Genomic DNA, 53,144 nt, shown 5'->3' on the forward strand with positions numbered 1-53,144 from the left:
CGTCGCCGTAGGCCTTGGCCTGGGCGATCTCGTTCTCGTGGTGGGGGAAGATCAGGTCGAGGCCGCCGCCGTGGATGTCGAAGGCGGTGCCCAGGTACTTGTGGGCCATCGCCGAGCACTCCAGGTGCCAGCCGGGGCGGCCTCGGCCCCAGGGCGTCTCCCAGCTGGGCTCGCCGGGCTTGGTCGCCTTCCACATGGCGAAGTCGCGGGGGTCCCGCTTGCCCGTCTCGCCCTCGCCGGAGGGCTGGAGCAGGTTGTCCAGTTCCTGGTTGGACAGCCGCAGGTACTCCGGGAAGGACCGCACGTCGAAGTAGACGTTGCCGTCGGCCTCGTAGGCGTGTCCGCGCTCGATGAGGCCGCGCATCATCTCGATCATCTCGGGGATGTGCCCGGTGGCCCGCGGTTCGTACGTCGGCGGCAGGCAGCCGAGTGCCTGGTAGCCGTCGTTGAACGCGCGCTCGTTTTCGTACCCGATGGACCACCAGGGGCGGCCCTGGTCGTGGGACTTGGCGATGATCTTGTCGTCGATGTCGGTGACGTTGCGGATGAACGTGACGTTGTAGCCGCGGTGGGCGAACCAGCGGCGCATGATGTCGAAGTTCAGGCCCGAGCGGATGTGCCCGATGTGCGGAGCCGCCTGCACGGTGGCGCCACACAGGTAGATCGAGACGCAACCCGGCTGGAGCGGGGAGAAGTCACGGATCTGCCGGGCGCTGGTGTCGTACAGGCGAATAGTCACCCCTCCAGGGTAGTGGGCGTGGGACCATGCCCCGCTCTCTTCCGCTCGAGGGCCACAGATTCGTGACACGACACGGCATATGACGGCCCGCGGGCGCTCCCGGCGCGGCTGCCGGGAGCGCCTCGGGCCCGTCAGCCCGTGCGGGCGACCAGTGCCGTCGCCACCGCCATGAGGCCCTCGTCCCGGCCGGGGAAGCCGAGGCCGTCGGTGGTGGCGCCCGAGACGGAGACGGGGGCGCCGGCCGCGTCGGACAGGATCTTCTGGGCCTCGTCGCGCCGCTTGCCGATCTTCGGGCGCGGGCCGACCACCTGGACGGCGATGTTGCCGATGGTGAAGCCGGCGGCGCGGACGATCCGGGCGGCCTCCGTCAGCAGGGTCACCCCGGAGGCGCCGGACCACTCGGGGCGGCCGGTGCCGAAGTGCTGTCCGAGGTCGCCGAGTCCGGCGGCGGAGAAGAGCGCGTTGCACGCGGCGTGCGCGACGACGTCGGCGTCGGAGTGGCCGGCCAGCCCGGGTCCCTCGCCCTCCCATTTCAGGCCCGCGCACCACAGCTCGCGGCCGTCCTCGAAGGCGTGGATGTCGGTGCCGATGCCGACCTGGGGCAGAAGCGGGGCGTCAGAAGACATCGTTGAGCCTCCTGCGGGCCAGGACCGCCTCGGCGAGGACGAGGTCGAGCGGGCGCGTCACCTTGAAGGCCTCCTCGTGGCCGGGGACGGCGACGACGGTCAGGCCGAGCCGTTCGACCATGCCGGCGTCGTCGGTGACCTCGTCGGTCACGCTCTCGTGGGCCTGGATGAGGGTGGCGCGGTCGAAGCCCTGCGGGGTCTGCACGGCGCGCAGCCGGGCCCGCTCCGGGGTGGCGACGACCGGCTCAGGTTCGCCGGGGGCGGAGGCGGGGTCGACCTCTTTGACGGTGTCGGCGAGAGGCAGCGCGGGGACGACGGCGCGGGCGCCGTCGCGGACCGCCTCGATCACGGCGTCGACGGTGTCGACGGGGACCAGCGGCCGGGCGGCGTCGTGCACGAGGACGATGTCGTGGCCGGGCGGCAGCGCGTCGAGGCCGAGCCTGACCGACTCCTGCCGGCTCTCGCCGCCGGGGACGACGACGAAGTCGGTGCGCTCGGGCAGGGAGTGCGCGTCGAGCAGTGACCTGACCTCGGCGGCGCCCTCGGGCGGGGCGACCACGACCACGAGGGTGACCGCGCGGGAGGCGGCGAGGGCGCGCACCGCGTGGATCAGCATGGGGGTCCCGCCCAGCGCGCGGAGCGCCTTGGGGGCGCCCGGGCCGAGGCGTACGCCTCGGCCGGCGGCCGGAATGACCGCGGCCGCGCGGGCCGGGGCGGGCGAGGGACGCGAATCGTCAGACATCGGTTCCTGTCAGGTTTGTGTGCTCGGCCTTGGTGGGTACGGAGACAGCGTGCCGGGCGCGACGCCTTGACCGGACCCTTCCGTGACGCCGGTCGAGCCTGCTGCCCGGGCCCGGCACCCCGGAAATCGGGGGATCTTCCCCCGAAGCACCATGCGGTCGACCGCAGGACGCGATCGGCTGCAGGCGACATGCGAAGAGCACTCGGGTGGCGTGGCATCGGCGACGGTGTGCGGCACTGCGGGAGAGACGTGCGTACGGCGTCCGGGCACGGACATGCCGCAGCGCCCGGCGACTTGAGCTACGTCATCGGGCACCGCGGCATTTCAGTGTGCTGAGCCGAGGCCTGTGTGCGTCGGCGTCAGGACGCGAGGACCTCGTCGAGGAGCGCCTCCGCCTTGTCCTCGTTGGTGTTCTCCGCGAGGGCGAGCTCGCTCACCAGGATCTGGCGGGCCTTGGCGAGCATGCGCTTCTCGCCGGCGGAGAGTCCACGCTCACGCTCACGACGCCACAGGTCACGCACGACTTCCGCGACCTTGATGACATCGCCGGAGGCGAGCTTCTCGAGATTTGCCTTGTAACGACGCGACCAGTTCGTGGGCTCCTCGGCGTACGGCGCGCGCAGCACCTCGAAGACCCGGTCCAGTCCGTCCTGACCGACCACATCACGCACGCCGACGAACTCCGCATTGTCCGCTGGCACACGCACTGTCAGGTCGCCCTGGGCGACCTTCAGCACCAAGTAGGTCTTGTCCACGCCTTTGATCTGACGAGTTTCGATAGCCTCGATCAGCGCGGCCCCGTGATGGGGATAGACCACGGTGTCGCCAACCTTGAACGTCATGTGACAGGTACCCCTTCCGTGGCTATCCAGGGTAACACGGAATCCGCGGGTTCTGAATGGCGTTTTCGCAGGTCAGGGCATATCTCGGGGGTTGACAACCACGACAGGGACGTGCTGCGCGCGGGGCACGGAAGCAGGTATTCGCAGGTCGGAGCGGCTGTCCGACGGGGGTGAAACGCGTACGTTACACGCATCCACAACCCCTCCCGAGTGCCCGAACAACCCCATATGTCCGGTTGTCGGTGTGCGACTTCCGCTACTCCGTTCGGTGTCCCGAGTCGCATCCGAGCCGTTTCCCGAATTGATCACGCCGGGGGATCACACCGCCGACCGAGCGCCCGGTGATCAATTTCCGGGGCGGCCCCGCTTTCCTTCACGGAAAATCCCCGGTCCCGCCGAGTGGCGGTTATGTGAATGATGAAGTGACTGAAGTGACTGGTGGGTCACTTGTGACTGCAGTGGCGTGGGTGACTGAAGTGATGTGAGTGGCCGCCGCGCCCACAGGGCACCCGAGTGCCGGGAGGTGCCGACCCCCGCAGGAGCGGCCCTCACCGGTGCAGAACGTCGTAGAGGCGGGTCGGGTGCGGCGGCGTGGGAGCGGCTCGGTAACCTTGTGGCCCGCTGACAGACCCTTAGGGTGGCTTTATCCAGGAGAGCTGCCCGCGCGTTCCAAGGAGATGCCGCCGCCGTGAGCAGCAGCCTTCGACGCGGCGCCCTCGCCGCCTCCGCCCTTGCTTTCTCGATCGCCACGCTCGCCGCGTGCGGTGCCGGCAACGACAGCCAGACGCTGGAGATCAAGCCGGACAACGCCGCCACCAGCGTCGGCGACATCAAGCTGCAGAACGTCGTCGTCATCACTCAGCCCGACCCGGAGTCCACCGGTCCGGCCGCGGTCTCCGCGACGGTGTTCAACGGCGGCGACAAGCCGCAGACGCTGGACTCGATCAGCGTGGAGGGGGTGAGCAAGCCCGTCGAGATCAAGCCCGCCAAGGGTGAGAGCAAGGTGACGATCCCGGCCGGCGGTTCGGTCGTCATCGGCGGCAAGGGCAACCCCTCCGCGATCGTGAGCGGCAGCGAAGAGGCGGTCCAGAGCGGCAACGTCCAGAAGGTGACGTTCACCTTCAGCCAGACCGGCGAGGTCAGCCTGATGGCCTTCGTCGTCCCCGCCGAGAGCTACTTCAGCGAGTGGGGCCCGAGCGACATCCCGTCCGCGCCGGGGGCCTCGGCCTCCGCGTCGGCGTCGGCCTCCGCGTCGGCGGGCCAGCCGGGTACGGCGGGCGCGGGCACCGCCTCCGCGAGCGCCTCGGAGTCGGCGGCCGCCGGCCACTGAGCCCCGTCCCGCCTCGTACGCATGACCGAAGGGCGGCGCCCCGCGTGGGGTGCCGCCCTTCGTCATGCCTTCGGTGACCGCCCTCGGCCGACCGTGACGGCCTACGGCTCGAACTTGTAGCCGAGCCCCCGTACCGTCACCAGGTACCGGGGCGCGCCCGGGTCGGGCTCGATCTTCGCGCGCAGGCGCTTGACGTGGACGTCGAGGGTCTTGGTGTCGCCCACGTAGTCGGCGCCCCAGACGCGGTCGATGAGCTGCATACGGGTGAGGACGCGGCCGGCGTTGCGCAGCAGCATCTCCAGCAGGTCGAACTCCTTCAGCGGAAGGTCGACCTTCGAGCCGGCGACGGTCACGACGTGCCGGTCGACGTCCATCCTGACCGGCCCCGCCTCCAGGGCCGCGGGGGTCGTCTCCTCCGGCTCGCCCCGCCGGCGCAGGACGGCCCTGATCCGGGCGACCAGCTCGCGCGAGGAGAACGGCTTGGTGACGTAGTCGTCGGCGCCTATCTCCAGGCCGACGACCTTGTCGATCTCGCTGTCCTTGGCGGTCACCATGATCACGGGAACGTTGGAGCGGCCGCGCAGCTGCCGGCACACCTCCGTGCCGGGCAGCCCCGGCAGCATCAGGTCGAGGAGGACGAGGTCGGCGCCGTTGCGCTCGAACTCGTCGAGTCCGTCGGGCCCGGTGGTCGCAACGGCGACCTCGAAACCCTCCTTGCGGAGCATGTACGACAGGGCGTCGGAAAAGGACTCCTCGTCCTCGACGACGAGCACTCGGGTCACGGAAGGACCTCCGGGGCGGAAAGCGTCTGGTACGCGGTTGAGTCGGGGGATGCGGGAGTTGCGGGGTGTTCCGGGGTCCCCGGGGAGGGGCCGGGGCCCGGGGGAGTAGAGGGGCGGCGAGCGCCGCCGGCGGGCGCATCGGGGTCGTAGGGGCCGGGGTCCTGGTCGTAGACGCCGTCGGCGTAGAGGACGGCATCGTCGCCGTACGCGCCGTCGTCCCCGTAGGGGTGGTCGTCGCCGCCGCTGTAGGGGTCGGCGCGGCGGCGGGCGGCCCCTTCCGGGAGCCGGAGTGTGAAGGTGGAGCCCTGTCCCTCGGCGCTCCACACGGTGACCTCTCCGCCGTGCGAGGCCGCCACGTGCTTGACGATGGCCAGTCCGAGGCCTGTGCCGCCGGTGGCGCGGGAGCGGGCGGGGTCGACGCGGTAGAAGCGCTCGAAGATGCGTTCCTTGTCCTTGTCGGAGATGCCGATGCCCTGGTCGGTGACGGCGATCTCGATCAGGTCGCCACCGGGGGCGGTCACCCGGCGGGCGGCTATGCCGACGCGGGTGCGGGCGGGCGAGTAGTTGACGGCGTTCTCGACGAGGTTGCCGAGGGCGGCGGCCAGTTGGCCTCGGTTGCCGTGGACGCTCAGGCCGGAGGCGCCGGCGGCGGCCATGGTGATCTGCTTGGCGCCGGCCTGGTGGCGGCAGCGGTCGACGGCCTCGGTGACGAGTTCGTCGACCGCGACGGGCTCGGCGTCCTCCAGTGGGTCGTCGTTCTGCACGCGGGAGAGGTCGATGAGCTCCTGGACCAGGTTGGTGAGCCGGGTGGCCTCGATCTGCATCCGGCCGGCGAAGCGTTCCACGGCCTCCGGGTCGTCGGAGGCGTCCATGACGGCTTCCGAGAGCAGGGAGAGCGCACCGACGGGCGTCTTCAGCTCATGGCTGACGTTGGCGACGAAGTCGCGTCGTACGGCTTCGATCCGCCGGGCTTCGGTGAGGTCCTCGACGAGGAGCAGGACGAGGCGGGAGCCGAGGGGCGCCACGCGGGCGGAGACGGCGAGGGCCTCGCCCCGGCCGGTGCCCCGTCTGGGCAGATCCAGTTCGACCTGGCGTATCTCCCCGTCGCGTCTGGTGTCGCGGGCCATCTGGAGCATCGGCTCGACGGCGAGTTTGCCGCCGCGGACGAGGCCGAGGGCGTACGCCGCCGAGCTGGCCTTGACGACGGCGTCGGCCTCGTCGAGGACGACGGCCGAGGAACGGAGGACGGACAGGACGGTGTCCACACCCGGGGGGAGGACGGCATCGGTGTGCAAAGAGGTCCTGGTGGGTCGTTTCTGGTCGCGTTCGCTCCAACGGAACGCCAGCATGGCGATGACGCCGGTGAGCACCCCGGCGATCGCAGCCGCTGCGGCGACCGCCGCGTTCACGTCCATGCGTCCAGGTTAGGCATGGCGTCCGGCCTGGCCACAGCCATCGGTGTGGGACCTCGGACACTCGTCGCCCAGAGTTCACCTTGGAGCCAGTGGTGGTTCATTTGAGGTGACGGAAACCGACGCGTACGGGGCGGACCGTGGCACCGTGGGGTTCACAGCGCCGGTTCCACGGCCGGTCCCGGCCCCCGGAGCCCCTGAAGAACGACGTACGAGAGGGAACCCTGATGCGGGACGCGTACCACGAGGAACTGGACTCGATCGGCGACAGTCTGGTGGAGATGGCCCGGCTGGTGGGGTCGGCAGTCGGACGCGCCACGACCGCCATCCTCGACGCCGATCTCAAGCTGGCCGAGAGCGTGATCGAGGCCGACCAGAAGGTCGACGAGCTTCAGCACGACCTGGAGGCGCGGGCCATCGCGCTGCTGGCGCGGCAGCAGCCGGTCGCGACGGACCTGCGCATAGTGGTGACGTCGCTGCGCATGTCGGCGGACCTGGAGCGCTCGGGCGACCTCGCCCAGCATGTGGCGAAGCTGGCGCGGCTGCGTTTCCCGGAGCGGGCGGTGCCGCGTGACCTGCACGCCACGATCCTGGAGATGGGCCAGCTGGCGCAGCGTCTGATGGCCAAGGCGGCCGAGGTGATCATCACGAAGGACGTCGATCTCGCGCTCCAGCTGGAGACGGACGACGACGAGATGGACCTGCTGCACCGGACGCTGTTCCAGCACCTGATCGACGATCGCTGGAAGCACGGCATCGAGACGGCGGTGGACGTCACCCTGCTGGGCCGCTACTACGAACGCTTCGCCGACCACGCGGTGGCGGTCGCGAAGCGGGTGGTGTTCCTGGTGACCGGCGAACACGCGGACGAACTCCAGCAGGACCTGCCGACGGAGATCCATCCGGTGCCGGGGACGGAGGGGGCGTGACCGGCCGCGGGGCCGTGGGTCCGGGGAGGCGACCGCCCGCGACGGCGCGCCGGCGCGAAAAAGCGAGCCCCGGGCGCGGCGGAGCCTCCGTGCGCCGTTGATGCGCCCGTCCGCAGGGGCGTGCAATGGGCAACAAGGCGCTCCAGCCTTCAGGCCTCCAGGAGGAACCCATGGCCGAAGCTCCCAGCACCTCCACCCCGGCGGCCCCCACCCAGGAACGCCCCACCGAACAGCCCGTGCAGATCAGGAGCCTGCCCCTGATCGCGGCGTGCGGCTGTGGCTCGGGCTGCGGGTGCGGGTGCCAGTCGGGAAGCCCGTGCCAGTGCGGCTGACAGCACACCGTCACTGAAGGGGCCCGGCATCCCGCCCGGGCCCCTTCCGCTCCGTACACGGGCCATCAGCGCTCGACGCACCTCCGCAGGGCCCCACGGCCTCAGCCGTCCGCAGCCGAACGGCCGAACTCTCACTCGGACGTCCCCGAGAGGTCGTCGAGACGTCACCCGGTGCCTACGAGTGGCGGCGCGCCGGGGAGTGATGTCCAGTCAGCGCGAGACGGCACCTGAGTCCCTTTTCGTGACCGTGAGCTGACGTCCCGTCGTCGGACGCGCCGGCGCGCGACGGACTGGTCAGCCGCAGGAACACCCGACAGCGGCCGGGGCCTCGTCGGTGACCTGGCCGGTGCAGCAGCCGTCGCCGGTGCCGTGGGGGCCGGCGCTCTTGCCGGGGGTGTCGGCGTCGGCCTTGACGACGTAGACCTCCCACGGCTCCTTGCCGGGGCCGTGGACCCACACCTTGTCCTGGAGCGCGTAGCAGCAGGAGGTGTCGTTCTCCTCGAAGGTGGCCAGGCCGGCCTCTTTGAGCCGGGTGGTGGTGGCGGTGACCTGGCCGGTCGACTCGACCTCGACGCCGAGGTGGTCCAGGCGGGTCTCCTCGCCGGGCTCGCCCTCGATCAGTACGAGCTTGAGCGGGGGTTCGGCGATGGCGAAGTTGGCGTAGCCCTCGCGGCGCTTGGCCGGTTCGGCACCGAAGAGCTTCGAGTAGAAGGTGATCGAGGCTTCGAGGTCGCTGACGCGCAGGGCGAGCTGGGCACGGGACATGACGTGACTCCGATCTGCTTGCATTGACCTCTGTCAATACAGAGCTTGCGCCTTGGATCGAGAAACGTCAACATAGAAGAATGTCGAAGCAAGAACTCGTGGTGATCGGGCAGGATGACGGGTCCGCCGCTTGCTGCCCGGGGCTGGTGACCGCTCCCCTGGACGACGTCCAGGCGGCCGGCCTGGCGAAGATCTTCAAGGCGCTGGGCGACCCGGTCCGGCTGCGGCTGCTGTCGATGATCGCCTCGCCGTCGGGCGGCGAGGTCTGCGTGTGTGACCTGACCCCGGCCTTCGACCTCTCGCAGCCGACGATCTCGCATCACCTCAAGCTGCTCCGGCAGGCGGGGCTGATCGACTGCGAGCGTCGCGGGACATGGGTGTACTACTGGGCCCTTCCCGGGACCCTGGACCGGTTGTCCGCCTTCCTGGCGACCACGCGGACGGATGAGGCGACCGCATGAGCGCATCGCTCGGCCGCCGGGCCCTGGCTGAGCCGGTGGGGTCGGTCGCCCCGGCCGCCAGTCCGCAACCGACGGCGAACCCGGACTCGCCGCCCCCTGACCCGCTCCGCTCAGAAAGACACCCGTGACGCCCACTCCCGACGCGCTCCCCTCCGTTCTCTTCGTCTGCGTCCACAACGCCGGCCGCTCCCAGATGGCCGCCGCCTTCCTCACCCGACTGGCGGGCGACCGCGTTCAGGTGCGCTCCGCCGGGTCCGCCCCCGCCGACACCGTGAACCCGGCCGTGGTGGAGGCCTTGGCGGAGGTGGGCATCGACATCTCGGCCGAAGCCTCCAAGGTGCTCACCGTGGAGGCGGTCCAGGCGTCCGACGTCGTCATCACGATGGGCTGCGGCGACACCTGCCCGGTCTTCCCCGGCAAGCGCTACCTCGACTGGGAGCTCCCCGACCCGGCCGGACAGGGAGTCGAAGCGGTCCGCCCGATCCGCGACGAGATCGAGAAGCGCATCCGCGTCCTGATCGACGAACTCGCCCCGACGGCCCAGCCATGAGTGCAACTCGGAAAGATCACGGGTCCCGGCCTGACTGCAGGGCCCGGTCACAGGAGCCGCATCCCGGAAGGCGCACGACCCCATCGCCTCAGCGCACCGCAGAGGCGGCGCGGGCTCCCGGAGCCGGGCCTGACGCTGCGCGTGCAGGCGCACCTGATGCCGCCCGGCCAGGAGCGGATCCGCAAAGCCGTAGCCACGGTCTTCGGCACCACCGAAACGGTGCAACATGACGTCTGAGGGCTCGTACGCTCCGAGATGGAAGGGGCGGGGAGAGCAATGGCGGGCGAGTCCTTCTTGCTGGTTTGCGACGACGTGCCTCATGACGTGGTGCTCGCTGACCTCGGTGTCCGTGTGATGGACGTCGTCCAGGTCGTGCGTCGACTGACGGGACTCAGCCTGTGGCGCAGCAAGGTTCTGGCGACTCAGGTTCCCGCCGTCGTTCTCGCCGGCGTGCCCGAGGAAGAAGCGGTGGCAGCCGTGTCGGCCCTCCGTGATGCGGGAGCCCAGGCGGAGACGAGAGAACAGCCTGAGCCGGACTTCCTGCAGCACTGAGCACGGCGGGATCAACCGGCTGACGGCCCAGCCCCACCAAAAAGCCCCCGGCCTGCCAAGAAAGCGCAGGTCGGGGGCTTACCGGTGTCGCGTTACTTCTTCTTGCCCTGGTTCTTGACCGCCTCGATGGCTGCTGCTGCCGCCTCGGGGTCGAGGTACTTGCCGCCCGGGGTCAGCGGCTTGAAGTCGGCGTCGAGTTCGTAGTAAAGGGGGATGCCCGTCGGGATGTTCAGGCCGGCGATGTCGGCGTCGGAGATGCCGTCGAGGTGCTTGACCAGGGCGCGCAGGGAGTTGCCGTGGGCGGCGACCAGGACCGTGCGGCCGGTGAGGAGGTCGGGGACGATGCCGTCGTACCAGTAGGGGAGCATCCGGATGACGACGTCCTTGAGGCACTCCGTGCGGGGGCGCAGCTCCGGCGGGATGGTCGCGTAGCGCGGGTCGTCGGACTGGGAGAACTCCGAGCCGTCCTCGAGCGGCGGCGGCGGGACGTCGTAGGAGCGGCGCCACAGCATGAACTGCTCCTCGCCGAACTCGGCGAGCGTCTGGGCCTTGTCCTTGCCCTGGAGGGCGCCGTAGTGGCGCTCGTTCAGGCGCCAGGAGCGGTGGACGGGGATCCAGTGGCGGTCGGCGGCCTCCAGGGCGAGCTGCGCGGTGCGGATCGCGCGCTTCTGGAGCGAGGTGTGGACCACGTCGGGGAGCAGGTCGGCGTCCTTCAGCAGCTCACCGCCGCGGACCGCCTCCTTCTCGCCCTTCTCGTTGAGGTTGACGTCCACCCAGCCGGTGAACAGGTTCTTCGCGTTCCACTCGCTCTCGCCGTGACGGAGCAGGATCAGCTTGTACGGTGCGTCGGCCATGCGTATGAGCGTAATCCAAGCCTTTGGGCGGGGGTGCGCCCCGCCCGCAGAGCGGACGGTTGACGGGATCTGTTAATCGAGTGGCCATCGACATCCCCGTGCTCGTAAGTTGTCGATGCCGTCTTCGCCTCTTACATGCGCCTCCGGCGCGTGTCTCTTACCGTGCCTCTTACCGTTCGGGGGATCCCTGTGTCCGTCGCCTCTTTGAGACGTGCCGCCCGCGAGAGCGTCTCCGGGCTGCCCCGGGAGTTCTGGTGGTTGTGGACCAGCACCCTCGTCAACCGGCTCGGGGCGTTCGTCGCCACCTTCATGGCCCTGTATCTGACGCTCGAACGTGGCTATTCCGCCGTCTACGCCGGTGTCGTCGCCTCCCTCTACGGACTCGGCGGCGTCCTCTCCTCCCTCGCCGGCGGTGTGATGGCGGACCGGCTCGGGCGGCGGCCCACGCTGCTCGTCGCCCAGGTGGCCACCGGTCTGTCGGTGACGCTGCTCGGCTTCATGGAGCATCCCGTCGCCATCGCGGCCGTCGCCTTCCTCGTCGGCGCAGCCTCCAACGCCTCCCGGCCCGCCGTGCAGGCGATGATGGCCGACATCGTGCGGCCCGAGGACCGCGTCCGGGCGTTCTCGCTCAACTACTGGGCCATCAACCTCGGTTTCGCCGTCTCCTCCATGGGCGCCGGGTTCGTCGCCGAGTTCAGCTACCTCGCCGGCTTCCTCATCGAGGGCGGGATGACCCTGCTCTGCGCGGTCGTCGTCTTCCTCAAGCTCCCCGAGTCCCGGCCGGTGCGGGAGGACGCGTCCGTCGAGGAGAGCGCCGTCGGTCTGGGCTCCGTGCTGCGCGACGGGCGGTTCATGGGGCTCGTCGGGCTGTCCTTCGCCGTCGCCTTCATCTTCCAGCAGGGCGCGATCGGCCTGCCGGTGGCGATGGGCGAGGCCGGATTCACGCCGGCCGACTACGGCATGGCCATCGCCGTCAACGGCCTCCTCATCGTCGTCCTGCAGATCCCGGTCACCCGGCTCATCCAGCACCGTGACCCCGGGCGGCTGCTCATCGTGTCGTCCGTGCTCGCCGGGGCCGGTTTCGGGCTCACCGCCTTCGCCGGGTCGGTCGGCGTCTTCGCGCTCACCGTCTGCGTGTGGACGCTCGCCGAGATCGTCAACGCGCCGACCCAGACCGGTCTCGTCGTGCGGCTCTCCCCCGTCCACGGGCGGGGGCGCTACCAGGGCATGTACACGATGTCGTGGGCGGTGGCCTCGCTGATCGCCCCGGTGTTCTCCGGTCTCGTCATCGACCGGTTCGGGGCGGAGTGGCTGTGGGGGCTGTGCGCCGTCGTCGGAGCGGTGGCGGGCGTCGGGTTCGCCGCGCTGACCCGGAGGCTGCCGGCGGAGGAGACGCGAGCGGCGGACGGGGCCGACGGGGCTGAGACGGCGGAGCCCGCTGACGAGGTCGAGGCGGTGCCTCCGGCGGAGCCGGCCGACGGGGTCGAGGACGCGCCTCGGGCGGCGAGCGGAGTCGCGTGCGGCAAGCCCGAGGTCAGCCCGGCCGTCTGACCCGCTACCGGCCGCCCGGCCCTCACCCGGCCGTCTGGTCCCCTTCCCGAACCCGCCGGGCGGCGGGGGCGTTCACCGCCGCCCCCGCCGCCCGGCCGTCACCTCCCGCATCCGTCAGGGATGCATCCGCGCCCCCTTCACCACCTTGTCCACCGCGTTCCGCGGCCCGTAGACCGCGAGGCCCACCAGGTCCAGGTCGTCGGTCCGCACCGCCCGCACCGCCGCGCGGTTGTCGCGGTCGTTGCCGGTGGCGAAGAGGTCCGAGGTGAACACGGCACGCGGGAGGGCCCGGGACAGCACCCGCGCGTGGGCCGTCGTCAGCGCTTCCTTCGTCGCCTCGAAGACCATCACCGGCTGACGGAGCATCGGCAGGTAGCCGACGCCGTCCGCGTCCTCGTACGGCTCCCCCATCACCTCGGGGACCCGGGTGCCCAGGCCGCTGACCAGGAACGCGGTGACGTTCAGGCGCTGCCAGGTCTCCAGGTCGCCGCGCAGCAGGACGGCGATCTTCGTGTCGAAGCGGACGGGGGCGTCACCGGCGTCGACGTCCGCATGCGGGTTGCGGTTCGGGTGCGTGCTCATGTGGCGAGACTGCCGCCCCCGCCACGGCGGGGTCTTGTACGTTCTTTGCATGGTCGCCGACGTCTCCGCCTGGCGCCCGCGTGTCCCGGGCGTCGTCGAGGTCTTCCACGCCCACTTCACCGACCACGCGTACCCGATGCACGTGCACGACGTGTGGACGCTGCTCATCGTGGACGCCGGGGCCGTGCGGTACGACCTGGAGCGGCACGAGCACGGCACCCCGCACGACACGGTGACGCTGCTGCCGCCGCACGTGCCGCACAACGGCTCCGCCGCCACCCCGGGCGGCTTCCGCAAGCGGGTGCTGTATCTCGACGCGAGCGTGCTCGGCGCGGATCTGATCGGCGCCGCCGTCGACGGTCCCGACCTGCGGGACCCCGTGCTGCGGCAGCGCGTCGGGCAGTTGCACACGGCGCTCACCGGGCCCGGCGGCGAACTGGAGGCGGACAGCCGGCTGACGCTGATCGGCGAGCGGCTGCGCTCGCATCTGCGGCCCCAAGGCCCCGTGGAATCCGTCCGCCGCGACCCGGTCCTGGCCCGTCGGCTCCGCGAACTCCTCGACGAGCGCGTCCTGGAGGGTGTCGCCCTGAACGAGGCGTCCCGGCTGCTGGGCGCTCACCCGGCGCACCTCGTGCGGGCGTTCAGCACGGCGTACGGCATCGCGCCGCACCAGTATCTGATGTCCCGCCGCCTCGGACGGGCCCGCGGTCTGCTGCTCGGCGGTCTGCCGCCCGGGGAGGTGGCGGCGGCCAGCGGTTTCTTCGACCAGTCCCATCTCACCCGCCACTTCAGGAAGTGGGTCGGGGTCACTCCGGGACGGTATGCGCGGGGGCCCGTCGTCCGCTGACCGGCGTGCTCACTGCGCCTCCCGCCGCGTCAGATGGGCGAAGGCGTCCAGGTTGCGGGTGGACTCGCCGCGGGAGACGCGCCAGGCGTACTCGCGGCGGATCGCGGTGGCGAAGCCCAGCTCCAGAAGGGTGTTGAAGGCCCCGTCGGCGGCCTCCAGGACCTGGCCGAGGAGACGGTCGGTCGCGTCGGCGGTGACGGCGGCGAGGGGGAGACGGGCGGTGACGTAGACGTCGCCGAGCTGGTCGACGGCGTAACTCACGCCGTACAGCTTCAGGTTGCGCTCCAGGAGCCAGCGGTGGACGCCTGCCTCGTTCTCGTCGGGGTGGCGGATGACGAAGGCGTTCAGGGAGAGGGAGTGGCGGCCGACGATGAGCGAGAGCGTCGTCTTCAGCTTGTGAGTGCCGGGGAGCTGGACGACGTAGTTGCCCGGCTCGGGACTCTCCCATTCCAGTTCGGCGTCCTTCAGGACGTCCTCGATGACCTGCGCGGCGGTCTTCTCGGCATCACCCATGCTGGGAGCGTACGCGACGGCGGTGCGCCTGCGTCGCGGCCGCGTAGACGTCGGCGGTGGCGGCCGCCGCCGTGTCCCAGCCGAAGGACTGGGCGTGCCGGGCGGCTGCCGCGCCCATGCGGGCGGGGAGTTCGGGGCGGTCGGCGAACTCGGCGAGCACGCGCGCGTAGGCCGCCGGGTCGTGGCCCTCGACGAGGAAGCCCGTCTCGCCGTCGCGCACGGCCACCGGGAGTCCGCCGACGGACGCGGCGAGCACCGGTGTGCCGGCGGCCTGCGCCTCTATGGCGACCAGGCCGAAGGACTCGCTGTAGGAGGGGACGACGAGGACGGAGGCGGCCCGGAACCAGTCCGCGAGCTGCTCCTGCCCGACGGGCGGGCGGAACCGTACGACGTCGGAGACGCCGAGGCGCGCGGCCAGCTTCTGCAGCCCTTCCGGCTTGGCGAGGCCGCTGCCGCTGGGGCCGCCGACGACGGGGACGACGAGCCTGGAGCGCAGGTCGGGCCGCTCGTCGAGGAGGACGGCCACGGCGCGCAGCAGGACGTCGGGGGCCTTGAGCGGCTGGATGCGGCCGGCGAAGAGCGGGATCAGGGCGTCCTGCGGCAGGCCCAGGCGGGCGCGGGCGGCGGCGCGGCCGTCGGCGGGGCTGAAGCGGTCGAGGTTGACGCCGGGGTGGACGACGGCGACCTTGCCGGGGTCGGCGAGGTAGTGGCGGACGAGTTCGTCCGCCTCCTCCGCGGTGTTGGCGATGAGGCGGTCGGCGGCTTCGACGATCTGGGTCTCGCCGATGACGCGGGCGGCGGGCTCGGGGGTGTCGCCGTCGGCGAGGTTGGCGTTCTTGACCTTGGCCATGGTGTGCATGGCGTGCACGAGGGGAGCGCCCCAGCGCTGGGCGGAGAGCCAGCCGACGTGGCCGGAGAGCCAGTAGTGCGAGTGGACGAGGTCGTAGTAGCCGGGGCGGTGGCCGGCCCAGGCCTGCATCACGCCGTGCGTGAAGGCGCACAGCTGGGCGGGGAGGTCTTCCTTGGCGAGGCCCTCGTAGGGACCGGCGTCGACATGGCGGACGAGGACGCCGGGTGCCAGGTCGACGGTGGGCGGCAGACCGCCGGTGGTGGCGCGGGTGAAGATCTCGACCTCTATGTTGAGCGCGGCGAGGCGCTGGGCGAGCTCCACGATGTAGACGTTCATGCCGCCGGCGTCCCCGGTGCCGGGCTGGTGGAGCGGTGACGTGTGCACGGAGAGCATGGCGACACGGCGGGGGCGGCGGTGCAGTCTGCGGCGTGGGGTTGCCGTCGTAGAGCGACGCCCGAGCCTGCTGCCGTACTGGCTCACTGGCGGTCCTCCTTGCTGCGGGCATGCCGGCCGGAGGATGTGGGGCGCCCTCCGGGGGGAGGAACACCGGAAGGGCACGCTCCCATTCCTGGAAGGGACTCCCTGGGGGCGGTTTTTGCCTGAGCGTTACCGAGGTCGCTCAACCGTTCGAGGGCGGGCGGCGTCCGGGGGCCGGGATCGCCTCACGTGCCGGAGGCTGGCGCGTGGTGGGGGCCGGGTGCCCGCGCGGGCACCGCATACTCGTAGGCATGGTTTCCCGCGCACCGTCCCGCCCCGTGGGGACGGTCACGCGCGGGACGACGAACCCCAACCGGCTGCGCCGCATGGACCGCTGGATCGCGGCCGTGCACGGCGCCGAGCTGCGCCGCGCGGGCCGTCCCGTCGCCGTCGACCTCGGTTACGGCGCGGCCCCCTGGACCGCCGTCGAACTGCTGGGCCGGCTGAGGTCGGTCGCGCCCCACGCGCGCGTGGTGGGCGTCGAGATCGAGCCGGCCCGGGTCGCCGCCGCGAAGCCGTACGAACGCGACGGCCTCGTCTTCCGGCACGGCGGCTTCGAGATCCCGCTCTCCCACCGGCCGCACCTCATCCGCGCCGCCAACGTGCTGCGGCAGTACGACGAGGAGGAGGTCGGCGGCGTCTGGGAACGGCTGTGCGCACGGCTCGCGCCGGCGGCGGACGGCTCCCGCGGCGGACTGCTCGTCGAGGGGACCTGCGACGAGGTCGGACGGCGGCACGTGTGGGTCGCGCTCGGGCCCGAGGGGCCGCGGACGGTCACCTTCGCCACCCGGCTCGGCTCCCTGGACCGCCCCTCCGACCTCGCCGAACGACTCCCCAAGGCGCTCATCCACCGGAACGTGCCCGGTGAGCCCGTGCACGCGTTCCTCCGCGACTTCGACCGCGCCTGGGCGGCGGCGGCGCCCTACGCGTCGTACGGCGCGCGCCAGCGGTGGATACGGGCGGTACGGGACCTCACCGCGGACTGGCCGGTGGCGGACGGGCCCGGACGGTGGCGGCAGGGCGAAGTGACGGTGCGGTGGGAGGCACTGGCCCCTCGGGGGTGAGAGGCGGACACCGGGGGTTGCCGAGACGGGGCGGGGACTGCCGGCACCGGGCGAGACCGGGCGGCGCGGGTCGCGGAGACCGGGGCGCGGGCCGCCGTCGGACGGCTCCGCCGATCGACCCGCGCCCGGGAACGATCTCCGCGAGGTGTTCGTCACACATGGCGGGGAGATCCTCACGGCAGGTGAGGGCGGGGTGGGACAGACCCTGTCGTTTTCCGGCGCAGCGTGGCACGATCCCCCGGGTGACCGTATGTTACTGACGGGAAATCAGGTCTTGGGGGATGTATGGGTAGGGGCAAGCGCAGCCTGATCGCGGCGGCGGTGGCCGCGGTCTGCGCGGTCACCGTGCTGACGGTTCCGGGCACCGCCTTCGCGGCCCCGGCTCCCACGCCCACGCCGCTCCCCACCACGAACCCCGATCTGACCCTGCCGCCGTCGTCCGACACGGACCTGGAGGCGGTGCGCACCAGACTCGACGCGCTCTACCACGACGCCGCGGTCGCCACCGACGCCTACAACGCGGCCGAGGAGCAGGCGGAGAAGCAGTCCACGGAGATCGTGGAGCTGGCGAAGAAGATCACCGAGGGTCGTGAGGCGCTGGCCGGCCTGAAGGATCGCGCCGGCGCCGCGGCCCGCGCCCAGTACCGGGGCGGCGGTCTGCCCGACGAGGCGAAACTTGTGCTCAGCGACAGCCCGGGCGAGTTCCTCGACGGGGCGGGCCGGGCCCGGCAGGGCCAGCGGGCGACCGAGGGACTGCTCGGCGAAATGACCCGCACCCAGCAGGACTTGGAGCAGTACGCCAAGGACGCCTCGGCCCAGTGGCAGAAGCTGGAGGCCAACCGCAAGGCCAAGGCGACGGCCCAGAAGAAGGTCGAGCAGCAGATCGCGGCCGCCGAGAAGCTGGAATCGGAGCTGGAGCAGGAGGAGCGGGACCGCCTCACCCGGCTCCAGGAGCAGGCCGCCCAGCGGGCGCAGACCGCCTGGCTGGACAGCGGCGCCCTGACCGGCGTCGACAGCCAGGCCGGCCCGCTGGGCAAGCAGGCCATCGCCTACGCGACCGCGCAGCTCGGCAAGCCGTACGTGTGGGGCGCCGAGGGTCCGGAGTCCTTCGACTGCTCCGGTCTGACGTCGCAGGCCTGGGCGTCCGCCGGTGTCCAGGTCCCGCGGACCTCGCAGGAGCAGTGGCGGCAGCTGACGCGCGTCGACGTCAAGGACATGCGCCCCGGGGACCTGATCGTCTACTTCGACGACGCCAGCCACATCGCGCTCTACCTGGGCGACGGGAAGATGATCCACGCCCCGCGCCCGGGCCGGACGATCACCGTCGCGGGCGCGGGCTCGATGCCGATACTCGGGGTGGTCCGCCCGGACGCGTGAGGGCGCGCCGGCCGCGGCGTACGGCATGTACGGGGCTGAGGGCGCGCTCGACCGAGGGCGCGTCCGCCCGTGACACCGCCCACGTGACCCACCGCACCTCAACCCGTCGGCAAGCCACGCGCCGACGTGACGTTCGTCATCCCCGGACCGGTCCGACCCTGCCCAACTGCGCCACAATTGGCGGCATATGACGCCGGTCTGAGATCAAGCGGCGTGCCGTGGACCATTCCGCTGCGGCCCTTTCTGCCGCTATGGTCCCCGTCGGTGGGTCGAGGTCCCTCGTACCCGCCATGCCCTCGGGGGGAGGGAAGGAACCCAGGACAATGCCCGTACCCGTACCGCGGCAGAGAGCGATCCCGGCCGTGGAGTGTGGTCAGGCGCAGGCCGCGCCCGCAGTCGGCGGCCCCTCCAAGGAAGAAGCCCCGCGCACGGACGACCGGAACGACCATCGCGACGAAGCGAAGAACCCCACGGTCGGGGACGACGCCGCCACCAACGGCGACCGCGTCCCTCACGGTGTGAGCGCCGCCGCCCACACCAACCTCACACTGCTGCTGATCGAGGACGACCCCGCGGCCGCCCCGATCGTCCCCGGCCTGCTCGACTCGGCCGGCAAGCCGATCCGTGTGCGCACCGCCCGCAACCTCACCGAGGCCGAGCGGCTGCTCACCGACGACGTCCACTGCATCCTGCTGGACCTCGCGCTGCCCGCGCCCGGACGCACCGCCGACGACGACGAGCTGGCCGTACTCAGGCATGTCCTGGAGCTCGCGCCCCGGCACGCCGTGCTCGCGCTCACCGCGTCCGGCGACGCCGAGCGTGGCGCGCAGGCCGTGCGGGTGGGCGCCCAGGACTATCTGTTCCGCGACGAGCTGGACGGCCGGCTGCTCAGCCGCGCCATCCGGTACGCCGTGGAGCGCAAGCGGTCGGACACCGCCGAGCGGCGGCTCGCCGAGGGCAAGCTGCGCGCGCAGGAGAACGCCCGCCTGGAGCGCGGCCTGCTGCCGACGCCCCTCCTGGAGGGCTCGCCGCTGCGTTTCGCCGCCCGCTACCGCCCCGGCCGCTCGCGCGCGCTGCTCGGCGGCGACTTCTACGACACCGTCCGCACCCCGGACGGCACCGTCCACGCCATGATCGGCGACGTCTGCGGGCACGGCCCGGACGAGGCGGCGCTCGGCGTGGAGCTGCGCATCGCCTGGCGGGCGCTGACGCTGGCCGGGCTGTGCGGCGACGAGCTGCTGAACACGCTGCAGCAGGTGCTGGAGCACGAGCGCGACGACGACGAGATCTTCGCGACGCTGTGCACGGTGGACATCGCGCCCGACGGCCGCCGTGCCGGCCTGTGCCTGGCCGGTCACCCGGCGCCGCTGATCGCCCGCCCGGACCGGCCTGCCCGGCTGCTGCCCTACGACAACAACGGCCCGGCCCTCGGCCTGCTGCCGGGCGCCCGCTGGCCGCGGATGCAGGTCGAGCTGGGCGCGCAGTGGAGCCTGATGCTCTACACCGACGGTCTGATCGAGGGCCGCGTCGGCGAGGGGCGTGAGCGGCTGGGCCAGGACGGCATGGTGGAGATGATCCGCCGCCAGCTGGCCTCCGGCCTCCAGGGTGAGGATCTGCTGCGGGCCGCCGTCAACGAGGTGCGGGAGCTCAACGGCGGGGAGCTGACGGACGACGTGGCGGTGGTGTTGCTCGACCGCGTGCCGTGACCACGGTCACGGCATGGGCTCGGCGGTGGCGCCTGGTCGGCGGTCGTGCCTGATCAGTGGCGGCGCTCGCGCGGCGGTCGTGCCGGACCAGCGGTGGCGCCCGCTCGGGCGGTGTCCGGCCGGCGGTGATGCGGCGGGAGCGGCGTTCAGCGGCCGCCGTTGTACGGGCCGTAGGGGCCGTCGCTGCTGGAGCCGCCTCGGCGGGGGCGGCCGCCGCCGGGGAGGGAACGCAGGGCGGGGCGCACGTCGACCATGTACACGATGGTCGCGACCAGGCCGATGACCGGCAGGAACGACAGGATCGGGAAGATCAGGTTCACCACGAAGGCCAGGCCGAGGATGATCATCCAGAACGGCTTGGTCTGCTTGTCGGCAGCCCGGTAGCCGTCCTCGCGGCGGATCGCCGCGTCGACGAGAGCGAAGCCGCTGAACACGATCAGGGCCAGGCTCAGCAGAGACATGAACCCTGCGAAACCTTGCATCAGCACTACGTCCACCACCCGACTCGGCACGACTCCGACTTGACCGGGCCCACTCGTTCCGCCCAGTTCGTTCTCGGTTCTACGCGGTCACCGTACCCGCAACCTCACTCCCGCTACCCGGACAACGGGCCGGGCACTCCAGGAGTGCCCGGCCCTTCGGCGTGTTCGCCGCGTCCGCTTCGCTCGCGGTCACGCCGTCTTCGTACGTGCCCGTCCGGCGCGGTCGGTCTCACTTGGCCGGCGGGGTCGTCTTCTTCACCGTGGGGGTCTTGCGGGGGGCCGGGGCCTTCTTGGGGGCCGGCGCGGGCTTCTTGGCCGTCAGGGGGTCGACCTTGGCCTCGGCCGGGGTGGCGACGGGCGTCGGGGCGGGCTTCGGCTCGCTCTTGATCTCGGTCACCGTCCCGGGCGTGGTGTCCTCCTTGCCCTCGACGACGATCGCCAGCTCCTCGATCTCCTCGGCGGCCTCGCCGCGCCAGGTGCGCACGGCCTGCTCGCCGTGCTCGGCGACCTTCTCGTAGGTCTCACGGGCCTTGACGGCGTACTCGGCGGCGACGCCGACACCGCGCAGCGCGAAGTCCTGGGCGGACTCGCCGAGCTTCTTCAGGTCGGCGTCGAGCGTGCTGCCCAGCTTCTTCAGGTCGCCGTCGAGGCTGCCGAGGAACTCGCCGACCTTGCTCTGGAAGGACTCCTGCGCCTCCTTGGCCTTGGCGCCGGCCTCCTTGGCACGGGCGGCGGCCTTCTCCTGCACGGCCTTGGGGTCGGTGTTGCGGACGGCCTCGAAACGGGCCGGGGCCTCCGTGCGCAGCTGCTCCACCAGACCCGGCACCTTCTTGGCCTGCTGGAGGGCCAGGTCGGCGGTGCCCGCAGCGAAGTAGAGCGGAGTCGGGTCGCTGAGGGTCTTGCGCAGGTCGTCGCTGATGGCCATGGTGTTGGTCTCCCGTAGTCGCGTTCTTGACGTTCGTCGATATCGGTTGGTGCGGATCCGCAGCCGGCGTCCGGTCCCCTGGTCCGGTCAACCGGCCGTCTGCTGCGGATCGGCGTCGCTGCCGCCGAGGTCCCGGGAGTCCACCGCGTCGTCGCCGGGCGCGAACCCGTTCGCCTTGCGGAAGGACTCGTAGATCTGGAGCAGCACCTGTTTCTGCTGCCCGGTGAGGGCGGGGTCGGCAAGGATGACGGCCCGCACCTCGACCTCGTCACGGTCCCGCTCGGCGTCCAGGATGCCCGCGCGCACGTAGAGCGTCTCGGCGGAGATCCGCAGGGCCTTGGCGACCTGCTGCAGCACCTCGGCGCTGGGCTTGCGCAGCCCTCGCTCGATCTGGCTCAGGTACGGATTGGACACCCCGGCGGCGTCGGCGAGCTGCCGCAGCGAGAGCTGAGCGTTTCGCCGCTGCTCGCGCAGGTACTCACCGAGATTGCCGACGTTGAGCGATGCCATGCCTCCACAGTGCCTCACTCCCGCTAACAATTGCAAGCGCCCGCTTGCAAAAGTGCGGTTTCGCTCGGCGCCCGGGGCTGCGTTGTCGGTAGGCCCTGCCAGGGTGTCGGTCATGGAGGAACTGGTGGAGCGTGTCGACGATCAGGATCGTGGGCTGGGGGTGGCGGTCAGCCGCCGGCAGGCCGTCCGGGAGGGGTGGCTGCACCGGGTCGCCGTGACGGTGTGCCGTGACGGGCGCGGACGGGTCCTCGTCCACCGCCGGTCGGAGCACCTGTCCCGCTTCCCCGGGCGCTACGAGGTCTTGGTCGGCGGCGCCGTGAACGCCGGCGAGTCGTACGAACAGGCCGCCGCGCGGGAGCTGGCCGAAGAGCTGGGCGTGCGTGCGCGGCCCCGCCTGCTGTTCACGTTCCTCAACCGCAGCGGTCTGAGCCCGCACTGGCTCGGCGTGCACGAAGCCGTGGCGCCGGACACCGTGACCGCCGATCCCGAGGAGGTCGCCTGGCACGCCTGGCTGACCGAGCCGCAGCTCCGGTCTGCCCTGCAGGAGTGGAACTTCACCCCCGACAGCCACGAAGCCTTCAACCGGTACCTCGCGTTCCGGACCACGCAGCCCTGACCTTGCCCACCTCTCGGTCCGGGACGCCTGCTCGTACGGGTAAGAACTCCGCTGACGCTGACCTACCGTTCCAGCCATGACCTCCCTGGACACCGACACTGACGACAAGGCCGGCGTGACCATCCGCTGCCAGGACAACGCCTCCGTCGGCGTGACCCTCTGCGACCGGTTCCGCCTCGACGCGGACTGCGTGCACTACGCCGTCGAGCTGCGGGCCCCGGGCCTGACCGCCCGCGTCGACGAGGCGGTCGCCTGGGTCCGGGACGGCGGCCTCCCCGCGTTCCTGGAAGGACTGGCCGCGGACTACCGGGGATGGGACGGCGAACGGCGCCGGCAGACCGACGACGGTGACCTGGCGGTGTCGGCCGTCTGGCGGTCGGGCGGCCACGTCGGGCTCACCTGGACCCTGCGCCCCTGGCCCCGAGCCGCCGGCGGCTGGAGCGCCTCGGCGACCACATGGCTGGAGGCCGGCGAGCAGATGACGTCCCTGGCAGCCGACGTCCGGCGCTTCCTCGCCGAGGAGCGCGGGTGACAGTCGGGACGCCCGCCGGCGCCCCGTCATGCTGACGCGAAAGCGTGGGGCGCGGCCTCGGGGTGGGGCATCATCAAGCATGCTCCCCGATGACGTGCAGACCACCGAAGGCGACACCACCCGAGGCGACCGGCGCCGCCCGGGCGGTGGCCCGGATGTCGGGCGATGGCGGCTCACCGAGGACGTGGACGAATACCTCGCCCTTGCCGGAGGGTTCCTGGGGTCACGGCCGGGGCGGCATGTCATGCAGTTGACGTGGGCCGCGAGGCTTCGGGCGCGGGGGGCGGAGGCGTTCGGCTGCACCGAGGCTCCCGTCTTCGGGGTGCTGGAGCGGGCGGGCGAGGTCGAGGCCGCCTTCCACCAGCTCCGGCCCCGCGCCGTGGCCCCCACCCCGCTGACCCCCGAGCAGGCCGACGGCCTCGCCGCCCATTTCGCCGCCCTCGGGCACCCCCTCCCCGCCGTCAGCGCGGACCACGACACCGCCACCGCCTTCGCCGAGGCCTGGCAGCGGCGCACCGGCGCGATTCCGGCGCTCCGCGCCACCCGGCTCTGCCTGTACGGCCTCGGCACGCTCACCCCGCCGGACCCGCACCCGGCCGGCCGGGCCCGCCTCCTGGGCGACGAGGACTTCGAGGAAGTCATGTACTGGTGCGGCGAGTTCGCGGCCGCGGTCGGCGAGGACGTCACCATCGACGCCGGCACCTGGGCCGGCACCCGCTACGCCGACAAGCGTTACACGGTGTGGGAGACCCCCGACGGCGACGCCGTCTCCGTCGCGGGCATGAACCCGCTGATCGGCGGCCAGGTCCAGGTGGACGTCGTCTACACCCCGGCCCACCTGCGCGGTCGTGGCTACGCGGCCGCCGTGACGGCCGAGGTGAGCCGGGCGGCGCTGGCGGCGGGCGCACGGGAGGTCGTCCTCTTCGCGGACCTGGCCAACCCGACGAGCAACGCCGTCTACCAGCGCCTCGGCTACCGCCCGCTCACCGAGTGGTCCACGTACGACTTCGCCCCCGCCGCGGCGTAGGCGGGAAGGCCATGCCGCGTACCCACTTTTTTGTGCGTACTTGGCAGCGGACGGCCCTGCCGCGAGGCTGGTGACAGGTGGTCAGGAGGCGGCCAGCCCGTCCAGGCGGCGGTGGCCCCAGTCGGAAAGGGGGGCCAGCGCCTCGGACAGCTCACGGCCGAACGGGGTGAGGGAGTAGACGGTCTTCAGGGGGAGGACATCGTGCACCTCCCGGTGCACGAGACCGTCGGCCTCCATCTCCCGTAACGCCTGGGTCAGCACCTTCTCCGTGAGCCCCGGCAGCCTCCGGCGCAGTTCGGCGGGGCGGTGCGGGCCGGATTCCAGCAGCCAGAGCACGCTGGTCTTCCACTTGCCGTCGATCACGGCGATCGCGGCGGTCACTCCACAGACGTTCGTGTGCTCGGTACGCCTGCTCGCCATCCGTCTCCCCCTCTTTGTCATCAAATGTTCTTCATCATAAGGGAGTTGAGTCATGTCCTCATCGTCTGCCGACCTCTCCGTCACCGTTGTGGGGCTGGGCCCCATGGGGCGTGCGCTCGCCGGCGCCTTCCTGGACGCGGGGCTGCGCACCACGGTGTGGAACCGGACCCCCGGCCGGGACCGGGAGCTGGTGGAACGGGGCGCCGTGGCAGCGGACACCGCGCGGGAGGCCGTCGCGGCGAGCGCGCTGACCGTGGTGTGCGTGCGGGACTACGACGCCGCCGACGCCGTCCTGCGGGCGGAGCCGGTCACCGCCGCGCTCAAGGGGCGCACGGTCGTGAACCTCTGCGCCGACACCCCGGCCCGCGCCCGGGACACCGCCGACTGGGCGGCCCGGCACGGAGTGCGGTACCTGGACGGCGCGATCATGACGCCGACGGACACCATCGGAACGCCCGCCGGGGTGTTCCTGTACAGCGGGCCCGCGGACCTCTACGAGGAGTGGCTGCCCGCGCTGCGCGCCTTCGGCGGCTCCCACACCCACCTCGGTGAGGAGATCGGCCGGGCCGCCGCCCACGACGTGGCGCTGCTCGACGTGTTCTGGACGGCGAAGGCGGGCTGGGCCCACGCCGTGGCGCTGGCCCGCGCCGAGGGGGTCACCGCAAGTGAACTGGCCCCGTACGCCGCGGGCATCGCGGCGATCCTCCCGGCGCAGTTCGCGGAGACCGCCGCCGAGGTGGACGCGGCCACCTTCTCCGGCGAGGCCTACCCCGTCACGTCGGCGGCGGTGACCATGAAGCACGTCATCGACGCCTCCGAGGCGCACGGCATCGACGCGGCCGTCATGCGGGCGGTGGAGGGCCAGGCCCGCCGGGTCATCGGCCGGGGGCACGGCGCGGACGGGTACATCCGGGTGGTGGAGGAGATGGAGCCGAAGCAGACGCCGGCGCGGCGTCGGCCCGCAGCCACTCCTCCAGCACCTCGAAGTCGGCGTCCGTGAGGCCGTGCCGGTGGTCCACACGGTGCAGGAGGGCCGGGGCCGGGTGCAGGGCGGCGACCAGGTCTTCGTCCACGGCGCTGATCTCGTCGTCGACCCAGACGAAGGGCCGGCCGGCCGCCCGGTCCAGCAGTGACGGCGTCTTCCAGTGCGGGCCGGACGGGGCCGGCGTCCGCGGCGGCTCCAGCACGGGCAGCGCGGGCAGTCCGAGCCACGGCGCCACCACCGCGTTGGCGTCGTCCAGCCAGGTCGTGGCCCACACCAGCTCACACCCGAGTGCGAGCAGGCGAGGCCCGAGAGCCGGGTCGAGACGGGACAGCAGCGGATGCACCTCGTCCGGCGCGGCCCGAGGACGCCAGGAGGGGCCAGGACGGTGAACCGGATACGGCCCCGGCCCCCGAAGGGGATCAGCGGCCCGTCGACGTCGAGGAAGAGCAGCATCACCGCCCACCATCCCACCCGCCCCGGAGCCTCACCAGGGCAGCTCCCGCTCGTGAATCACCTCCAGGCGCGTCACCGCGCGGGTCAGCACCACGTAGAGCCGGTTCAGGCCGCGTTCCTCCGCCTCGGCGATCGCCGCCGGTTCCACGGCGACGACGTGGTCGTACTCGAGACCCTTGACCTCCGTCGCGGGGATCACCGTCACCCGTGCGGCCTGGTCGGCGGGGTCGGCGGCGAGGGGGATCCCGGCCGCGGTGAGGGCCTGGCGGATGCGGGAGGCGTCGGCGGCCGGGGTCACGACACCGACGGAGCCCTCGTGGGCGAGGGCGTCCCGCACGGCGGCCACCACCTCGGCCGTGAGGCCGCCGTGCGCGCGCCGGATGCGCAGTTCGCCGTCGCGGCGGAGGGAGCGGCCGGGCGGGACGCCGGTGTCGAGGCGGGCGAGGAGCCGGTTGGCCAGGGCGAGCACCGCTGTGGGGACCCGGAACCCGGTGGTCAGCGCGACCACCGCCGCGTCGGGCCGGCCCAGGTGGGCGAGAAGTTCCGGCCAGGTGCGCGCGGCCCAGGGCGTGGTGCCCTGGGCCAGGTCGCCGAGGACGGTCAGCGCCCCCGAGGGCGCCCGGCGGGCGATGGCCCGGCACTCCATCGGGGAGAGGTCCTGCGCCTCGTCGACCACGACATGGCCGTATCCCTGGGGGCGTTCGATGAGGCCGGCGATCTCGTCGAGGAGGACGAGGTCGGCCGCCGACCAGCGTGCGGACCTGTACGACCGGGGCGGGCGCGGCCAGAGAAGGACGCGCTGCTCGGCGGGTCCGAGGACTCCGTGCGCGGCCTCGCCCAACGCCTCTGGATCTGTGAGGAGTTCGGCCAGCACCTCTTCCGGTCGTGCCTTCGGCCATACGGCGTCCACGCAGGCGCTGACCGGACGTGACCGTTGCGTCCGGCGCTGCCAGGCGGGCGGCCGCGGTCCCCCGCGGCGCTCGGCCTGCTCCTGGATCCGGCGCGTGATCCGGCTGCGTACGCGTTCACGGCCGACGTCGTACGGCGGGGCTTCGGCGAGGACGTCGGTCACGATGCGGGCGAGTTCGTCGCCCGTGACCCGCCATCGGTACGAGCCGTCCGGCACGGCGAGATCGTCGACGCGGGCGGCGGTCACCCTGCCGTGGAGGGCCCGGCGCAGCACCTGTGCCATCCGGGGGTCGTGTTTGACGGCGGCCGTGTCGGCGGGGTCGACGGCGGTCACCGGGTGGCGGGCGATCTCGTCGAGGAGGGTCGACTGGCGGACGCCGGTCTCGCCGAGGGCGGGCAGGACCTCGGCGATGTAGGAGAGGTAGCCGCGGTGCGGGCCGAGGATCAGCAGGCCGCCGTCGCGGTGGACGCGCCGGGGATGGGTGTAGAGGAGGTAGGCGGCCCGGTGCAGACCCACCGCCGTCTTACCGGTGCCGGGGGCGCCCTGTACGCACACGGACCGGTCCCGGTCCTCGCGGACGAGGTCGTCCTGCTCGGGCTGGATGGTGGCCGCGATGTCGCGCATCGGGCCGAGGCGGGGCCGTTCGACCTCGCGGGCGAGGAGGTCGCCGACCCCGTGCTCGCCGTGGCCCAGGTGTTCGTCCTCCAGGGCGGTCAGATCGGCGGAGTCGCCGCGACTGCCGGGCGCCCAGCCGAAGCGGCGGCGCACGGCGACGCCCAGCGGGTCGCGGGGGCTCGCCTGATAGAAGGCGCGGGAGACCGGCGCGCGCCAGTCGACGACGAGGGGCGGGGCGGCCGGGTGCTCGCCGATGCGGAGCCGGCCGATGTGGTGACTGAGCCCGGCGTGGTCGCCGGCGCCCTCGGCGAAGTCCAGCCGTCCGAAGAACAGGGGCCCTTCGGGGAGTTCGCGCAGGGCCTTGGCCTGGCTGCGCAGCCGGTGGCCGAGCACTTCGGCGTCGGCGCCGGAGGCGGAGACGTCCTCGCCGGTGACGACCTGGAGGTCGGTGCCCGCGACCATCGCGGCGAGGGCCGTGCGGCAGGCGTCGTGGTGGGCGCGTTCCTGGCGAAGGGAGGTGTGGAGCTCGGCGGGGTCCTCGGGGCGTGGGGCGGCAGCGGGAGACGTCATGCCGACGACCCTAGCAATAACGTTACTGAGTTACATTTTTTACTGAGCTTCACTTGGCGATCGTTCACGCGAGGTGCGGCAGCCCCGCCTCCAGCCCCGCGAACGCCCGCTCCGCCGCCGCCACCGCGTCCGGGCGGACGGCCGCCACCCGCTCGCCGGCCTCGATCCGCCGCCAGTTCTCCTCCGCGAGGACGCGCCGCACGGCGACGATCTGACCGGCCGCCAGCCTGGCGTCGAGGTCGCCGCCCAAGGCGTCGGCGAGGGCGGCCTCGGAGCGCTCCACATGCGCGTGGAGACCGGCGACCAGGGCGGGCGTGCCGTAGAGGAGGGCGTGGAAGACGCGGACCTCCGGGTCGTCGTTCAGGCCGGTGACGGGGTCGGCGGCGGCCAGCAGGTCGAGGAAACGGCGGCGCAGCGCGGGCAGGGGGGCGACGCCTTCGGCGCGCGCCGCGGTGACCACGTCGGCCGCCTCCCGCTCGTGGTCGGCGATCCGGTGCAGGACGAGGTCCTCCTTGGCCGGGAAGTACCGGAACAGCGTCGGCTTGGAGATCTCGGCGGCCGCCGCGACCTCCGCGACGGACACCGCGTCGAACCCCCGCTCGACGAAGAGCCGTACGGCGGTGTCCGACACGTTCTGGAACGTCCGTCGCTTCTTGCGTTCACGCAGGCCGGGCTCGCTCATGGGGCGAGCCTACGCATCCGCCGTCCGCACCCGGGCGCGGGCCGTGTACGGGTTCGTCGTCGGGGGGACGGGCAGGCCCAGGGCCGTGGTGGCGGCGACCAGGGTGGAGGCGTAGGAGTCGACGGCGCGGCGGACGTTGGGGGCGTCCAGGGCGGCGCCGGTGACCAGGCGGTCGAGGTCGATGTAGGCGGAGCGGACGATCTCGACGCAGCGGTAGACGCGCCAGTCGCGGCGCCAGTCCCGGGTGTACTCGGGAGCCAGCCGCCGCTCCCAGCGGCGGACCATGCGCTCCCTGATCTCCTGGCGGTTGGGGGTGAGGTGCATGTGCCGGACCAGGTCGTAGAGGGGGTCGCCGACGAGTGCCATCTCCCAGTCGATGATCGTGAGTCCGAGCGCGTCGTCGCGGCGCACCAGGTTCCACGGGTTGAGGTCGCCGTGCAGGAGCGCGGGCACGCGGTCGGTGACCGTGTGCCGGGAGAGGATCTCCCCCAGCCGCTGGTGGTCGGGCAGGCCGAGCGACCGCGCCAGCCGCATGGAATCCCTGGGCAGGTCCCTCACCAGGGCGACGAGTTGCCCCGTGAGCCAGGCGTGGAAGCCGCCCTGTCCGGCCGCCGGGTCGACGCTCTCGTATTTCACGCCGGTCAGGGCGCACAGCTGGTCGACGAGAGCGTCGGCCTCGTGCGGGCGCAGGCCGTTCACGGGGTGGACGGGGCGCAGGTCGACGTCCCAGGGGCCCACGTAGGTGTGGACGGCGAAGGCGTCGCCTGTGAAGTCCGTGCCCAGCGCGAGGACCCTCGGGGCGGCCACCTCGACGCCGGAGTCCTCGATGGCGCGGAGCACCGCGTGTTCGCTGAGGAAACTCGGTTCCCTGCGGCAGACGTCGCGCAGTCTGCGCCGGACGACCACCGGGAACTCGACGCCCGGCACCCGCACCACCGAGTTGAGGTGCGCGGTCCCCTTCACCACCCGGCCGGCCGGGGCGGCGCCCTCCGCCAGCAGGGCGTCCCGGACCGCGGACGCCGGGAAGTCGGGGTGCTCGGGGAGGCGGGGGTCGGGCGTCCAGTCGAGGGCCCCGGCGCCCCGGCTCCGGCCGCCGATGCCGTCGAGGCCGCGCGAGGCCAGCCAGCGGAAGAGGGCGCCCTCGATCTCCAGGGGGGTGGGGACACGGCTCAGCCGCAGCGGTTCGGCCGCCGCCAGGACCGCCCGGTGCACCTCCGCCGTCGCCTCCTCCAGGCTCTCCTGGGTGAACGACCGCTCCAGGGACCGCGCGGCGCGCATGACATCCGGGAACACGGACTGCGCCCGTTCGAAGGCCAGGTAGTGGTCCAGGTCCTTGGCCAGGCCGTTCACCGCGGCGGGGCGGACGTGCCGCATGGCCCGCGCCCAGGCCTCGGTGACCTCCTGCTCCTGGTGCCGCGGGTACCTCATGCGCACCAGGTGGGTGGCGAGGTCGTTCAGCGGGTCCCCGTAGGTGGCCGGCCCCCAGTCGACGCAGACGACGGATGCGTCGCCGCCCGGGCCGGGGACGATCAGGTTGTCCCGGCGCAGGTCGGTGTGGAGCAGGCTGTACGGCCTCCGCGTCATCGGCGGAACCCGTTCCGCCAGCGCGGACAGGGCGTCGGCGGGGATGCCCAGCGCCGTGAACAGGCCGCCGAAGACGGCCCAGTTGGGCCTGCGGATCTGCTCGTCGGCGAGCCGGGCCAGGGTCCGCAGGAAGGCGCGGCTGTCGGTGTGGTCGGCGGGCCACGCCGACGGCAGGGGCGGCAGCGCCGAGGCGCGCACCTGGGTCAGCCGGGCCAGCAGCGTGGTCAGTGACTCGACGAGCAGCGCGTCCACAGGTTTACCGTTTCCGCACAGCGCCGACAGCGGTACGCCCGGCACATGACTGTGGAGGGCGAAGCCCGGCCCCTCGGCCAGGCACCGCGGAGTGTGCGGCAGGACGGCGCGGACGGCGTTCTGGACGGCCTTCTCCTCGCGCCAGGTCCTGATCACCGCGGGCAGCGCGTCGGAGCGCCGGATCCGCACGGTGACCGGTGATCCGGCCTGCCCGCCGACGATCCGGGCCACGTCCGGCGGCAGGTCCAGCACACGGTCGCGACGGTGGGGACCGCAGGCCGACGGGGTCGACGCCGCGTTCCGGACGAAGGCGTGGAGCACGGCGGCGGACCTGCTCCGTGCGGCCGTTCGACCCCCGAAGGGGCGGGGGGAAACAGGGTCGTCGCCCACTGGGCCGCTCCGGGTGCTCACACTCGTCGAATGGATACGGCAAACGCTAGATGCCGTGTGCTGCCGCGCACGCCCGGACCGCCATGAGCTGGGCCATTGGGTTGATCGCCGCTCAGACGCGTCCGGCGTGGTCGAGGAATCGGGCCTGTTCGCCGTCTCATACGTGCCGGCGGGAGCTGTTGCTCACGCGATTGCGGAACTGTAGCGCAGCTCCTGATCCGGGTGGTGCGAAGACGTGAGAGAAGACGCCGCGACCGTCATCCCGTTCGACTCAGGGCGCCTGTCTGACGGTGTCCAGCACCGCCTCCAGCGAGGCCACCACGGTCGTCGCTCCGGCGTCCCTCAGGAGCTTTTCCTTGCGCTCGTTGCGGGCGTAGCCGAGGAAGGGGACCCCGGCCTCGCGGGCGGCCAGGAAGTCGGCGGGGGTGTCGCCGATCATCAGCGCGGTGCCGGGCGCCGAGCCTGTCGCGTTGAGGGCGCGACGCAGGCAGTGCGGGTGGGGCTTGAGAAGGTGCAGGTCCTGGGTGCGGCCGTAGACATGGGGCGCGAAGCAGCCGGTCAGGCCGCGGCTGTCCAGGTAGGCGCCGACCACCCGGGGGGAGTTGTTGGTGGTGATGGCCAGGCGGGCGCCGACGGCCGACCAGGTGCGTATCAGGGGGTCGGCCCAGGCGGTGGGCATCGCCGAGGCGGCGGCCTTCAGTTCCTCCTGGGTGAGGCGTTCCTCCAGCTCCGCGACGAGGTCGCTGCCGGGGTGGCGGCGGTCCACGGCACGCAGCACGGCGTGGGGGTCGAGCGACTCCCGTTCGGACTCCGTCAGCAGACCGCGCAGTCCGCGTCCCTCCAGCCACTCCACCAGGCCGTCGGCCACCAGTTCGGCCGAGTGCCGCGCAAACAGCCGGCAGATCGGCCCGTCGAAGTCCCAGAGCACGACTCGGGCACGCCTGATCGTTTCCCGCAGATCCACGGTTGTGTCCTCGGTCTCGGATGCCACCAGATCAGTCTGCGTCGTATCAGAAGTCACTAGGAGAGTGTCAGGTCCGAGGTGATTGTTTCCCAGAGGGCGTCGAACCACTTCTGGGATTCCTCGACGAAGGCGGCGTCCCGCCGGCCGGCCGCCTTCTCGAAGGAGAACAGCAGGGACTCGGTGCCCAGCACGTCGTACATGTCGAGGGTGCCGTCCTCGGTCGGCTCCTCCCGGCGCTCGACCATGTAATACGCCATCAGCGCCTCGCTGCCGTTGAGGAGGTACAGCTTCACCGGCGGGGTGAACGGCAGGGCCCGGAAGGTGACGTTGACGTCGACGCCGTGGGTGCGCAAGGTGAGCAGGTTGTGCCGCAGGACGTGGCCCTGGGCGTTGCGCATCGCCAGCCAGCGCTGGTGCACCGGGTCGTCGTCGCTCCGTCCGTCGACGGGGACGGGGAAGGCGAGGTTGATGTCGCGCGAGGGCAGCAGGATGCGGACGTCGATCCGCTCGGGGCGGATGCTGCCGCCGTGGATGAGGCGCAGCGGTTCGCCGAGGGCCGGGATGAGACTCTCGGAGGTGAGGCAGGCGGCGTCGATGCGGACGTGCGGGGCGGAGAAGGCCTCGGTCAGGCGGGGGGCGAGGGCGACCATCGTGGGCTGGGGCTCTTCCCGGGCCGGCGCCGGGGGTTCGGCGATGCGCGGGGGGCTGCCCTTGCTGACGTCGGTGAGCAGTCCGTCGTCCTGGAGCGCCCGCAGGGCCTGGCGTACGGCGCCTCGCTCGACGTCGAACTCGTGAGCCAGCTCGGCCTGGGTGGGCAGGCGGTCGCCCGCCTTGAGGTCCCCGACGCGGATGCGTTCGCGCAGGACCTCGGCGATCTCCTGGGGCGAGAGCCTTCTGCTGCCGTTCACGGCCACGTTCTCCTGGGTCACGACCAAACGCTACAACTTCGATCCATCTGACGGCAGTTGCCTGAAAGTTGTTTAGTAGTTACTGCCAAGTGGGGACAACATTGTCAGAGTTGGTTGCCAACTTGGTCCAGTTGGCAGAATCCCCGTCTCCGCAGCGTCTCCGAAGGGACCCGCCTCCGCCGCACATCCGAAGAGAGGAACCGCCATGACCGCCCTCACCGTCCCCTCCGCCGTTCTCGAGCAGGCCGTCCAGTGGAAGTACGGCACCGCCGGCAGCGTCGGCCTGCTCCTGCTCACCGTCGGCATCAGGACCGGCCGCCCCGGCGTCAGCTCCGCCGGCGCCGTGATCCTCGCCCTCCTGGTCAGCGGCCCCTCCGTCAACTCGTGAGCGTCAGCCCGGAGCTGATCGTCTCCCAGAGCGCGTCGAACCAGCGCAGCGACTGCTTCACGAACGCCGAGTCACGCGGCCCGGCGCCCTCCTCGAAGGCGAACAGAACCGACCGCGTGCCCTCGGCGTCGTACATCTGGAGCTGCTCGTGGTCGATCTCCTGCTCGCGGCGCTGCACGGTGTAGTAGGCCAGCAGCGCCTCCGTGCCGTTGAGGAGGTACAGCTTGACCGGCGGGGTGAAGGGCAGCGCGCGGAAACTGACGTCGACGTCGATGCCGTGCGTCTCGCGCAGCGTGAGCAGGTTGTGCTGCAGCACCTGACCCTGGGCGTTGCGGTGGGACAGCCAACGGCGTTGCAGCCGCCCGGTCTCCGAGGCGTCCACCGGGGCGGGGAAGGCCAGTTCGATGTCCCGGGAGGGCAGCAGGACCCGCACCTCGATCTTGGCCGGTTTCAGCTCCCCGGCGTGGATGCGCCGCAGCGGTTCGCCGATGGCGAGGGTCAGCGAGACGGCCGTCAGGCACAGGGCGTCGATCCGCACGTGCGGAGCGGCGAACGCCTCGACGATACGCGGGGTCAGCGCCGCCATCGTGGGCTGCGGCGGCGTCCCCGGCCCGGCCGGGAAACCGCTCGCGCCGGAGTGCGGGGCGACCGTCGCCGGGGCGCCCTTCGTCACATTGGTGAGCAGGCGCTCCGTCTGGAGAATCCGCAGCGCCTGGCGCACCGCGCCCCGCTCCACCCCGAACTCGTCCGCCAGCCTGGCCTGGGTGGGCATGCGCTGGCCCGGCCGCAGCACCCCGGTCCTGATCCGGGTGCGCAGCTCGTCGGCCACGTCGCGGGGGGTCGGCCGCGGCCGCGCCGGCCGCCCCGGGCTCCCCCGCCCCTTGACGGAGGCATGTTCCGGCTCCACGACCGAACACTACAACTTCTCGCCATCTTGCGGCAGTTCAAGGAGAGATGGTTATAGGACGCTTCCAAACGGACATAAGTACAGTGAAGTTGGCTGCCAACTTCAACAACGTGGTCAAACTTTCAGACGGTTGGCCGGTCGGGCTTCCTTCCGGAGGGGAGCCGGGAGCCCGCGCAGGCCGGCACCGAGGCACAGTCACAACTGCAGATCGCCCGCACAGCCACAACTACAGATCGTTGTCACCCGCACAGCCACAACTGAACAAGCACGGAGGAAACGACAGCCACGGCTACGGACGAGCTGGAAGGAGCCTCAGAACATGTCCGGGCACCACGGTCGCCCGGGCGTACGCAGCAGGGCGTCGGCCTCACGGGCGGCGCCCGCTCGTTCTTCCCGGACCCGGCCCAGCGCCGCCAGCCGCGTCACCGACTCGTCGCCCAGCCACAGCCTCGCCAAGTCGGCCACGTCCAGGGCGAGATCGGCCGTACGGGTCGTCGGCGCGCAGGAGACGCCGTCCCCGGACGCGTCCAGCAGATAGCGGCCCCCGGCGAGACCGCCGCCGTCGGCCACCTCCAGCACCAGCGCCCCCGACGCGCCGTACGTCCTCGCCTCGAGCGCCCGTACGACGTCCAGGATCCGCACCCACAGCCAGTCCGCCTGCGTGGTGACGGTGGCCGCGCGCGGGTCGGGCAGCAGCTGCGGCAGCAGGTCGTCGGGGCCCCGCCAGCCCGACTTCACCCGCACCACCCAGTCGATCGAGCAGAGGTAGTGCCACAGCGCGCGCTCCGCGGCCGGCGTCGAGGTGATCAGCCAGCGCACCGAGGCGGTGTTCAACGGCTGCTTGGCGTCACCCCACTTGTCGTCCGCCCGGTAGGAGACCAGCCCCTGCACCTCACCGTCCGCCGAGCGGTACACCGCGTAGAACGGCTCGGTCCACGAGGCCTCCCCGTGCAGCCGCAGCACGCCGGTCTCCACCTCCCACCAGTGCTCGGTACGGCTCACCGCGCCGGGCTGGGCGAGGCGGAGCCGCTCGTGCAGTTCGGGGCCGACCTTGCGGGCCTCCTCCCCGTCGACCAGGTCGACGCGGCCGCCGTCCTCCGGGCCCGACCAGCGCGGGTCGAGGCCGGAGCGGGGCACGTCCACCGACCACTCGGTCGACGTGGTCGCCGGGCCGAAGCCGTAGCGGCCGTAGATCCGGTACTCGGCGGCGATGAGGGTGGCGACGACGTCGCCGCGTTCCTTGGCGGCGGCCAGGTCGTCGGTCATCAGCCGGGTGAGGAGGCCCCGGCGGCGGTGCGTCGGGGAAACGGTGACGGCGGAGACGGCGTCGGCGGGGACCTGGGCGCCGCCTACGGCGGTCAGCTCCTGGGGGAACGAACGGAAGGTGGCGACGCACCGGCCCGCGTCCAGGGCGGCGGAGACGCGGGAGCCGGTGAGGTTGGTGCGGCGGTCGGCGATCTCACGGTCGGTGATGGCCGCGCTGCTGAGGAAGCCGGTGTTGACCGCGCGCATCCAGTCGGGGAGTTCGGCATCGGTGATCCGGCGTACTTCTATCGGGGCGTTGGCGTCGGCTCGGGAGGTCATGGGAGCCACGGTAGGCGGGGCCGGGCGAGAGGTGCGGGGATTTTTTCCGCCCCCGCCGCCCCTCCCGCGCCGTCCCCGAAGGGCCTCGCCTCACGCTTCCCCGGAGGGGGCGCTCCCGGGCGGGCTGTCGCACACGAGCAGGTCGTCGACCTGCGCCTCGCCCTCCCGGTACCTTCGCGTGATCTCCGCCCCGCAGCCGTCGGCGGTGCGCTGGAGACCCTGGCGGCGGCTGGAGACCTGCTGTTCGTACCGGACCAGACGGGCCATCGCCTCGTGCAGCTCCTCGTCCGTGCGGGCGTCCAGGTCCGACAGCTCGACCTCGGAGAGCATCTCCGCGGCCAGCCTGCCGTACTCCTCGCTGGACGGGGTGCCCATCGTGACGTGCCGGGCGGAGGAACGGTGGCGGGCCGGGGCGTCGGTGAGGATCTCCGGGAGCCGGGCCACCATGGACGCCTCGGCCGGCGCGGGAGCGTCCGCCGGGGCCCGCCGGGCCAGCTCCGCGCGCAGGATGTCGATCCGCCCCTGGAGCAGCCGCCGTACGTAACTCAGGTCGGCCTCGTCGCGCTGGGCGTCCCGGCGCAGGGTGCGCAGCTCGGGCAGGCTCAGCCGGGGCAGGTCCGGCGCGGGCGGCTCGACGGGAAGCGCGCGGGGCGGGCTGTCGGTGCGCTGTACCGGGGGGCGCTGGGGGCGGGCGGCGGCGCGACCCCCTGTCGGCCCCGCGCCGGTGCCGGTGCCGCCGGCACCCGTGCCGCCGGTGCCGGTGCCGCCGGTGCCGGTGCCGCCCCCTGTGCTGTCCGCGCCGGGGGCGCCCTCGCCGGTGGACGCCGCGCCCCCCGGGCAGCGCCCGGTCGGCTTCGCGGCGCTCACTGTGCTCACGGTGCTCGAAGTGCTCATGTACCTCTACCGTCCCCTCGACCGGCGTGTGGGAGCATCGTGCCACCCCAAGTGGCCGCAATGTGACTGAGTGCCCCCGAACGGCCTCAGATAGGGCCGTAAGGACCCCTAAGGATCAAAAAGCGACCCCCCGGCCGTCGGTCGGCGGGGGCACGGCATGATGGGGCGCATGCGTGCGGTGGTGCAGAGGGTGGACGGCGCGAGCGTCGTCGTGGACGGCGAGACGGTCGGCGCGATCGACGGCGAGGGGCTGTGCGTGCTCGTCGGGGTCACGCACGAGGACACCAAGGAGAAGGCGGCCCAGCTCGCCCGCAAGCTGTGGTCGGTCCGGATGCTGACCGACGAGCGCTCGTGCAGCGACGTCGACGCGCCGCTGCTGGTGATCAGCCAGTTCACGCTCTACGGCGACGCCCGCAAGGGCCGCCGCCCCACCTGGAACGCGGCCGCCCCCGGCGACGTGGCCGAGCCGCTGGTCGACGAGGTGGTGGCGCAACTGCGCGCGCTGGGCGCGACCGTGGCGACGGGCCGGTTCGGCGCGCAGATGCGGGTCTCCCTGACGAACGACGGCCCGTTCACCGTGCTGATCGAGATCTGAGCGGGGCTGCCGGGCGAGGTCCGAGCGGGCCTACGGCTCGACGACGACTTCCTGGGCCGCGGCGGTCTCACCGGCGATGAGGCGGGCGTCCACCGGGACGTTCCGCTTGACCAGGGCCAGCGCCACCGGGCCCAGCTCGTGGTGGCGCGCGGACGTCGTCACGAAGCCGATCTTGCGGCCGTCGGGGCCCTCGTCGGCGGTACGGATCTCGGTGCCGGCGGGCGGGAGGTGGACCTCGCTGCCGTCGAGGTGGAGGAAGACCAGGCGGCGCGGGGGCTTGCCCAGGTTCTGGACCCGGGCGACCGTCTCCTGGCCCCGGTAGCAGCCCTTCTGGAGGTGGACCGCCGTACCGATCCAGCCCAGCTCGTGCGGGATGGTGCGGTGGTCGGTCTCGAAGCCGAGGCGCGGGCGGTGCTGTTCGACGCGCAGCGCCTCGTAGGCGAGGATCCCGGCGGCGGGGCCGGACTTCGCGGCGTACGACTCCAGGTCGGCGCGGGGCAGGAAGAGGTCCCGGCCGTGGGCGGTCTCGCGGACGACGACGTTCTCGGGGACCTCGGCGATCGAGCCGGCCGGCAGGTGGACGACCGCGAAGTCGGCGGTGCGGTCGGCGACTTCGACCCGGTAGAAGAACTTCATCGACTCCAGGTACGCGATCAGCGCGTCCTGCGTGCCGGGTTCGACATGGGCCCAGACCGTGGCGCCGTCGTCGACGAGGTAGAGGGCGTGTTCGATGTGGCCGTTCGCGGAGAGGATCAGCGCCTCGGTGGCCTCGCCGGTGGGCAGGTCGCTGACGTGCTGGGTGAGCAGCAGGTGCAGCCAGCTCAGCCGGTCCTCGCCGGTCACGGCGACGACCGCGCGGTGCGAGAGGTCGACGAAGCCGGCGCCGTCGGCGAGGGCGCGCTGTTCGCGGAACAGGTCCCCGTAGTGGGCCGCGACGCCTTCGTCCACGCCCTCGGCGGGGACGGCGCCGGGCAGGGACAGCAGGGGGCTCTTCATGAACGCAAGCCTACGACCCGGCGGTCGGACTCTCGGCGGCCCCGGCCTTCCGCGTGCACGCCTCGCAGCGGCCGAAGATCGCGAAATGCTTCATGTCGGTGTCGAAGCCGAAGGTCTCGCGGAGCTTGGCCGTGAACTCGGCCGCCACCTGCACGTCCGCCTCGATGACGTTCGAGCAGTCCCGGCACACCAGATGGATGTGATGGTGCCGGTCGGCGAGATGGTAGGTCGGTGCGCCGTGCCCCAGATGGGCATGGCTGACCAGCCCGAGCTCCTCCAGGAGCTCCAGGGTCCGGTACACGGTGGAAATGTTGACCCCCGACGCCGTCTTCCTCACTTCCACGAGGATGTCGTCGGGGGTCGCGTGCTCCAGGGTGTCCACGGCTTCGAGGACAAGCTGTCGCTGCGGCGTCAGCCGGTAGCCGCGCTGCCTGAGGTCGCTCTTCCAGTCGGTGCTCACCACACCGACGAGTCTAGGACTACTTGAAGAAGGCGATGCCGTCGTCCGGCATGTCGTCGGGCAGGGCCTTGGCCCAGCGCTCGACCTCCTCCGGGGTGACGACCTTCTTCAGGTGCGCCGACATGTAGGGGCGCAGCTCGACCTCGGGGGTCTGCTTCTCGCCGACCCACATGAGGTCGCTCTTCACATAGCCGTACAGGCGCTTGCCGCCGGTGTAGGGGCGGGAGGCGGCCGTGCGGGCCACGGCGTCGGTGACCAGGTCGATCTGCGGCTTCTTGTCGGCCAGCTCGCCGTACCAGATCTCGATGACGCCGTCGTCGCGGGTCATCGTCACCTCGACCTTGCGCAGGCCGTCGATCCGCCAGAAGCCGGACTCCGACTCCAGGGGGCGGACCTTGTTGCCGTCACCGTCCAGGACCCAGGTGTGCGAGCGGTACTCCAGGAAGTCCCGGCCGTCGTGGCTGAAGGTGACCTCCTGCCCGAAGTTGCACTTCTCGGAGCCGGGGAAGTCGTGCACGCCCGCGCCCGCCCAGGTGCCCAGCAGGAAGGCGAGGGGGACGAGGTCCTTGTGGAGGTCGGACGGGATCTCGATCATGGGTGACAGTTCCTAGACGGTGGTCAGCGCTGGCCCTGGTACAGCTTCTTCACGGTCAGGGCGGCGAAGGCGAGGACGCCGACGCAGACCAGGACCAGCAGGGCTTCGAAGAAGATCTCCACGGGGTGCTCCTCGCATGAGCGCGGTTCGGTACGACACAGGGCCGCCCCCAGCTTACGCGGCCACCCCGACGCCCTCCGCGCGAGGTGCGCCCGGGGGACGGCCGAGGAGCGGCTCCGACTACGATTCGGGAATGGCGAAGAAGCTTGTGCTGAAGGTGACGGCGGGGGCCGACGCTCCTGAGCGGTGTTCCCAGGCGTTCACCGTCGCGGCGGTGGCCGTGGCCAGCGGGGTCGAGGTGTCGCTGTGGCTGACGGGGGAGTCGGCGTGGTTCGCGCTGCCCGGGAAGGCCGCCGAGTTCGAGCTGCCGCACGCCGCGCCGCTGCCCGACCTGATCGAGTCGATCCTGGCCGGCGGGCGGATCACGCTGTGCACGCAGTGCGCGGCCCGGCGGGACATCGCGGAGGGGGACGTCCTGGAGGGCGTACGGATCGCGGGCGCGCAGGTGTTCGTGCAGGAGGCGCTCGGGGACGAGACACAGGCGCTCGTCTACTGAGACGCGCCGCTCACGGGTGGCGCTTCCTGCCGTCCAGCTCGTCCCACCACTCGTCGGACTTCGTGTCGCCGGACGGGGCGTCCCACCAGCGGTCCTCGGGGCCGCGCCGGTTGGCGACGATCGCCGCGAGCGGCGGGATGACCATCGCCACGACGCACATCCCGACGGCCACCGGCGTCGACCAGAGGCGCACGACTCCCCAGGCCAGGACGAACAGGGCGACGCAGGTGCCCATCATGGCGAAGTAGAGACGCCTCCTGCGTGCGTACATACGTCCAGCGTAGGCGCACGTCCAAGGGCCGCACCCCAGGCGTCCAACCCGCGGGGTGCGGCCCTTGCGACCGTCACGTCGTGCCTCGGAAGGCGACCTCTCAGACGGCGATCGCGACCTCGGCGAGGCCACCCTGCCGGGCGACGACCGTGCGGTCGGCGCTGGCGCCGGGAACGAGGGCGCGGACGGTCCAGGTGCCCTCCGCCGCGTAGAAGCGGAACTGGCCCGTCGCGGAGGTCGGGACCTCCGCGGTGAACTCGCCGGTCGAGTCCAGCAGACGGACGTAGCCCGTCACGGGCTCGCCGTCGCGGGTCACCTGACCCTGGATCGTGGTCTCACCGGGCTTGATCGTCGAGGCGTCCGGGCCGCCGGCCTTCGCTCCACACATGCTGCTACTCCAGAGTTCGTTGAAAGGTCGGGGGTGGTTACTTGTTGGCGCCGAGCTCGATCGGCACGCCGACGAGGGAGCCGTACTCGGTCCAGGAGCCGTCGTAGTTCTTGACGTTCTCCACGCCGAGCAGCTCGTGCAGGACGAACCAGGTCAGCGCGGAGCGCTCGCCGATGCGGCAGTAGGCGATGGTGTCCTTGGCGAGGTCCACCTGCTCCTCGACGTAGAGCTCCTTGAGCTCGTCGTCCGACTTGAAGGTGCCGTCGTCGTTGGCGTTCTTCGACCACGGGATGTTGCGGGCGCTCGGGATGTGGCCCGGACGCTGCGACTGCTCCTGCGGCAGGTGCGCGGGGGCGAGCAGCTTGCCGGAGAACTCGTCGGGCGAGCGGACGTCGACCAGGTTCTGCGAGCCGATCGCGGCGACGACGTCGTCACGGAAGGCGCGGATGGAGACGTCCTGCGGCTTGGCCTTGTAGTCGGTGGCCGGGCGCTCGGGCACGTCGGTGCCGTCGACCAGCTCGCGGGCGTCGAGCTCCCACTTCTTGCGGCCGCCGTCGAGGAGCTTCACGTTCTCGTGGCCGTAGAGCTTGAAGTACCAGTAGGCGTAGGACGCGAACCAGTTGTTGTTGCCGCCGTAGAGGATCACCAGGGTGTCGTTGGCGATGCCCTTGGCCGACAGGAGCTTCTCGAAGCCCTCCTGGTCGACGAAGTCACGGCGGACCGGGTCCTGGAGGTCCTTGGTCCAGTCGATCCGGATCGCGTTCTTGATGTGGTTCTTCTCGTACGCCGAGGTGTCCTCGTCCACCTCTACGACGGCGATGTTCTCGTCGTCCAGGTGGTCCTGCAGCCAGTCGGCGTCGACCAGGACGTCGCTGCGGCTCATGCTTGTTCTCCTCCGGGGCAGTTGCGGCGGGGGTGGGATGAAGAAGGGTGCGCGGCCGGGACTCGCCTGCGGCCGGGCGCACGGATGCCCTCGAGATCGAGGGCGCCGGGAGGGCGCGGAAGGCGGGCGGCGCCTTGCGCTCAGAAGGGGCGACAGAGCATGGCGGCGACGCGGCACAGGTCTACTGCCCGCCGCTTCGTGAGATCCGCCTGTCGCTGCATCATGCTGCCGATCGTAGGGACGGAAAGGGCGGCATGTCATCAGCGTGCCGAATGGTGAGATGCGATCGTCCGCATTTCGGGACGGGTGGAGAAACGACGACGCGCCCGGGCCGTCGCGGGACGGTTTCCGGGCGCGTGCGGGGGCGCTCGTATCTACGGTACGGACGGCGGCGTCTCGCTTGTCGGACACTCGCCCCCCGGAAGGCTCCTCTGATGACCGGAACCTCGCGGGAATCGTCCGAGAACGGCCCTACCCGGCCAGGCGGACGTTCGAACCCTTCACCGAGATCTCCACGCCGTCGGCCGCCGCCTCGACCTTGTCCAGCTTGATGCCGCCGGGCAGGTCGTCGATCTTCTGCTGGAAGTCGGTGATCGAGCGCACCTCGTTCTCCGCGGCCCGCACCCCGCCGAAGCTGGGCAGCGTGTCCGCGTGCACCCGGACCGTGTCGCCCTCGACGGCGACCGAGCTGAGCACGGTGAGGGGCTGCGGCAGCTTGTTGCCGAGAACGGACGCCTCGACCGTCACCTTGATCTTGCCGTTGCCGCCGTCGGACAGGCCCACGACCCGGGCGGTGACGCCCGGCCCGACCCGGTTGGGCTCCGACTTGGCGGCCTTGAGCAGCTCGGCGTACGAGATCGACGCGCTGCCGGTGGCGTCGGCGGCGGTGGCGGAGCTGAAGTCGCTGGAGAACGCGACGCCCTTCATGTTCGCCTGGAGGTCCTGGATGCGGATCTTCTCGCCGCCCGTGCCCGCCGTCGCCTCGTAGTCCTTGATCCCCACCTCGACGTCGTCCAGCTCGCCGCCGGCGACCTGGGTGAGGAAGGGGAAGCCCTTGATGGACACCTCCGGCGTGGTGGCGAGGCCCTCGTTGGCCTTCAGCTTCTCCGCGGTCTCGTCCTCCGCGAAGTTCACGGCGAGACGGTCGGCGATGACGAAGAGACCGCCGAGGATCACCACGACGACCAGCAGTATTCGAAGCGCGCGCATTGCGGTTGGTCCCCCACCCGGGTGTGTCCGACGCACAGTTCAGTGCCCACACACGGTAACCCCCTGGTGAGGGGTGACCAGGAACTGTCGCCCACCTGTGACGGTGGGCGACCCCGTCGCAGCGCGGCCGGATGGCTCAGGCCAGGGACCGGCCCAGGATGTACACCGCCGGGGCGGCGGCAGCCAGCGGCAGGGCCACGCCCGCCGTGAAGTGGACGAAACGGGACGGGTAGTCGTAGCTCGCGACGCGGTGGCCGATCAGCGCGCAGACCGCCGCCCCGGCGCCGAGCAGCGCGCCCTTCGCGCCGAGGCCGGTCATCCCGCCCACCGCGATGCCGGCGCCCGCCGCGGCGAGCAGGGCGACCACCACCGACACCGGCGTCGGCAGCGGCAGGGCCCGGGCCAGGGAGGCCACGGCGACGGCCGCCGCGCCGACGGTCACCGCGTCGGGGTCGGCCCCCAGGTGACCGGTGGCGACGATCGCGAGGGCCGCGGAGGCGACCGTCGCCATCAGGCCGTACATCCGCTCGTCGGGGTCGGCGTGCGAGCGCAGCTGGAGGACCAGGCAGAGCAGGACCCAGACGCCGAGTGTGCCGAGGATGGCCGCCGGGGCGTTCTCCCGGCCGGCGACGAGCAGCGCCGCGTCCGCGGCCAGCGCGCCCAGGAAGGCCAGCGCGATGCCCTGCCGGGCCGGCCACATGCCGTTCAGCCGGAACCAGCCCGCCGCGGTGACGGCCTGGAGGACGACGACCGGCACGAGCAGCGCGTACGTGCCGACGGCCGCCGTCGTGGACAGGAGCAGTCCGAGCAGCGCGGTGAGCGCCGCGGGCTGCATCCCGGGCTCGATGATCGGCGACCGTCCTTCCAGCCGGGCCCGCTGGGCGTCGGTGACACGGGCGTTGCCGGCGAGGGTGGCGGGACCGTAGCCGCGGCTGTCGCTCCCGGGCGCGGCGGGGGCCGGCTCGGCGGGCGCGCCGACGGGGGACTGCCCGGGGGTGCCGCCGTGGGCCGGCTCGGCCGTGGGGCCGTAGGCGGACGGCCCGTGCCCGTGAGGCGCGCCGTGGGCGGGCTCGTGCCCCGCGCCGGACTCGGGTGCGTAGGGGTTGCCCGGCACAGGCGTGTGGGACGGCTGCTGCGTGCCGTAGGGCGACTGGTGCTGCCAGACCGTCGGGGCGCCGGTCTCCGGGGGGAGTGTGCCGGGCTGCGGCGGGAGCGCGCCGGGCTGGGGGGCGGCGCCGTACGCGGGCGCCTCGCCCGTCTGCTGCGGCAGGTACGCCGTCTGCGCGGCGTCCGTCACGCCGAGCTGCGGCTGCACGCTGGTCTCCCAGGTCTGGCCCTGCCACTCCTGCGTGTACTGGAGGTCGGCCTGCTGGTCGTCGTACCCGTACTGCTGCTGCCCGGGCCACGCCTGCTGCGGCTGCTGTTGCTGCTGGGCATAGGGGTTCTCCCCCTCGTGGCCCTGCCCCTGTCGATACGGCTGGTCGCTCATCCTCACCCTCCTGCGAACGGCGGGAGCACCTCGACCGTGCCGCCGTCGGCCAGCCGTACCGTCTCATGTGCGCGGGTGCCCACCGGGTCGCCGTCGACGAGGAACGAGCACCGCTGCAGGACGCGCGCGAGGTCGCCGGGGTGTCGCTCGCGCGCGGCACGGAGCGCCTCGGCGAGGTCGGCCGCTTCGTGCGGCTCCTCGGCGACCCCGGCCGCGGCCTTGGCGGCCGCCCAGTAGCGCACCGTGACCTTTGCCATGCCGTTCCTCTGGTTCCTGACTCGAATACTCGATCTGTCGACGCTCGACAGGCTCAGGCTAGCCCGCCCGGGAGACGGCCCAGTCCCCGATCCGGGCGAGCAGCGCGTCGGCGGCGGCGTTCTCGGCGTGGCCCATGCCGTGCTCCAGCCAGAGTTCGCCGTGCTCGCCGGCGGCCTCGGCCAGCATCAGGGGGTGGTCGAGGGGGAAGTAGCCGTCGCTGTCGCCGTGGACCAGGAGCAGCGGCGTCGGTGCGATCCGCGGGACCGCCTCGGCCGGGGAGAGCGGCACCGGCTTCCACTCCCGGCGGTGGATCCGCGTGCGGAAGCCGTAGCGGCCGACCAGGCGGCCCGCGGGGCGGGTGACCAGCCAGTGCAGCCTGCGCATGGGGGCGGTGCCCCGGTAGTACCAGCGGGCGGGCGCGCTCACCGAGACCACCGCGTCCACCGTCCCCGGGTGCAGCGCGGCGTGCCGCAGCACCACCGAGCCCCCCATGGAGAAGCCGACGGTGATCACACGCGCGTGGCCGAGCCCGCGGGCCCACTCCACGGCCGCCGCCAGGTCGAGGACCTCGCGGTCGCCGACGGTGGAGTGCCCGCCGGAGCGGCCGTGGCCGCGGAAGGAGAAGGTGACGACCGCCCCGTACGCGGAGAACGCCGACGCCACCCGCCGAACATGCGGCCGATCCACGTCCCCGGTGAATCCGTGCGCGATGACGAACACCGGGTGACGGGAACGCGTGCGTCCGGTGCCGGAAAGAGGACGTGACGTGTGGTGCGCGACCTTTCCCGGGTCGTACACGGCGTCGATGGAAACGCCGTCGGCCGTGCGCAGAAACGTCCGGGAAGGCGGGTGCCCGTCCGTCTCGGAGTGCGGACGACCGGCCCGATGACCTGCCCGGCTGCTGCTCATGTGGGCTATTGTGCTGGACAGAGGACTCGGGCAGCGTTGCCCCCGGGTCCTTTTGTGCTTTCGGAAGCGTTGTATACGAAGCGGGAAACTCCAGGTGACCGCCGGTGTACGGGCCCCCGGGAACGCAAAGCCGAAGTGACGCAGTACCCGCGTACCGCAGTACCGAAGCAGCGCGGTGCCGAAGTGCCGCAGTACCCGAAGCGTCCTCGCAGGGACCGAGGAGGAACCAGACGTATGAGTTCTCTGCTGCTCCTGACCAACGCCCTCCAGCCGTCGACGGAGGTGCTCCCCGCGCTCGGGCTGCTGCTGCACAACGTGCGCGTGGCTCCGGCGGAGGGCCCCGCCCTCGTCGACACCCCGGGCGCCGACGTCATCCTGATCGACGGGCGTCGTGATCTGCCGCAGGTCCGCAGCCTCTGCCAGCTGCTGCGCTCCACCGGCCCCGGCTGCCCGCTGGTCCTCGTGGTCACCGAGGGCGGCCTCGCCGCCGTCACCGCCGACTGGGGCATCGACGACGTGCTCCTCGACACCGCAGGCCCCGCCGAGGTGGAGGCGCGCCTGCGACTGGCCATGGGCCGCCAGCAGATCGTCAACGACGACTCCCCGATGGAGATCCGCAACGGCGACCTGTCGGTCGACGAGGCGACGTACTCCGCGAAGCTCAAGGGCCGCGTCCTCGACCTCACCTTCAAGGAGTTCGAGCTGCTGAAGTACCTGGCCCAGCACCCGGGCCGGGTCTTCACGCGCGCGCAGCTGCTCCAGGAGGTCTGGGGCTACGACTACTTCGGCGGCACCCGGACCGTCGACGTCCACGTACGGCGGCTGCGCGCCAAGCTCGGCCCCGAGCACGAGTCGCTGATCGGAACCGTCCGCAACGTCGGTTACCGATTCGTTACGCCCGAGAAGATCGACCGCGCCGCGGACGAGAGCAAGGACAAGGCGGACCGCTCAAAGGCGGAGGATGCGGACAACACGCCTTCGCTGAACGCCGAAGAGGTCTCGGCAGAGGCCTAGTACCGGCCGGTACCCGCGACGGCCGCCCGGGGAGCGCGCGGCGGCCGCGCGGGAAGGCGCTTTCACGCCCTGCCCGCAGCGGGTCCATCCGCGTAGACTCCGCGCGTGGCCAAGGTGACTAGGGACGATGTAGCGCGGCTGGCAGGGACGTCCACTGCCGTGGTCAGCTATGTCATCAACAACGGACCCCGGCCGGTCGCCCCGGCCACGCGCGAGCGGGTACTCGCCGCGATCAAGGAACTGGGGTACCGGCCCGACCGCGTCGCCCAGGCCATGGCGTCCCGGCGCACGGACCTCATAGGCCTGATCGTGCCGGACGCGCGCCAGCCCTTCTTCGGGGAGATGGCGCACGCGGTGGAACAGGCCGCCTCCGAGCGCGGCAAGATGGTGCTCGTCGGGAACTCCGACTACATCGGCGAGCGCGAGGTCCACTACCTGCGCGCCTTCCTCGGCATGCGGGTCTCCGGCCTGATCCTCGTCAGCCACGCGCTCAACGACAACGCGGCCGCCGAGATCGACGCCTGGGACGCCCGGGTGGTCCTGCTGCACGAGCGGCCGGAGGCCATCGACGACGTCGCCGTCGTCACCGACGACCAGGGCGGCGCGCAGCTCGCCGTACGCCACCTGCTGGAGCACGGCCACGAGTACGTCGCCTGTGTGGGCGGCACCGCGGAGACCCCCGCCGTCGGCGACCCCGTCTCCGACCACGTCGAGGGCTGGCGGCGCGCCATGGCCGAGGCCGGGATCAGCACGGAGGGGCGGCTCTTCGAGGCCCCCTACAACCGGTACGACGCCTACCGGGTGGGCCTGGAGCTGCTGTCGGGCCCGAACCGCCCGCCCGCCGTCTTCTGCTCGACCGACGACCAGGCGATCGGCCTGCTGCGGGCCGCGCGCGAACTGCGCATCGACGTCCCCGGCGAGCTGGCCGTCGCCGGCTTCGACGACATCAAGGAGGCCGCGCTCGCCGACCCGCCCCTGACCACGGTCGCCTCCGACCGCCCGGCGATGGCCCGCGCGGCGGTGGACCTGGTCCTGGACGACGGGCTGCGGGTCGCGGGCTCACGCCGCGAACGGCTGAAGGTGTTTCCGTCGCGGCTGGTCGTCCGCGGGTCCTGCGGCTGCTCGTAGGCGCGCGGCCCCGGTTGTTTCATGAGGGTTCCCTGAGAGGGCTCTCAGGGAACCGAGAGGCGTCTTCATGCCGGGCGGACGAGGTTCTGCCGTGGTTCTCAGGGAGCACTCAGGGACCTCTCATGGTCGGGCGCGAAGCTCGCTTCCATGACCGAGAGCATCCGCCGCAGCGGCGAACACGACGCGTACGGGAACCACGCGAACCCTCAGCAGGGCGCCCCGCAGCACGCCTCCACCCCCGTGAACCCCGAGTGGCCGCCTCCGCCGGCGTACCGGCCGGCGGCGCGGGCGGCTGAGCCGGCGGGGGTGTGGCAGCGGGAGCCGCAGGTGCAGGCGCCGAGCGGGGACGGCGGGGGCTTCGCCGGCTCCCAGGTCGGCGGGGGCTCCGGTGGTTCTGGGACCGGTGAGGGCTTCTCCGGCTCCGGAGTCGGCGGGGGCTCCGGGGCGGGCGAGGGCTTCGGTGAAGGCGGAGGCTTCGGTGAAGGCGGAGGCTTCGGTGAAGGCGGGGGGACCGCGCTTCTCAGCCCTGTGCCGGCCGGCCCCACCGCGCCGAAGAAGAAGCGCACCCGCGGCCCGCTCGCGCTGCTCGCCGCCGTGGCGATCGTCGCGGCCGCGATCGGCGGCGGCACGGCCTTCGGCATCCAGGAGCTGACCGGCAAGGACCAGGTCGTCTCCTCCTCGACCACCACCAGCGTCGTCCCCGCCGGCAAGACCGGTGACGTCGCCGCCATCGCCGCCGCGGTCAGCCCGAGCGTCGTGGAGATCAACGCCACCCTCGCGGGCGGCTCGTCCACCGGCTCCGGTGTGATCATCACCGGCGACGGGGAGATCCTCACCAACAACCACGTGATCTCCGGCGCCTCCTCGATCAAGGTGAGGACGAGCGACGGCAAGCAGTACACCGCGCAGGTCGTCGGCACGGACAGCGCCAAGGACCTCGCGCTGATCAAGCTGCGGAACGCCTCCGGTCTGCGGGCCGCCACCCTCGGCGACTCCGCCGGCGTCCAGGTCGGTGACACCGTCGTGGCGATCGGCTCCCCCGAGGGCCTCACCGGCACCGTCACCAGCGGCATCGTCTCCGCCCTGAACCGCGACGTGACCGTATCGACGGACGAGAACCAGGGTCAGCGGCAGCAACAGCAGGGCGGCGGCTGGCCGTTCGAGTTCGGCGGCCGGGAGTTCAACGGCGACACCGGATCGTCCACGACGACGTACAAGGCGATCCAGACGGACGCCTCGCTCAACCCCGGCAACTCCGGTGGCGCGCTGATCGACGCCCGCGGCGACATCATCGGCATCAACTCCGCGATGTACTCCGCGGCCAACGCGTCGTCCTCCTCCGACGCCGGCAGCGTCGGCCTGGGCTTCGCCATCCCGATCAACACCGTCAAGGCCGACCTGGCCTCGCTGCGGGCCGGCGGCTCGGACGACTGACCCCTTCGACCAGCACGGAGCGCGTCATGGTCAAGCAGGTGACGACGGCGGTGCCGACGCGGGCCCCCGAGGTGGCGGCGACCGCCGGGGCGACCGGCGCCGCGACGACGACCGCCGCCGCGGCGACCACGTCGGCCCGCCGCTCCACCGCACCCCGACGCCGCCGGACCGTGCGGGTCCGCTGAGTCCGGACACGATCCCCGCACCCGCCGGGAAGCATGCGAGGCTGAAACCGTTCAGACCGTCCGGCCTCCCGTCCTCCCACCGCACCCGAGGAATCCACGCCCATGAGCCCCGCCGAAGGCGACCGTGACCCGCAGCGCATCCTGATCGTCGACGACGAGCCGGCGGTGCGCGAAGCACTCCAGCGCAGCCTCGCCTTCGAGGGTTACGCCACGGAGGTCGCCGTCGACGGCGCCGACGCCCTGGAGAAGGCGACGGCCTACCGCCCCGACCTGGTCGTCCTCGACATCCAGATGCCCCGCATGGACGGCCTCACCGCCGCCCGCCGCATCCGCGGGGCCGGCGACACCACGCCCATCCTCATGCTGACCGCCCGCGACACGGTCGGCGACCGGGTCACCGGCCTCGACGCGGGCGCCGACGACTACCTGGTCAAGCCGTTCGAACTCGACGAGCTGTTCGCCCGCGTCCGCGCGCTGCTGCGCCGCAGCTCCTACGCGGCGGCCGCCACGGAACACGTCCAGGAGGACGACGCCCTCACCTTCGCCGACCTGCGCATGAACCTGGCCACGCGGGAGGTGACCCGGGCCGGGCGGCCGGTGGAGCTGACCCGGACCGAGTTCACGCTCCTGGAGATGTTCATGGCGCACCCGCGCCAGGTCCTCACGCGCGAGCAGATCCTCAAGGCGGTCTGGGGCTTCGACTTCGAGCCGTCGTCGAACTCGCTCGACGTGTACGTGATGTACCTGCGCCGCAAGACCGAGGCGGGCGGCGAGCCCCGGCTCGTGCACACCGTGCGGGGCGTGGGTTACGTGTTGCGGCAGGGCGGCGCGGAGTGAACAAGCTCGTACGGCGGCTGCGGACCCTCCCCATCAGGGCCCGTCTGTCGATGCTGGTCGCCGCGGCGGTGGCGTTCGCGGTGGCGGCGGTGTCGGTGACGTGCTGGTTCATCGTGCAGGGGAAGCTGTACGACCAGCTCGACGGCGACCTGTTGAAGACGGCCCAGCGGCCGGGGCTGCTGGATCAGGCCCAGAGCGTTCTGACCGGCTGTCCTCAAGAGGTACAGGGCGGCGACGCCCGCGGTTTCAGCGGCAACCAGTACTTCCAGGTGGTCCGCGCGGACGGCACTGTCTGCGTGAACCCCTACTCGGTGGGGAAGGTCAAGGTCTCCGGCACCGACAAAGACGTCATCAGCAACGCCGCCGCGAACGGTGACGGCGTCTACCACGACGGCACCGACGAGAACGGCGACCCCGTACGAGTCTTCACCGTGCCCCTGATGACCAGTGACGGTCCCGCGGCAATCGCCATCGCCACCCCTCTCAGGAGCACCCACTCCACCCTCAACGAACTCGCCCTCATCCTCCTCCTCGTCTCCGGCATCGGGGTGGTCGGCGCGGGCGCCGCCGGTCTCGCGGTCGCCCGGGCCGGGCTGCGCCCCGTGGACAAGCTGACCGAGGCCGTCGAGCACGTGGCCCGGACGGAGGACCTCGGCATCCGTATCCCGGTGGAGGACGAGAGCGACGACGAGGTCGCCCGGCTCTCCCGTTCCTTCAACTCGATGACCGCCTCCCTCGCCGACTCCCGTGAACTGCAGCAGCAGTTGATCGCCGACGCGGGCCATGAACTGCGCACGCCCCTGACGTCGTTGCGCACGAACATCGAACTGCTCACCCGCAGCGAGGAGACGGGCCGCCCCCTCCCCGCCGCCGACCGCAAGGCGCTCCTCGATTCGGTGAAGGCGCAGATGAGCGAACTGGCCGCGCTCATCGGTGACTTGCAGGTCCTGTCCCGCTCGGAGGGGCAGCGGGGTGAGCGCGTCCAGGTGGTGTCCCTGGAGGACACCGTGGAGTCGGCCCTGCGCCGGGCACGGCTGCGCGGGCCGGAGTTGACCATCACGGCGGCCCTGGAACCCTGGTTCACACGGGCGGAACCGGCGGCCCTGGAGCGGGCGGTGGTCAACATCCTCGACAACGCGGTGAAGTTCAGTCCCGAGGGCGGGACGATCGAGGTGCGGCTGACCGACGGCGTGCTGACCGTCCGCGACCACGGTCCCGGCATCCCCGAGGACGAACTCCCGTACGTCTTCGACCGGTTCTGGCGCTCCCCCGGCGCCCGCGCCCTCCCCGGCTCGGGCCTCGGCCTGTCGATCGTCGTCCGGACGGTACGGGAGGCGGGCGGACAGGTCACGCTGGCCCGCGCGGAGGGCGGCGGCACGGTTGCGACCGTCCGTCTGCCGGGCGCACCCGTGCCGCCGCCGGAGGTTCCCGAAGCTCCGTAGGGCGGCAACCTTTTCCGTAGCGAGCGGCGACCCCCGCATGACCCGCACGTCGTCAGGGTGGTCCCTCCCCCTCGCACGGAACGGAAACCCCACACATGAGCGACTTCCGCCGCACGACCCCTCACCGCCGGCGCGGCGCCGCCGCGGTGAGCCTCCCGCTGGCGCTGGCCACGACCGGCGCCTTCGCGCTCGCCTTAGGCGCGGATCTCGGACTGTTCGGCGCGGACGCGCAGCGCACGGCGTCCGCGGCCGTCGCCACGACCCTCACGGTCGCGCAGGACGGCTCCGGCCAGTACAGGACCGTGCAGGCCGCGGTGAACGCCGTACCGGCGAACAACCCTTCCCGCGTCGTCATCTCGGTCAAGCCGGGGACGTACCGGGAGCTCGTCAAGGTCCCCTCCAACAAGCCGCACGTCACCATCCAGGGCACGGGCGGCAACCGCAAGGACACGGTGATCGTCTACAACAACGCGTCGGGGACGCCGAAGCCCGACGGCTCGGGCACCTACGGCACGGGCGGCAGCGCGACCGTGGCCGTCGAGGCGGACGACTTCCAGGCCCGCAACGTGACCTTCTCCAACGACTTCGACGAGGCCGCCCACCAGAACATCGCCCAGCAGGCGGTCGCCCTGCGCACCGCCGCGGACAAGGTGGTCCTGGACGGCGTCACCGTCAGCGGCGACCAGGACACCCTGCTCCTGGACACCGCGTCCAAGGACCGGCTGGGCCGTGTCTACATGGCGAACTCGTCCATCGTCGGCAACGTCGACTTCATCTTCGGCCGGGCCACCGCGGTGATCGACCGGTCGGTCATCACGCTGAAGAAGCGCTGGAACGGCACCTCGGCCGGCTATGTCACCGCCCCCAGCACGGCCGCGAACCGCAAGGGCATCCTGATCGCCAACTCCACGGTGAGCGGCGACGTCTCCAGCCGCAGCTTCTACCTCGGACGCCCCTGGCACGCCGGCGGCGACGCCACCCTCGACCCGCAGGCCACGGTCCGCAACACCACCCTGAGCGCCGCGATCAGGACCGCCCCGTGGACGGACATGAGCGGCTTCTCCTGGAAGGACGACCGCTTCGCGGAGTACCGCAACACCGGCGCCGGCGCGGGCCCGGCAAGCAGCGACCGTCCCCAACTGACCGACGCCCAGGCAGCGAACCAGGAGATCGCGGACTGGCTGGCGGGTTGGACGCCGTCGGCGTCATAACGCCCCCCGGCCGCCCCGAGCCGGCGTCAGGCGTCCAGCAGGGTCCCCGGCAACGGAAACCCCCGCACCCGCCCGGCCGCCGGCTCCACCCGGGTGACCGCGTTCTCCGTGTAGACCAGCCAGCCCGCCGGGCTCCAGGTCAGCGCGTGGGACGCGGTCATGCCGGCGATGCGCACCCGGTGCCGCTCCCCGCCGGTGGCGGTGTCGATCTCGATCACCTGGGTGCTGTCGCCCTCCGCCACCGCCAGAACGACGGACGAGCCATGGGCTGCCACGCCGTCGACCCGGCCGCCGGCCACGGTCACCGTGGTCGCGTCCTCGGTCCGCGCGAGGGTGGCCCGTACGCCGCCGGGCGAGCGGCCGACGTCCGACCGCACGATCACCGGACGGCCCCCTGGGCAGGCGAGCCCCACGATGTCCTCTCCGGCCGGGACCGTCACCGGCCTGACCTGCCCCGCGGTCAGCTCGGCCACCGTCACCCGAGTGCCGCCACCGAGGCAGACCGTGTCCGAGCCCGGGTCGGAGGCCGCCAGCGCGACGGAGCCGGGGACCTTCAGCTCCCGCAGGGTGGACCAGTCGGCGGGGTCGCGGACCAGGACGGTGGACGCCGGGGCCCGGCCGGCGGTCTCGGCGTCGGGCAGCGACGCGACCTCGGCGACCAGGGTTCGGCCGGGCAGGACCTGGCGCAGCCGCTCGTCTCCGGGCAGGCTGTCGAGGACGCGCTCACGGCGGTTGACCAGATA

General features: G+C 72.1%; 59 protein-coding genes and 1 pseudogene (2 of these 60 cut by a window edge). 24 read left to right on the forward strand and 36 right to left on the reverse strand.

All coding sequences use genetic code 11. The features are described from left to right. The 4 genes from cysS to ACIOC0_RS15040 form a co-directional block, all read right to left on the reverse strand. Positions 1–739, reverse strand: the 5' portion of a protein-coding gene (cysS, locus tag ACIOC0_RS15025; protein WP_402155422.1) for a cysteine--tRNA ligase. 662 nt of this gene lie to the left of the window's left edge; the window shows 739 of its 1,401 coding nt (coding positions 1–739); it begins with the start codon at positions 737–739; the stop codon falls past the left edge of the window. Between the two features lie 131 nt (positions 740–870). Continuing rightward, positions 871–1,365, reverse strand: coding sequence for a 2-C-methyl-D-erythritol 2,4-cyclodiphosphate synthase (ispF, locus tag ACIOC0_RS15030; RefSeq protein WP_402155423.1), 495 nt, complete (start codon positions 1,363–1,365; stop codon positions 871–873). Further along, a complete protein-coding gene (ispD, locus tag ACIOC0_RS15035; protein WP_402155424.1) occupies positions 1,355–2,107 on the reverse strand; it encodes a 2-C-methyl-D-erythritol 4-phosphate cytidylyltransferase in 753 nt (250 codons plus the stop codon). The genes ispF and ispD overlap by 11 nt, the downstream gene beginning before the upstream one ends. Before the next feature lie 359 nt (positions 2,108–2,466). Then, a complete protein-coding gene (locus tag ACIOC0_RS15040; protein WP_003953493.1) occupies positions 2,467–2,949 on the reverse strand; it encodes a CarD family transcriptional regulator in 483 nt (160 codons plus the stop codon). Positions 2,950–3,637: 688 nt separating this feature from the next. On the opposite strand from ACIOC0_RS15040, the gene ACIOC0_RS15045 reads away from it, so the two are divergent. After that, the gene (locus ACIOC0_RS15045; RefSeq protein ID WP_402155425.1) at positions 3,638–4,279 is read left to right on the forward strand and encodes a DUF461 domain-containing protein; all 642 of its coding nucleotides are present in this window, start codon (positions 3,638–3,640) and stop codon (positions 4,277–4,279) included. A gap of 101 nt (positions 4,280–4,380) precedes the next feature. Here the strand turns inward: ACIOC0_RS15045 and ACIOC0_RS15050 are convergent, their stop codons facing one another. Both ACIOC0_RS15050 and ACIOC0_RS15055 read right to left on the reverse strand, forming a co-directional pair. After that, complete coding sequence (locus ACIOC0_RS15050; protein ID WP_351091731.1) at positions 4,381–5,061, reverse strand: response regulator transcription factor; 681 nt, start codon at positions 5,059–5,061, stop codon at positions 4,381–4,383. Beyond that, complete coding sequence (locus ACIOC0_RS15055; RefSeq protein WP_402155426.1) at positions 5,058–6,476, reverse strand: sensor histidine kinase; 1,419 nt, start codon at positions 6,474–6,476, stop codon at positions 5,058–5,060. Before ACIOC0_RS15055 ends, ACIOC0_RS15050 begins: the two co-directional genes overlap by 4 nt. Before the next feature lie 224 nt (positions 6,477–6,700). Here ACIOC0_RS15055 and phoU point away from each other — a divergent pair, with 224 nt between their 5' ends. Continuing rightward, the gene (gene phoU, locus ACIOC0_RS15060) at positions 6,701–7,402 is read left to right on the forward strand and encodes a phosphate signaling complex protein PhoU (RefSeq protein ID WP_402155427.1); all 702 of its coding nucleotides are present in this window, start codon (positions 6,701–6,703) and stop codon (positions 7,400–7,402) included. A 626-nt stretch (positions 7,403–8,028) separates the two neighbouring features. On the opposite strand, the gene ACIOC0_RS15065 is transcribed toward phoU, so the two are convergent. Continuing rightward, the gene (locus ACIOC0_RS15065) at positions 8,029–8,499 is read right to left on the reverse strand and encodes an ArsI/CadI family heavy metal resistance metalloenzyme (protein WP_402155428.1); all 471 of its coding nucleotides are present in this window, start codon (positions 8,497–8,499) and stop codon (positions 8,029–8,031) included. Positions 8,500–8,579: 80 nt separating this feature from the next. Between ACIOC0_RS15065 and ACIOC0_RS15070 the strand changes: the two genes are divergently transcribed. The 3 genes from ACIOC0_RS15070 to ACIOC0_RS15080 all read left to right on the forward strand — a co-directional run bounded on the left by ACIOC0_RS15070 (position 8,580) and on the right by ACIOC0_RS15080 (position 10,062). After that, entirely contained in the window at positions 8,580–8,960 is a 381-nt protein-coding gene (locus ACIOC0_RS15070) for an ArsR/SmtB family transcription factor (RefSeq protein WP_402155429.1), read from the forward strand. Between the two features lie 124 nt (positions 8,961–9,084). Further along, a complete protein-coding gene (locus ACIOC0_RS15075; RefSeq protein WP_402155430.1) occupies positions 9,085–9,510 on the forward strand; it encodes an arsenate reductase ArsC in 426 nt (141 codons plus the stop codon). A 276-nt stretch (positions 9,511–9,786) separates the two neighbouring features. Then, a complete protein-coding gene (locus tag ACIOC0_RS15080) occupies positions 9,787–10,062 on the forward strand; it encodes a ribosomal protein L7/L12 (protein WP_402155431.1) in 276 nt (91 codons plus the stop codon). 92 nt (positions 10,063–10,154) lie between these two features. Here the strand turns inward: ACIOC0_RS15080 and ACIOC0_RS15085 are convergent, their stop codons facing one another. Beyond that, positions 10,155–10,916, reverse strand: a complete 762-nt coding sequence (locus tag ACIOC0_RS15085; RefSeq protein ID WP_402155432.1) for a phosphoglyceromutase — start codon at positions 10,914–10,916, stop codon at positions 10,155–10,157. Between the two features lie 189 nt (positions 10,917–11,105). Here ACIOC0_RS15085 and ACIOC0_RS15090 point away from each other — a divergent pair, with 189 nt between their 5' ends. Then, positions 11,106–12,467 (forward strand): MDR family MFS transporter, encoded by a 1,362-nt coding sequence (locus tag ACIOC0_RS15090; RefSeq protein ID WP_402155433.1) that lies wholly within the window; start codon positions 11,106–11,108, stop codon positions 12,465–12,467. 114 nt (positions 12,468–12,581) lie between these two features. Here ACIOC0_RS15090 and ACIOC0_RS15095 read toward each other — a convergent pair whose 3' ends face one another. After that, positions 12,582–13,049, reverse strand: a complete 468-nt coding sequence (locus tag ACIOC0_RS15095; RefSeq protein WP_402155434.1) for a DUF2000 family protein — start codon at positions 13,047–13,049, stop codon at positions 12,582–12,584. A 49-nt stretch (positions 13,050–13,098) separates the two neighbouring features. Between ACIOC0_RS15095 and ACIOC0_RS15100 the strand changes: the two genes are divergently transcribed. Then, on the forward strand, positions 13,099–13,896 hold the full coding sequence (locus ACIOC0_RS15100; protein ID WP_402155435.1) for an AraC family ligand binding domain-containing protein: 798 nt from the start codon (positions 13,099–13,101) through the stop codon (positions 13,894–13,896). A 9-nt stretch (positions 13,897–13,905) separates the two neighbouring features. Here ACIOC0_RS15100 and ACIOC0_RS15105 read toward each other — a convergent pair whose 3' ends face one another. Further along, a complete protein-coding gene (locus ACIOC0_RS15105) occupies positions 13,906–14,409 on the reverse strand; it encodes a YbjN domain-containing protein (RefSeq protein ID WP_351091750.1) in 504 nt (167 codons plus the stop codon). Next, positions 14,402–15,739, reverse strand: coding sequence for a D-inositol-3-phosphate glycosyltransferase (gene mshA / locus ACIOC0_RS15110; RefSeq protein ID WP_402155436.1), 1,338 nt, complete (start codon positions 15,737–15,739; stop codon positions 14,402–14,404). Before mshA ends, ACIOC0_RS15105 begins: the two co-directional genes overlap by 8 nt. Before the next feature lie 248 nt (positions 15,740–15,987). Here mshA and ACIOC0_RS15115 point away from each other — a divergent pair, with 248 nt between their 5' ends. The 3 genes from ACIOC0_RS15115 to ACIOC0_RS15125 all read left to right on the forward strand — a co-directional run bounded on the left by ACIOC0_RS15115 (position 15,988) and on the right by ACIOC0_RS15125 (position 19,883). Continuing rightward, the gene (locus ACIOC0_RS15115; RefSeq protein ID WP_402155437.1) at positions 15,988–16,800 is read left to right on the forward strand and encodes a class I SAM-dependent methyltransferase; all 813 of its coding nucleotides are present in this window, start codon (positions 15,988–15,990) and stop codon (positions 16,798–16,800) included. Between the two features lie 285 nt (positions 16,801–17,085). After that, positions 17,086–18,177 carry an NlpC/P60 family protein gene (locus ACIOC0_RS15120; protein ID WP_402155438.1) on the forward strand — a complete coding sequence of 364 codons (1,092 nt, stop codon included), beginning with the start codon at positions 17,086–17,088 and terminating at the stop codon, positions 18,175–18,177. A 323-nt stretch (positions 18,178–18,500) separates the two neighbouring features. Next, positions 18,501–19,883, forward strand: a complete 1,383-nt coding sequence (locus ACIOC0_RS15125) for a PP2C family protein-serine/threonine phosphatase (RefSeq protein ID WP_402155439.1) — start codon at positions 18,501–18,503, stop codon at positions 19,881–19,883. Between the two features lie 146 nt (positions 19,884–20,029). Here ACIOC0_RS15125 and ACIOC0_RS15130 read toward each other — a convergent pair whose 3' ends face one another. The 3 genes from ACIOC0_RS15130 to ACIOC0_RS15140 all read right to left on the reverse strand — a co-directional run bounded on the left by ACIOC0_RS15130 (position 20,030) and on the right by ACIOC0_RS15140 (position 21,800). Beyond that, complete coding sequence (locus ACIOC0_RS15130; protein ID WP_352246621.1) at positions 20,030–20,365, reverse strand: DUF2516 family protein; 336 nt, start codon at positions 20,363–20,365, stop codon at positions 20,030–20,032. 229 nt (positions 20,366–20,594) lie between these two features. Then, positions 20,595–21,290 carry a hypothetical protein gene (locus ACIOC0_RS15135; RefSeq protein WP_402155440.1) on the reverse strand — a complete coding sequence of 232 codons (696 nt, stop codon included), beginning with the start codon at positions 21,288–21,290 and terminating at the stop codon, positions 20,595–20,597. 87 nt (positions 21,291–21,377) lie between these two features. Continuing rightward, a complete protein-coding gene (locus tag ACIOC0_RS15140; protein ID WP_402155441.1) occupies positions 21,378–21,800 on the reverse strand; it encodes a helix-turn-helix domain-containing protein in 423 nt (140 codons plus the stop codon). A 112-nt stretch (positions 21,801–21,912) separates the two neighbouring features. Here ACIOC0_RS15140 and ACIOC0_RS15145 point away from each other — a divergent pair, with 112 nt between their 5' ends. The 3 genes from ACIOC0_RS15145 (at position 21,913) to ACIOC0_RS15155 (ending at position 23,975) form a co-directional block, all read left to right on the forward strand. Next, positions 21,913–22,416 (forward strand): NUDIX hydrolase, encoded by a 504-nt coding sequence (locus tag ACIOC0_RS15145; protein ID WP_402155442.1) that lies wholly within the window; start codon positions 21,913–21,915, stop codon positions 22,414–22,416. Between the two features lie 76 nt (positions 22,417–22,492). Then, positions 22,493–22,948 (forward strand): DUF6228 family protein, encoded by a 456-nt coding sequence (locus tag ACIOC0_RS15150; protein ID WP_402155443.1) that lies wholly within the window; start codon positions 22,493–22,495, stop codon positions 22,946–22,948. Positions 22,949–23,027: 79 nt separating this feature from the next. Beyond that, positions 23,028–23,975 (forward strand): GNAT family N-acetyltransferase, encoded by a 948-nt coding sequence (locus ACIOC0_RS15155; protein ID WP_402155444.1) that lies wholly within the window; start codon positions 23,028–23,030, stop codon positions 23,973–23,975. A gap of 81 nt (positions 23,976–24,056) precedes the next feature. Here ACIOC0_RS15155 and ACIOC0_RS15160 read toward each other — a convergent pair whose 3' ends face one another. After that, positions 24,057–24,395, reverse strand: coding sequence for a winged helix-turn-helix transcriptional regulator (locus tag ACIOC0_RS15160; protein ID WP_402155445.1), 339 nt, complete (start codon positions 24,393–24,395; stop codon positions 24,057–24,059). Between the two features lie 52 nt (positions 24,396–24,447). On the opposite strand from ACIOC0_RS15160, the gene ACIOC0_RS15165 reads away from it, so the two are divergent. Then, the gene (locus ACIOC0_RS15165) at positions 24,448–25,395 is read left to right on the forward strand and encodes an NAD(P)-dependent oxidoreductase (RefSeq protein ID WP_402155446.1); all 948 of its coding nucleotides are present in this window, start codon (positions 24,448–24,450) and stop codon (positions 25,393–25,395) included. On the opposite strand, the pseudogene ACIOC0_RS15170 reads toward ACIOC0_RS15165, so the two are convergent. The 6 genes and pseudogenes from ACIOC0_RS15170 to ACIOC0_RS15195 form a co-directional block, all read right to left on the reverse strand. Beyond that, positions 25,346–25,833, reverse strand: a pseudogene (locus tag ACIOC0_RS15170) (hypothetical protein); the annotation flags it as partial. The gene ACIOC0_RS15165 and the pseudogene ACIOC0_RS15170 sit on opposite strands and share 50 nt — an antisense overlap. A 31-nt stretch (positions 25,834–25,864) precedes the next feature. Next, positions 25,865–27,928 (reverse strand): HelD family protein, encoded by a 2,064-nt coding sequence (locus ACIOC0_RS15175; protein ID WP_402155447.1) that lies wholly within the window; start codon positions 27,926–27,928, stop codon positions 25,865–25,867. 64 nt (positions 27,929–27,992) lie between these two features. Beyond that, complete coding sequence (locus ACIOC0_RS15180) at positions 27,993–28,610, reverse strand: TetR/AcrR family transcriptional regulator (RefSeq protein ID WP_402155448.1); 618 nt, start codon at positions 28,608–28,610, stop codon at positions 27,993–27,995. Between the two features lie 9 nt (positions 28,611–28,619). Beyond that, the gene (locus tag ACIOC0_RS15185; protein ID WP_402155449.1) at positions 28,620–30,836 is read right to left on the reverse strand and encodes a phosphotransferase family protein; all 2,217 of its coding nucleotides are present in this window, start codon (positions 30,834–30,836) and stop codon (positions 28,620–28,622) included. Positions 30,837–31,107: 271 nt separating this feature from the next. Further along, on the reverse strand, positions 31,108–31,908 hold the full coding sequence (locus ACIOC0_RS15190; RefSeq protein ID WP_388484505.1) for an HAD family hydrolase: 801 nt from the start codon (positions 31,906–31,908) through the stop codon (positions 31,108–31,110). Next, complete coding sequence (locus ACIOC0_RS15195) at positions 31,857–32,735, reverse strand: FadR/GntR family transcriptional regulator (protein ID WP_402155450.1); 879 nt, start codon at positions 32,733–32,735, stop codon at positions 31,857–31,859. Before ACIOC0_RS15195 ends, ACIOC0_RS15190 begins: the two co-directional genes overlap by 52 nt. Before the next feature lie 178 nt (positions 32,736–32,913). On the opposite strand from ACIOC0_RS15195, the gene ACIOC0_RS15200 reads away from it, so the two are divergent. After that, a complete protein-coding gene (locus ACIOC0_RS15200; RefSeq protein WP_402155451.1) occupies positions 32,914–33,096 on the forward strand; it encodes a hypothetical protein in 183 nt (60 codons plus the stop codon). Here ACIOC0_RS15200 and ACIOC0_RS15205 read toward each other — a convergent pair. The 3 genes from ACIOC0_RS15205 to ACIOC0_RS15215 form a co-directional block, all read right to left on the reverse strand. Further along, a complete protein-coding gene (locus ACIOC0_RS15205) occupies positions 33,086–34,003 on the reverse strand; it encodes a winged helix-turn-helix domain-containing protein (protein WP_402155452.1) in 918 nt (305 codons plus the stop codon). The genes ACIOC0_RS15200 and ACIOC0_RS15205 overlap by 11 nt on opposite strands. A gap of 312 nt (positions 34,004–34,315) precedes the next feature. Continuing rightward, positions 34,316–35,587: a GNAT family N-acetyltransferase gene (locus ACIOC0_RS15210; RefSeq protein WP_402155453.1), complete on the reverse strand. Its 1,272-nt coding sequence runs from the start codon at positions 35,585–35,587 to the stop codon at positions 34,316–34,318. Positions 35,588–35,677: 90 nt separating this feature from the next. After that, complete coding sequence (locus ACIOC0_RS15215) at positions 35,678–36,454, reverse strand: aerial mycelium formation protein (protein WP_402155523.1); 777 nt, start codon at positions 36,452–36,454, stop codon at positions 35,678–35,680. 196 nt (positions 36,455–36,650) lie between these two features. Here ACIOC0_RS15215 and dtd point away from each other — a divergent pair, with 196 nt between their 5' ends. After that, positions 36,651–37,076, forward strand: coding sequence for a D-aminoacyl-tRNA deacylase (dtd, locus tag ACIOC0_RS15220; RefSeq protein ID WP_130441841.1), 426 nt, complete (start codon positions 36,651–36,653; stop codon positions 37,074–37,076). 30 nt (positions 37,077–37,106) lie between these two features. Here the strand turns inward: dtd and ACIOC0_RS15225 are convergent, their stop codons facing one another. Genes ACIOC0_RS15225 through ACIOC0_RS15235 form a run of 3 tightly spaced genes read right to left on the reverse strand, consistent with a single transcriptional unit; the run spans position 37,107 to position 39,127 of the window. Beyond that, entirely contained in the window at positions 37,107–38,072 is a 966-nt protein-coding gene (locus tag ACIOC0_RS15225; RefSeq protein WP_402155454.1) for a YgfZ/GcvT domain-containing protein, read from the reverse strand. 10 nt (positions 38,073–38,082) lie between these two features. Then, entirely contained in the window at positions 38,083–38,535 is a 453-nt protein-coding gene (locus tag ACIOC0_RS15230) for a transcriptional repressor (protein WP_351091788.1), read from the reverse strand. 16 nt (positions 38,536–38,551) lie between these two features. After that, a complete protein-coding gene (locus ACIOC0_RS15235; protein ID WP_130441834.1) occupies positions 38,552–39,127 on the reverse strand; it encodes an FABP family protein in 576 nt (191 codons plus the stop codon). A 253-nt stretch (positions 39,128–39,380) separates the two neighbouring features. Here ACIOC0_RS15235 and ACIOC0_RS15240 point away from each other — a divergent pair, with 253 nt between their 5' ends. Continuing rightward, positions 39,381–39,743, forward strand: a complete 363-nt coding sequence (locus tag ACIOC0_RS15240; RefSeq protein WP_402155455.1) for a DsrE family protein — start codon at positions 39,381–39,383, stop codon at positions 39,741–39,743. 10 nt (positions 39,744–39,753) lie between these two features. On the opposite strand, the gene ACIOC0_RS15245 is transcribed toward ACIOC0_RS15240, so the two are convergent. From ACIOC0_RS15245 to ACIOC0_RS15280, 8 genes are all read right to left on the reverse strand, one after another. Beyond that, complete coding sequence (locus ACIOC0_RS15245; protein ID WP_130441828.1) at positions 39,754–40,014, reverse strand: DUF3099 domain-containing protein; 261 nt, start codon at positions 40,012–40,014, stop codon at positions 39,754–39,756. Between the two features lie 100 nt (positions 40,015–40,114). Continuing rightward, the gene (locus ACIOC0_RS15250) at positions 40,115–40,402 is read right to left on the reverse strand and encodes a DUF1416 domain-containing protein (RefSeq protein ID WP_366723976.1); all 288 of its coding nucleotides are present in this window, start codon (positions 40,400–40,402) and stop codon (positions 40,115–40,117) included. Positions 40,403–40,439: 37 nt separating this feature from the next. Beyond that, complete coding sequence (locus ACIOC0_RS15255; RefSeq protein WP_402155456.1) at positions 40,440–41,285, reverse strand: sulfurtransferase; 846 nt, start codon at positions 41,283–41,285, stop codon at positions 40,440–40,442. A 140-nt stretch (positions 41,286–41,425) separates the two neighbouring features. Beyond that, on the reverse strand, positions 41,426–41,509 hold the full coding sequence (locus ACIOC0_RS15260) for an Ms5788A family Cys-rich leader peptide (RefSeq protein ID WP_350818853.1): 84 nt from the start codon (positions 41,507–41,509) through the stop codon (positions 41,426–41,428). Between the two features lie 247 nt (positions 41,510–41,756). Continuing rightward, positions 41,757–42,494 carry a DUF2993 domain-containing protein gene (locus ACIOC0_RS15265; RefSeq protein ID WP_402155457.1) on the reverse strand — a complete coding sequence of 246 codons (738 nt, stop codon included), beginning with the start codon at positions 42,492–42,494 and terminating at the stop codon, positions 41,757–41,759. Between the two features lie 136 nt (positions 42,495–42,630). After that, on the reverse strand, positions 42,631–43,983 hold the full coding sequence (locus ACIOC0_RS15270) for a hypothetical protein (RefSeq protein WP_402155458.1): 1,353 nt from the start codon (positions 43,981–43,983) through the stop codon (positions 42,631–42,633). Between the two features lie 2 nt (positions 43,984–43,985). Then, positions 43,986–44,240 carry a MoaD/ThiS family protein gene (locus ACIOC0_RS15275; protein WP_130441819.1) on the reverse strand — a complete coding sequence of 85 codons (255 nt, stop codon included), beginning with the start codon at positions 44,238–44,240 and terminating at the stop codon, positions 43,986–43,988. Positions 44,241–44,298: 58 nt separating this feature from the next. Continuing rightward, a complete protein-coding gene (locus ACIOC0_RS15280) occupies positions 44,299–45,150 on the reverse strand; it encodes an alpha/beta hydrolase family protein (RefSeq protein ID WP_402155459.1) in 852 nt (283 codons plus the stop codon). Between the two features lie 234 nt (positions 45,151–45,384). Here ACIOC0_RS15280 and ACIOC0_RS15285 point away from each other — a divergent pair, with 234 nt between their 5' ends. The 7 genes from ACIOC0_RS15285 to ACIOC0_RS15315 all read left to right on the forward strand — a co-directional run bounded on the left by ACIOC0_RS15285 (position 45,385) and on the right by ACIOC0_RS15315 (position 52,401). Continuing rightward, positions 45,385–46,164: a winged-helix domain-containing protein gene (locus ACIOC0_RS15285; RefSeq protein WP_402155460.1), complete on the forward strand. Its 780-nt coding sequence runs from the start codon at positions 45,385–45,387 to the stop codon at positions 46,162–46,164. Between the two features lie 105 nt (positions 46,165–46,269). Further along, a complete protein-coding gene (locus ACIOC0_RS15290; RefSeq protein ID WP_356683944.1) occupies positions 46,270–47,292 on the forward strand; it encodes a LacI family DNA-binding transcriptional regulator in 1,023 nt (340 codons plus the stop codon). A 147-nt stretch (positions 47,293–47,439) separates the two neighbouring features. Then, a complete protein-coding gene (locus tag ACIOC0_RS15295) occupies positions 47,440–48,726 on the forward strand; it encodes a S1C family serine protease (RefSeq protein ID WP_402155461.1) in 1,287 nt (428 codons plus the stop codon). 26 nt (positions 48,727–48,752) lie between these two features. Continuing rightward, on the forward strand, positions 48,753–48,911 hold the full coding sequence (locus ACIOC0_RS15300; RefSeq protein ID WP_402155462.1) for a hypothetical protein: 159 nt from the start codon (positions 48,753–48,755) through the stop codon (positions 48,909–48,911). A gap of 102 nt (positions 48,912–49,013) precedes the next feature. Beyond that, the gene (locus ACIOC0_RS15305) at positions 49,014–49,748 is read left to right on the forward strand and encodes a response regulator transcription factor (protein ID WP_130441809.1); all 735 of its coding nucleotides are present in this window, start codon (positions 49,014–49,016) and stop codon (positions 49,746–49,748) included. Next, positions 49,745–51,190, forward strand: coding sequence for an ATP-binding protein (locus tag ACIOC0_RS15310; protein ID WP_402155463.1), 1,446 nt, complete (start codon positions 49,745–49,747; stop codon positions 51,188–51,190). The genes ACIOC0_RS15305 and ACIOC0_RS15310 overlap by 4 nt, the downstream gene beginning before the upstream one ends. Before the next feature lie 95 nt (positions 51,191–51,285). Further along, positions 51,286–52,401 (forward strand): pectinesterase family protein, encoded by a 1,116-nt coding sequence (locus tag ACIOC0_RS15315; protein ID WP_402155464.1) that lies wholly within the window; start codon positions 51,286–51,288, stop codon positions 52,399–52,401. Positions 52,402–52,427: 26 nt separating this feature from the next. Here ACIOC0_RS15315 and ACIOC0_RS15320 read toward each other — a convergent pair whose 3' ends face one another. Further along, positions 52,428–53,144 carry the 3' portion of a hypothetical protein gene (locus ACIOC0_RS15320; RefSeq protein WP_402155465.1) on the reverse strand. Its footprint extends 321 nt past the window's final position, so the window shows 717 of its 1,038 coding nt (coding positions 322–1,038); its start codon lies beyond the right edge, outside the window; its stop codon occupies positions 52,428–52,430.

The sequence above is a fragment of the Streptomyces sp. NPDC088254 genome, from assembly GCF_044740925.1.
Classification (GTDB): domain Bacteria; phylum Actinomycetota; class Actinomycetes; order Streptomycetales; family Streptomycetaceae; genus Streptomyces.

Excerpts from the sequence above, each read along its gene's own strand:
- ispF (WP_402155423.1), bottom strand. The coding sequence starts at position 1,365 with ATGTCTTCTGACGCCCCGCTTCTGCCCCAGGTCGGCATCGGCACCGAC.
- ispD (WP_402155424.1), bottom strand. The coding sequence starts at position 2,107 with ATGTCTGACGATTCGCGTCCCTCGCCCGCCCCGGCCCGCGCGGCCGCG.
- ACIOC0_RS15040 (WP_003953493.1), bottom strand. The coding sequence starts at position 2,949 with ATGACGTTCAAGGTTGGCGACACCGTGGTCTATCCCCATCACGGGGCC.
- ACIOC0_RS15055 (WP_402155426.1), bottom strand. The coding sequence starts at position 6,476 with ATGGACGTGAACGCGGCGGTCGCCGCAGCGGCTGCGATCGCCGGGGTG.
- phoU (WP_402155427.1), top strand. The coding sequence starts at position 6,701 with ATGCGGGACGCGTACCACGAGGAACTGGACTCGATCGGCGACAGTCTG.
- ACIOC0_RS15065 (WP_402155428.1), bottom strand. The coding sequence starts at position 8,499 with ATGTCCCGTGCCCAGCTCGCCCTGCGCGTCAGCGACCTCGAAGCCTCG.
- ACIOC0_RS15070 (WP_402155429.1), top strand. The coding sequence starts at position 8,580 with ATGTCGAAGCAAGAACTCGTGGTGATCGGGCAGGATGACGGGTCCGCC.
- ACIOC0_RS15080 (WP_402155431.1), top strand. The coding sequence starts at position 9,787 with ATGGCGGGCGAGTCCTTCTTGCTGGTTTGCGACGACGTGCCTCATGAC.
- ACIOC0_RS15085 (WP_402155432.1), bottom strand. The coding sequence starts at position 10,916 with ATGGCCGACGCACCGTACAAGCTGATCCTGCTCCGTCACGGCGAGAGC.
- ACIOC0_RS15095 (WP_402155434.1), bottom strand. The coding sequence starts at position 13,049 with ATGAGCACGCACCCGAACCGCAACCCGCATGCGGACGTCGACGCCGGT.
- ACIOC0_RS15100 (WP_402155435.1), top strand. The coding sequence starts at position 13,099 with ATGGTCGCCGACGTCTCCGCCTGGCGCCCGCGTGTCCCGGGCGTCGTC.
- ACIOC0_RS15105 (WP_351091750.1), bottom strand. The coding sequence starts at position 14,409 with ATGGGTGATGCCGAGAAGACCGCCGCGCAGGTCATCGAGGACGTCCTG.
- ACIOC0_RS15115 (WP_402155437.1), top strand. The coding sequence starts at position 15,988 with ATGGTTTCCCGCGCACCGTCCCGCCCCGTGGGGACGGTCACGCGCGGG.
- ACIOC0_RS15120 (WP_402155438.1), top strand. The coding sequence starts at position 17,086 with ATGGGTAGGGGCAAGCGCAGCCTGATCGCGGCGGCGGTGGCCGCGGTC.
- ACIOC0_RS15125 (WP_402155439.1), top strand. The coding sequence starts at position 18,501 with ATGCCCGTACCCGTACCGCGGCAGAGAGCGATCCCGGCCGTGGAGTGT.
- ACIOC0_RS15130 (WP_352246621.1), bottom strand. The coding sequence starts at position 20,365 with ATGCAAGGTTTCGCAGGGTTCATGTCTCTGCTGAGCCTGGCCCTGATC.
- ACIOC0_RS15135 (WP_402155440.1), bottom strand. The coding sequence starts at position 21,290 with ATGGCCATCAGCGACGACCTGCGCAAGACCCTCAGCGACCCGACTCCG.
- ACIOC0_RS15140 (WP_402155441.1), bottom strand. The coding sequence starts at position 21,800 with ATGGCATCGCTCAACGTCGGCAATCTCGGTGAGTACCTGCGCGAGCAG.
- ACIOC0_RS15145 (WP_402155442.1), top strand. The coding sequence starts at position 21,913 with ATGGAGGAACTGGTGGAGCGTGTCGACGATCAGGATCGTGGGCTGGGG.
- ACIOC0_RS15150 (WP_402155443.1), top strand. The coding sequence starts at position 22,493 with ATGACCTCCCTGGACACCGACACTGACGACAAGGCCGGCGTGACCATC.
- ACIOC0_RS15155 (WP_402155444.1), top strand. The coding sequence starts at position 23,028 with ATGCTCCCCGATGACGTGCAGACCACCGAAGGCGACACCACCCGAGGC.
- ACIOC0_RS15160 (WP_402155445.1), bottom strand. The coding sequence starts at position 24,395 with ATGGCGAGCAGGCGTACCGAGCACACGAACGTCTGTGGAGTGACCGCC.
- ACIOC0_RS15165 (WP_402155446.1), top strand. The coding sequence starts at position 24,448 with ATGTCCTCATCGTCTGCCGACCTCTCCGTCACCGTTGTGGGGCTGGGC.
- ACIOC0_RS15175 (WP_402155447.1), bottom strand. The coding sequence starts at position 27,928 with ATGACGTCTCCCGCTGCCGCCCCACGCCCCGAGGACCCCGCCGAGCTC.
- ACIOC0_RS15180 (WP_402155448.1), bottom strand. The coding sequence starts at position 28,610 with ATGAGCGAGCCCGGCCTGCGTGAACGCAAGAAGCGACGGACGTTCCAG.
- ACIOC0_RS15200 (WP_402155451.1), top strand. The coding sequence starts at position 32,914 with ATGACCGCCCTCACCGTCCCCTCCGCCGTTCTCGAGCAGGCCGTCCAG.
- ACIOC0_RS15210 (WP_402155453.1), bottom strand. The coding sequence starts at position 35,587 with ATGACCTCCCGAGCCGACGCCAACGCCCCGATAGAAGTACGCCGGATC.
- dtd (WP_130441841.1), top strand. The coding sequence starts at position 36,651 with ATGCGTGCGGTGGTGCAGAGGGTGGACGGCGCGAGCGTCGTCGTGGAC.
- ACIOC0_RS15225 (WP_402155454.1), bottom strand. The coding sequence starts at position 38,072 with ATGAAGAGCCCCCTGCTGTCCCTGCCCGGCGCCGTCCCCGCCGAGGGC.
- ACIOC0_RS15235 (WP_130441834.1), bottom strand. The coding sequence starts at position 39,127 with ATGATCGAGATCCCGTCCGACCTCCACAAGGACCTCGTCCCCCTCGCC.
- ACIOC0_RS15240 (WP_402155455.1), top strand. The coding sequence starts at position 39,381 with ATGGCGAAGAAGCTTGTGCTGAAGGTGACGGCGGGGGCCGACGCTCCT.
- ACIOC0_RS15245 (WP_130441828.1), bottom strand. The coding sequence starts at position 40,014 with ATGTACGCACGCAGGAGGCGTCTCTACTTCGCCATGATGGGCACCTGC.
- ACIOC0_RS15250 (WP_366723976.1), bottom strand. The coding sequence starts at position 40,402 with ATGTGTGGAGCGAAGGCCGGCGGCCCGGACGCCTCGACGATCAAGCCC.
- ACIOC0_RS15255 (WP_402155456.1), bottom strand. The coding sequence starts at position 41,285 with ATGAGCCGCAGCGACGTCCTGGTCGACGCCGACTGGCTGCAGGACCAC.
- ACIOC0_RS15260 (WP_350818853.1), bottom strand. The coding sequence starts at position 41,509 with ATGATGCAGCGACAGGCGGATCTCACGAAGCGGCGGGCAGTAGACCTG.
- ACIOC0_RS15265 (WP_402155457.1), bottom strand. The coding sequence starts at position 42,494 with ATGCGCGCGCTTCGAATACTGCTGGTCGTCGTGGTGATCCTCGGCGGT.
- ACIOC0_RS15270 (WP_402155458.1), bottom strand. The coding sequence starts at position 43,983 with ATGAGCGACCAGCCGTATCGACAGGGGCAGGGCCACGAGGGGGAGAAC.
- ACIOC0_RS15275 (WP_130441819.1), bottom strand. The coding sequence starts at position 44,240 with ATGGCAAAGGTCACGGTGCGCTACTGGGCGGCCGCCAAGGCCGCGGCC.
- ACIOC0_RS15280 (WP_402155459.1), bottom strand. The coding sequence starts at position 45,150 with ATGAGCAGCAGCCGGGCAGGTCATCGGGCCGGTCGTCCGCACTCCGAG.
- ACIOC0_RS15285 (WP_402155460.1), top strand. The coding sequence starts at position 45,385 with ATGAGTTCTCTGCTGCTCCTGACCAACGCCCTCCAGCCGTCGACGGAG.
- ACIOC0_RS15295 (WP_402155461.1), top strand. The coding sequence starts at position 47,440 with ATGACCGAGAGCATCCGCCGCAGCGGCGAACACGACGCGTACGGGAAC.
- ACIOC0_RS15300 (WP_402155462.1), top strand. The coding sequence starts at position 48,753 with ATGGTCAAGCAGGTGACGACGGCGGTGCCGACGCGGGCCCCCGAGGTG.
- ACIOC0_RS15305 (WP_130441809.1), top strand. The coding sequence starts at position 49,014 with ATGAGCCCCGCCGAAGGCGACCGTGACCCGCAGCGCATCCTGATCGTC.
- ACIOC0_RS15315 (WP_402155464.1), top strand. The coding sequence starts at position 51,286 with ATGAGCGACTTCCGCCGCACGACCCCTCACCGCCGGCGCGGCGCCGCC.